Here is a 57,671-nt window from a genome sequence, read left to right on the forward strand (position 1 = left end):
CGTGAGCGAGACCGCGTTCGTGCGCGAATGCGACGCGGCGTTCAAGCAGGGCTCCAAGTTCGTGCGCTGGAGCCAGGACGACGCGCAGGACCAGTACCACCATCCCTTCGTGCTGCCCGAGGGCTACCTGGACACCAACCTGGTCGCCGGCTGGCAGCGGCACCGGCACCTGCCGTTCGGCCGGCTGGTCAGCTTCCAGCCGCAGCTGTGCGAGGCGGGCAAGGCGCCCAAGCAGTTCGCCACGCCCGAATACGCCGCCGTGGCCAACTACGCCTACCACCTGGACGCGGCCAAGCTCGGCGCGTTCCTGCGCGAGCACTGCGTGGGTCGCCTGGGCGTGGCGCACGTGCGCGACCATGTGGATGCGGTCAACGCCCACGAGAACGGCGACATCGCCTCGCTGCGCACGCGCGAGCACGGCGATATCGCCGGCGACCTGTTCGTCGACTGCAGCGGGATGCGCGCGCTGCTGCTGGGCAGGCACTACGGGATCGCGCTGGAGCCCATGCACGACATCCTGTTCAACGACCGTGCGATCGCGCTGCAGCTGCCGTACGCCGACGCGGATGCGCCGATCGCCTGCCAGACCGTGTCCACCGCCCAGCGCCATGGCTGGATCTGGGACATCGGCCTGCACAGCCGGCGCGGCGTGGGCTACGTGTATTCCGCCGCGCATGCCAGCGACGAAGACGCCGAGCGCACGCTGCTGCGCTACGTCGAGGCCAGCGGCGCCCGCCCGGCCGACATCGCGCGCAGCAACCGGCTCGGCTTCCAGCCCGGCTACCGCCGCACCGCATGGCACCGCAACTGCGTGGCGATCGGCCTGTCCAGCGGCTTCGTCGAGCCGCTGGAAGCCTCGTCGCTGGTGCTGGTCGAGCTGGCCGCGGCGATGCTGCGCGACGAGATGCCGGCCACGCGCGAGGCGATGGAGATCGTCGCCCGGCGCTTCAACGACGCCTTCGCCTACCGCTGGGAGCGGGTGGTGGACTTCCTCAAGCTGCACTACGTGCTCAGCCGCCGCACCGATTCGGACTACTGGCACGAGCACCGCCGCGCGCAGAGCGTGCCCGAGCGCCTGCGCGAACTGCTCGCGCTGTGGCGGCAGCAGCCGCCGTCGCGCTACGACTTCCCGCGCAGCGAGGAGATCTTCCCGTCGGCGAGCTACCAGTACATCCTGTACGGCATGGGCTTCGATCCCGAGCCGCGGCCGAACCCGCGGCGGATGGACGACGTGCGCCGCGCCGAGCAGTGCTTCGGCCAGGCCGATGCGCGCGCGCGGCAGATGCTTGCGGCGCTGCCCGGCCATCGCGAGCTGCTCGAGCACATCCGCCTGCGCGGCATGCCCACCCTCTAGGACCCAGCGACCATGACCCGGCACGTGCAGTTGGACCATGCCCAGCACCGCGATCTGCGCATCGACACGCGGCGCAGCGCCGCGCTGGGCGATGCGGTGATGGCCGCGCTGACCTTCCCGGGCGAGTTCCGCAACCTGCAGGCGCATTACCCGATCGTGTTCCGCAAGAGCCGGCTCGGCGAGTTCCAGCCGGTGGCCCTGTTCGGCTTCGGCGAAGGACAGAACCTGTTCCTGGACGCGCGCGGCTGGGACGCGAGCTACGTGCCGCTGGCGATCGAGCGCCAGCCGTTCCTCGTCGGTGTCGCCGGCGACGAGCGGGTGGTGCACCTGGATCTGGACAGCCCGCGGGTGTCGGCCAGCGGCGACCAGGCGCTGTTCCTGGAGTTCGGCGGCAACAGCGCCTACCTGGACCGGATCACCTCGGTGCTGGCGACGCTGGACGAAGGCCTGCGCGCCACGCCGGCGTTCGTCGCGCTGCTGCTGCAGCACCAGTTGCTGGAGTCGTTCGTGCTGGACGTGGAACTGGACGACGGCTCGCGCAACCGCCTTGCCGGCTTCTACACCATCGACGAGGACCGCCTGCGCGCGCTCGACGCCCAGGCCCTGCACCAGCTGCACCAGGCCGGGCTGCTGGAGCCGGTCTACATGGCGCTGGCGTCGATGTCGAACTTCCGCGCGCTGATCGAGCGGATGAACCGCCACCATGCTGCCGATCGCTGAGGCCGTGCGCGAAGTCCACGGCGCCGATGCGCAGGCGCTGCCGGACGCGTTGCTGTGCGCCACCCAGCCGCTGGTGCTGCGCGGCGTGGTGGCGCACTGGCCGCTGGTCCGCGCGGCGCTGGCGTCGCCGCAGGCGGCGGTGGACTACCTGCGGCGCTTCGCCCGCAGCGAAGCGCCGGTGGCGGTGATGGTCGCCGCGGCGTCGGCCGGCGGGCGCCTGTTCTATAACGAGGACCTGAGCGGCTTCAATTTCCACAGCGAACGCCCGCCGCTGGGCGCGGTGCTCGACGCGATGCTGCGGCACCTGGACGACGCGCAGGCGCCCACGCTGTACATGGGCTCCACCACGGTCGACACCTTCCTGCCCGGGCTGCGCGCCGAGAACGACATCGCGCTCGGCCAGCGCCAGGCCTTGTTCAGCGTATGGCTCGGCAACCGCACCCGCATCGCCGCGCACCAGGACGTGCCGGACAACCTGGCCTGCGTGGCCGCCGGCCATCGCCGCTTCATCCTGTTCCCGCCGGAGCAATTGGCCAACCTGTACATCGGTCCGCTGGATTTCACCCCGGCGGGGCAGGCGGTCAGCCTGGTGGACTTCGCCGCGCCGGACCATGCCCGCTTCCCGCGCTTCGCCGAGGCGCTCAAGCAGGCGCAGGTCGCCGAGCTGGGGCCGGGCGATGCGATCTTCATCCCCAGCATGTGGTGGCACCACATCGAGGCGCTGGACGGGTTGAACGTGCTGCTGAACTACTGGTGGCGGCAGTCGCCGCCACACATGGATTCGCCGATGAACGCGCTGATGCTGGCGCTGATGAGCGTGCGCGACCTGCCGCCGGCGCAGCGCGCCGCGTGGCAGGAGACGTTCCGCCACTACGTGTTCGACGCCGACGCGGCCACCGCCGAGCACGTTCCGCCGCAGGCGCGGCGCGTGCTGGCGCCGATGACCCCCGAGCTGTCGCGCGAGCTGCGCGCGCGCCTGCTCAAACGACTGAACCGCTGAAGGACGACGAGATGAACCAGACCGATTCCACCCCCGTGCCGGAGCGCCCGGTCAGACGCGTGGTCATCGCCGGCGGCGGCACCGCGGGCTGGATGGCGGCGGCGGCGCTGTCGAAGGTGATGGGCAAGCTGCTGGACATCACCCTGGTCGAGTCCGAGGAGATCGGCACCATCGGCGTCGGCGAGGCCACGATTCCCACCCTGGTGACCTTCCACCGCCTGCTGGAGATCAAGGAACAGGCGTTCATGGCCGCAACCCAGGCGACGATCAAGCTGGGCATCTCCTTCGAGCACTGGCGCGACCTGGACCAGCACTACATCCATTCCTTCGGCACCACCGGCAAGGACCACTGGACCGCCGGCTTCCAGCATTTCTGGCTCAAGGGCCAGGCGCGGCGGCTGGCCGGCGACTACAGCGAGTACTGCCTGGAGTCGCGCGCCGCGCAGCAGGGCCGTTTCGCGCACCTGCCCAACGGCGGCATGAACTACGCGTTCCATATGGACGCGGGCCTGTACGCGAAATACCTGCGCAGCTTCAGCGAAGGCTTCGGGGTCCGGCGCGTGGAGGGCAAGATCGCGCAGGTGCGTACCGATCCGGTGTCCGGCTACATCACCGCGCTGAAGCTGGAGTCCGGCGACGAGATCGAAGGCGAGCTGTTCATCGACTGCACCGGCTTTCGCGCGCTGCTGATCGGGCAGGCGCTGGGCGTGGATTTCGAGGACTGGTCGCACTGGCTGTTCAACGACAGCGCGCTGGCGTTGCAGACCGCCTCGGTGCGCGAGGCGGTGCCGTACACGCGCGCGATCGCCGGCGCGTCCGGATGGCAATGGCGCATCCCGCTGCAGCACCGGGTCGGCAACGGCATCGTCTATTCCAGCCGCTACCTGGACGACGACGCGGCGCTGCGCACGCTCCAGGCCAGCGTCGAGGGCGAGCCACTCACCACGCCGCGGCCGATCCGCTTCAAGCCCGGACGGCGGCTGAAGTGCTGGCACAAGAACTGCGTGGCGCTGGGCCTGGCCGGCGGCTTCATCGAGCCGCTGGAGTCGACCACCATCCACCTGATCCAGCGCGGCATCACCCGCTTGATGCAGAGCTTTCCGCAGGTGGTGCGCCAGCCGGACATCGACGAATACAACGCGCAGATCGACGAGGAGATCCAGCACGTGCGCGACTTCGTGGTGCTGCACTTCCACGTCACCCGGCGCCAGGACACGCCGTACTGGCGCGCCTGCCGCGAGATGTCTATTCCGGCGACGCTGCGCCACCGCATCGAGCTGTTCCGGCAGACCGGCCGCGTGTTCCGGGTGCCGAACGAGTTGTTCGCCGAGAACTCGTGGATCCAGGTCATGCTCGGGCAGGGCATCGTGCCGCAGCAGCATCATCCGGTCGCCGACCTGATGGGCGATCGCGAACTGTCGCAGTTCCTCGACGGCATCCGCGCGCGGGTCGACAAGACCCTGCGCCAGCTGCCCAGCCACCAGGCCTACCTGGAAAGCTACTGCCCGGGCGTGCGCGGCTGATGCGCGAATGGGCGGCGCGCGGCGGCGGGCATGGTGCGCCGCGTCGTGGCGCAGTCCGCCGGGGAACGTCGTTGCGCGACGGCAGCCGCCGGCGCCGCCGCGCCATGGCGCGGGCACATCGGACACGCCGGAAACCAGCAAGGCGCAGATTGCCGCCTGAACGAGAAAGGGCCGGACGGTTTCCCGTCCAGCCCTTCGTTTTCTCGCGCAAATCAAGATGGTGGAGCGGAAGGGGATCGAACCCTCGACCTTCGCATTGCGAACGCGACGCTCTCCCAGCTGAGCTACCGCCCCACATCAGACGCGTATTCTAGCCGGCCGCGGGCGTCCGTGCCAAGAGGGCGCGGCGGACGATCGGGACGTCGCTGCGCTGGCCGTGGCGCCGCTGGCGCTCGCCGGCCGCGCACCGCCCGGATGCGGCGCCCGGGTACGGGCCAGGAAGCCGCGGATGGGCAGCCGGCCGGCCGATCGGATATGCCGGGAACCCAGGCGGCTGTTCGGCCATGGTTCGACTACGACCACGGGCCGACGCCGATGCCCGACGCCGGGCGCGCCGGCAACGGCGAGAGGGAACCGATATAATCGCGCATCGAAACCGTCGATTGATGGTTCTCGTCGTTCCGGACGCATGTTCCGTCCGATCACACTAGTTTATTCACGGGTCTTCGAAACATGACGGAAGTTCGCAACTTGCAGCAAATCGCCGAAGCCAAGGCCAAGCTCCACGAGGAAATCCGCAAGCTCGAGGAGCAGGAGAAGCAGGCGCGCGAAGGCGAAACCAATGCCGCGCACGCCAACGTGCTGTCGCTGCTGGAGCAGTTCTCCGAGTATTTCAGCGCCAAGCAGCGCAGCGAGATCGCGGCCTACGTGACCGCCGCCGCGCCGAAGGCGGCCAAGTCCGCCGCCGGCGGCCGCAGCGAGGTCAAGCCCAAGTACCAGCTGCCGCATACCGGCGAGACCTGGTCCGGCCGTGGCCGCACGCCCAAGTCGTTCGCGGCATGGGAAGGCACGGCGGCCTACAAGGAATGGAAGGCCCGGCATCCGGACCTGAAGTTCCCGCTGGTCAAATACTGATCGGTCAGCGATCGGACAAAAACTTAAAGAGGCCGGGTTTTCCCGGCCTTTTTTATTGGCGATATTCCGTCGATCCGGCAGCAGCGGCGCATCTGCGGATGGCCGGTGAAGAACCTCGACGACGCACGCGCACGCATCGTCTTTGGGATGCAGCCGCGGATACGCAATCCTGACCCGGCCGCGCATCGGAACAATGCTCGTCGAGCGGCTGCACCCGGACGCCGCTGTCCATCGAGGCGGCGACAGCCATCGTTGGTCCGGAGGCATGCGGCGAAGCGGCGCGGCGTGGCAGGTTGTTCGCTCCCGCCGAACGCGCGCATGGGCTGCACGCGGCGTGGCGCCAGGGGCGATGCCACCGGTCACACCGTCAGCCGCGTTGTGTGGCCCCTGCGGCCGCTGCGTCCGTCGCCAGCAGCGGCTGCAGCGTCGCTTCGAGCACGCCGCGCCGCCAGCCCGCCAGCGGCGCCGGCCACTGCCCGCTTTCCAGCAGCGCTTCCAGATGCTTGCGCGAGGCCAGCAGGCCGTCGGCCAGGCCCAGTTCGGCGCTGTGCGCCGCCACCGCGTCCTGCAGGCGCTTGAGCGCGGCCTTGTTGTCGTCGCTGGCGGCCAGCGCCAGCGGCGCCTGCGCCTCGTCGTGCAACGGCGTGGTCAGCGCCTGCCACAGCGCGTCGCCGAGCTTGCGCGGCGCCTTGGGATGGCGGTCCAGCTGGGCCTGCAGGGCCGCGCGGTCGGTCGGCGGAAAGCGCGCCAGCGCCGTCGCCAGTTCGTTGTCCAGGATCCAACTGCGCGGCTTGTCGCTCTGCCGCGCCTGCACGTCGCGCCAGCGCAGCAGGCGCAGCAGGCGCTGCTGCGCCGGCGGGTCCATGAACTGCGCCGCGCGCATGCCCAGGTGCGGCCAGCGTTCGCCGTCGTCGTGCTCGACGCTGCCGAGCAGGCGCTCGCCGTCCTCGCGCAGCCAGCCGCCGCGGTCCAGCGCCTCGAGCCTGGCGACCAGCGCGTCGTGGATCGCGAACAGATGGCGCACGTCGTCGGCGGCGTATTCCAGCTGCGCCGGCGACAGCGGGCGGCGCAGCCAGTCCGAGCGGGTCTCGCCCTTGGCCAGGTGCACGCCGGTGATCTCCAGCACCAGTTTCTGGTAGCCCATGCCGGCGCCGATGCCGGCCAGGCCGGCGCCGATCTGGGTGTCGAACAACGGCCGCGGCAGGACGCCGCAGGCGCATTTGAACGCGACCAGGTCTTCGCTGGCGCTGTGCATCACCTTGAGGATGTCCGGGTCGGTCAGCCACGGCGCCAGCGCCTGCGGCATGCCGGGGATCAGCGGGTCGATCAGCAGGATCTCCTCGCCCACCGCCATCTGCACCAGCGCCAGCTGCGGCCAGTAGGTGCGTTCGCGGACGAATTCGGTATCCAGGCCGATCCTGGCCGGGCGCTGCGCCAGCCGTTCGGCCAGCTCGGCGGGTTGCTTGATCCAATAGGGCACGTGGTTTCCGTCGAATGCAGGGTTTGCTCAGGCAGGCGAGAATAGCCTAACGTCGGCCCGCCGGCCGCAAGGCGGGTTGTTTCCAATGTCGTTGGGAGGATGTTTGCGCGCGACCGGCACTGCGATGCTCTGGACCCTGCTGGGCGTGGCGCTGGCCGGCTGCACGCCCGAGCCGCCTGCCGCGCCGGCGGCTCGTCCGGCGTCCGCGGCGGCGGGCGCAAAGGCGGGCGATGCCGGCAAGGCGCGCGCGCCGAGCGTGACCATCGGCGGACAGGACGCCGCCGAGACCGTGGCGCGCTGGCAGCCGCCGTTGCCCGAGGTGAGCCGCGCCGAGCTGCCGCAGGCGCACCGCGACGCGGCGCAGGCGCTCGCCGACGACCGCCTGTTCGAAGATGCGCAGTCTGCGATCCCGCTGTACCTGGCGATCCGCCAACTGGTTCCCGGCGACCGCCAGGCGCGCGTCGGCCTGGACAAGGCCCGGCGCCGGCTGCTGCAGCTCGGCGAGCGCCTGCTGCAGCAGACCGACCGCGACGACGAGGCCTTGCCGCGTGCGCAGCAACTGGCGATGGTGGCGCTGTCGCTGGATGCCGACGATCCGGCGGTGCGCCGGCTGCAGCGGCGGGTGGAGACCGCCTCGCGGGTGCTGGCCTACAACCGCGCCGGCGAAGAGGACCTGCGCGCCGGCCGGCTCGGCGAGGACGGCAACGGCGCGCTGCCCAGCTTTCGCGAGGCGCTGGCGCTGGATGCCGGCGACGCGCGCGCGGCGCAAGGGCTGGCGGCGGTGGAGAGCGCGCTGATCCGCCGCGCCGAAGCCGCCGCGCTCGCCTCGGATTTCGCCTCGGCCGGCAGCTGGCTGGCCCGGGCCGGCGGCATCCGCGACGACGCGGCCACGGTGCGCGATGCGCGCGAACGGGTGCAGGGCATCCGCAGCGCGCGCATCGCCGCACTGCGCGACGCGGCGCTGCGCGATCTGCGCACGCCGCAGGGGCTGAAGGCGGCGCGCGAAAAGCTCGGCGAAGTGCTGCGCATCGCCGACCCGGGCGACGCGGTGGCGGCGATGCTGCGCGAACGGATCGATCTGGCCACCTACTACGGCAGCTTCCGCCCCGGGCAGGTGTTCACCGACGGCATGCTCAACGGCGAACGCGGGCCGCAGATGATCGTGGTCCCGCATGGCGGCTTCCGCATGGGCGCCGGCGATGCCGAGCCCGGCGCGGCGGCGGCCGAGCAGCCGCTGCACTACGTGCGCTTCAATCGCGGTTTCGCGATGTCGATCACCGAGGTGACCGTGGCCGAGTTCCGCCGCTTCGTCGAGGCCAGCGGCGCGCGCCCGCGCGCGACCCGGCGCGGGCATTCGATCGTCTACGACGAGCGCAGCGGCAACTTCGTGCGCCGCAGCGGCACCGACTGGCAGTCCGACTACAACGGCGCGCGCGCGGCGCCGAACAGCCCGGTGATGCACGTCAGCGTGCGCGACGCCGAAGCCTACGCGGCGTGGCTGTCGCAGCAGACCGGGCGCCACTACCGGCTGCCGAGCGAGGCCGAATTCGAGTACGCGCTGCGCGCCGGCAGCCGCGGCCGCTATCCGTGGGGCAATGCCGGCACGCCGCCGCGCAACGCCGGCAACTTCACCGGCGGCGGCGACGTCTCGCCGAGCGGCCGGCACTGGAACAACGCCTTCGTCGGCTACAGCGACGGGTTCTGGGGTCCGGCGCCGGCCGGCAGCTTCACCGCCAACGCCTGGGGCCTGCACGACATGGGCGGCAACCTCAGCGAATGGGTGGCCGACTGCTGGCATTCCAGCTACCGGCGCGCGCCCGACGACGGCGCGGCCTGGTTCAACCCGGGCTGCCGCTCGCGGGTGGTGCGCGGCGGCAACTGGGCCAACGCCCCGGAGCAGACCCGCGCGGCGTGGCGGCTGATGCAGGACTCCGATACCACCAGCGCGCGCGTGGGCTTCCGCCTGGTGCGCGGAATTTGACGCCGGCGCGGCCAGGCGCAGGCTACAGTGCGCCAGCCGGACGCGTCGCCGGCGTTCTCGGCCAGCCAGGGGGAAATCCACGATGAGCAACGTCTTCGGCCGCCAGCAGGGAGAGCGGGGCGGGCGCCGCCCCGGGCCGCTGGGCAACATCCGCTGGCTGGTGCTGCTGGGCTTCGCCGGCTATGCCGCGTTCTACTGGTTCTCCAACCGCAGCGAGGACCCGTACACCGGCGAGAAGGTGCTGATCGACAGCTCGCTCGGCGTGGAGGACGAGAAGGCGCTGGGCCTGCAGGCCTACCAGCAGATCCTGGCGCAGGAGCGCCCGGTGGACCCGCAGTCGCAGGTGGCGCAGCAGGTGCGCGGCATCGCGCAGCGGCTGATCGCCAAGGTGGACGTGGTCGAGGACGCGCTGGCGGCCGAGCACGGCATGAAGGCCAGCCATTTCGCGCGCCAGTTCGACTGGGACGTCAACGTCATCGAATCCGACCAGGCCAATGCGTTCTGCCTGCCCGGCGGCAAGATGGCGGTGTACACCGGGCTGATCCCGGTGGCCAAGAACGCCGATGCGATGGCGGTGGTGATGGGCCACGAGATCGCGCACGCGCTGCTGCGCCACGGCGCGCAGCGCATGGCGCAGCAGAAGCTGACCCAGATCGGGCAGATGGCCGGCGCCGCCAGCGGCATGGATCCGCAACAGCAGCAGATGGTGATGGCGGCGATGGGCTACGGCTACCTGCTGCCGTACGCGCGCAACCACGAGACCCAGGCCGACGAGGTCGGACTGATGCTCGCCGCGGCGGCATGCTTCGATCCGCAGGAGGCGGTGCCGCTGTGGCAGCGCATGAGCGAAAGCAGCGGCGGCCAGGCGCCGCCGGAGTTCTCGTCCACCCATCCCAATCCGGGCACGCGCATCCAGAACCTGCAGGCGCTGATGCCCAAGGCGCTGGAGTACCGGCAGCGCTTCTGCGAATCGGCGAAGACCGCGCAGCGCTGATGCCCGCCGGTTGACGCGTCGCCGCCCAGCCGACGTTTGGCGCCGAGGCACCGATCGGCGCGACGATACCGAGCACGCCTATCGCAGGCCATGTCCCATGATGGCGATGTCGGCCGGACGATATGGCGCGCACCACGATGCCGTCCTGCAGGCACTCCCCACGACCAAGGCTGCGGCAACTGCCGGTTCGCTCGCCGCTGAATCGCGCGGCCCGCGCACACGCCGGCGTGACGGCCCGCGCGCATCATGGGCGCCTGTCACCTGGAGCACCGCAATGAAGCCACTGTTGCTCGCGTCGCTCGCGCTGGCCGTGCTGGCCGGCTGCGCCACCACCCGCCTCGGCGATGCGCAGCGCCTGGCGCTGTATCGCCAGAACGCCGGCGCGCCGGTCAAGGATTTCCAGTACTCCGGCGCGCTCAGCGGCTGGACGCCGCTGGGCGACACCGCGCTGGCGGTGTGGACGCGCCCGAACCAGGCCTATCTGCTCGAGTTCGGCGGCCCGTGCAACGACCTGGACTACGCGCCGGCGATCAGCCTCACCCAGCGGCTCAGCCGGGTGTCGGCCAAGTTCGACGACGTGATCGTGCACGGCAGCCGCACCGCGATCCGCCTGCCGTGCCGCATCAGTTCGATCCGGCCGCTCGACGTGAAGGCCTTGCGCGCCTCGGAGAAGGAATTGCGCCAGGCGCAGCTGCAGGAACGGCAGGGGCCTGCGCCGTAGCGCGCGCCGTGGCCGGCGGACGCGCTTCGGTGCCCCGGCGGGCGCCGGCGCCGCTCAGTTTTCCTGTTCCGGTTCCACGTAGCCTTCCGGCTTGGCCGCGCCGCCGCCGAACAGGAACTTCTCCAGTTCCGCCTCGAGGAACGCGCGATGCTTGGGATCGCGCGGCGACAGCCGGTTCTCGTTGATCAGCATGGTCTGGTGCGCCAGCCACGCCTGCCAGCCCGCCTTGCCGATGTGCGCGAACACGCGCTGGCCGATATCGCCGGGGTAGGGCACGTAGTCGAGGCCTTCGCTCTCGCGTTGCTGGTACTGGCAGAAGACGGTACGGGACATGGCGGTTCCTGGTGGCGCCTGCGACGCGAAGGTCAGAGGGAGTCGAGCAGCTTGCGGATCGGCGCGGGCAGGCCGAGGGCGGACGAGCCGGCGCGGGAGACCCAGCGCAGCGCGTCATTGTCGCGCACCGCGTCGCGCAAGGCGACCTTGCGCAGGCGCAGCGGCTGCAGGTGCAGGCGGTAATGGCTGAAGGTGTGCACGATGACCGGCATCGGCTCGGCGGCGTCGTAGTCGCCGTCGATCTCGCGCGCGAACCATTCGCGCAGCGCCGCATCGGTGTCGGCCTGCGGCAGCGTCCACAGCGAGGCCCAGATGCCGGCCGGCGGGCGCCGGTTGAGCAGCAGTTCGCCGTGCGCGTTCTCCAGCAACAGCGCCATCGCCTCGCGTTCGGGCAGCGCCTTGCCCGGCTTGGGCGTCGGCAGCGCCTCGACCAGGCCCTCGCGCCGCGCCACGCAGTCGTGCTGCAGCGGGCACAGCACGCAGGCCGGGTTGGCGCGGGTGCACAGCGTGGCGCCAAAGTCCATCTGCGCCTGGGTGTAGTCGGCCAGGCGCTCGCCGGGCGGATGCTGCACGTGCTCGGCGGCGAGCGCCCACAGTCGCTTTTCGACCGCTGGCAGTCCGGGATAGCCGGCGATGCCGTGGTAGCGTGCCAGCACCCGCTTGACGTTGCCGTCCAGGATCGGGAAGCGTTCGTTCCAGGCCTGGCTGAGGATCGCGCCGGCGGTGCTGCGGCCGATGCCAGGCAGCGCGTGCAGCGCGTCGAAATCGCGCGGCAGCTCGCCGCCGTGCAGTTCCACGCAGCGTTGCGCGGCGGCGTGCAGGTTGCGCGCGCGGGCGTAGTAGCCCAGCCCGGCCCATTGCGCCATCACCGCATCGTTGGATGCCGCGGCCAGGTCGGGCAGGGTGGGGAAATGGGCGAGGAAGCGCAGGAAGTACGGGATCACCGTGCTCACCTGGGTCTGCTGCAGCATGATCTCCGACAGCCACACCCGGTACGGGCTGCGCGGATGCTGCCAGGGCAGGTCGTGGCGGCCGGAGCGGTCGAACCAGGCGAGCAGGCGGGTGGCGAATGTGTCTGGGGGCTGGCGCATGCTGGCAGGCTGATGTCTTTTCCTTCTCCCCTCGGGAGAAGGTGCCCCGAAGGGGCGGATGAGGGTACGGGCGAAGCCTGGTGTGGTGCGACAGCGCCAGTGCCTGCGCTTCGTAGTTCGCCGTACCCTCACCCCAACCCCTCTCCCGGTGGGAGAGGGGCTTACGGTCAGGCGCCCAGCGCCTCGGGCAGCAGGGCGTCGACGAAGGCCTCGGCGTCGAACACGCGCAGGTCTTCCGGGCGCTCGCCGATGCCGGCGAAGCGGATCGGGATGCCGAACTCGCGCGCCAGCGCGAACACCACGCCGCCCTTGGCGGTGCCGTCGAGCTTGGTCACCACCAGGCCGGTGACGCCGACCGCGGCGTGGAACTGGCGCAGCTGCGACAGCGCGTTCTGCCCGGTGGTGCCGTCGATCACCATCAGCACCTCGTGCGGCGCGGCCGGATCGATCTTGCCGAGCACGCGGCGGATCTTGCCCAGCTCGTTCATCAGCCCGGTCTGGGTGTGCAGGCGGCCGGCGGTGTCGGCGATCAGCACCTCGGTGCCGCGCGCCTTGCCGGCCTGCAGCGCGTCGAACGCGACCGAGGCGGCATCGGCGTTCTGGCCCTGCGCGATCACGGCCACGCCGTTGCGGTCGCCCCAGGCCTGCAACTGCGCCACCGCGGCGGCGCGGAAGGTGTCGCCGGCGGCGAGCATCAGGCTGTGGCCCTCGTCCTTGAAGCGCTTGGCCAGCTTGCCGATGGTGGTGGTCTTGCCGACGCCGTTGACGCCGACGGTGAGCACCACGAAGGGCTTGGCGCCACGATCGATCAGCAGCGGCCGCGCGACCGGCGCGAGCATCGCGACCAAGTCGGCGCGCAGCGCGCGCAGCAGCGCCTGCGCGTCGGCGAACTCGCGCGCCTTCATCCGCTTGCGCAGGTTCTCGATCAGCGCGGTGGTGGCCGCCACGCCGACGTCGGCGGTGATCAGCGCGGTCTCGATCTCGTCGAGCAGGTCGTCGTCGAGCTTGGGATTGCGCGAGAACAGGCCGCCGAAGCTGCGCGCGATGGTGCTGTTGCGCAGGCGTTCGCGCCAGCCGGACTTGCCGGGCGCGGCGGCGGGCAGCGCGTCGGCGCGCTCGTCGAAGGCGGCGGCGAACGCCGCGGCCGGATTGGGCGCCGGCACCGCCGCCGCCGGGGGCGCGGCGGGGGCCGGTACGCGCGCCTCGGGCGGCGGCGTCGGCGCCTGCGGCGGGACCGCGACGTGGCTGGGCGCGGGGATGGGATCGGGCGCGACCGCAGGCGCATCGCGCAGCGCGGCAGGCGCGCTCGTCTCCGGCGCCGGCGGCGCCGCCGGGGCGGCTTCGGCCTCGGTCACGGGCGTTGCCGGTGCCGCAGGTGCAGGCGTGGCGGACTCGCCGGCCGGCTTGGGGAACGCGGCGGCCAGTTCCTCGATGCTGTAGCGCTGGGTGCGGCTATCGCCAGCGTGGTCCTGGGGCTTGTTGCGGCGGAATAGGCTGACCATGTGTTACGCGTGGACCGGAAACCGGGAATGCTACCACTGGCGGGACCGGGGACCGGGGACCGGGGACCCGGGACCAGGGACCAGGGACCTGGGGCAGATGGGCAGTTCATTTCCGTGATGGTCGCGCATGCGCAATGGCGCATCAGCCCGTGCCGAGTTTGCGCCGCATCACCTCGCGTAGGCTGCTTTTCCGGGTCCCCGGTCCCTGGTCCCCGGTCCCCGCTCCACTCAGACCTTCCCCTTCAACGACCGGTAGTCGCGCGGCGTCATCCCCACCGTGGCCTTGAACTGGCGCGCGAACGCGCTCTGGTCGGCGAAGCCGCAGGCCTGGCCGATGCTGGCGATGCTGTCGTCGCCGTGCAGCTGGCGCATCGCCGCTTCGATGCGCATCTTGGTCAGCAATTGCTGCGGGGTCAGCTGGAACACGCGGCGGAAATGCCGCTCCAGTTGCGCCACCGACAGTTCCGCCAGGTCGGCCAGGGTCTGCACGCGCAGGTTGTCGCCGTAGTGCGACTGCATGTGCTCCATCGCGCGGCTGATGCGTTCGTACGCCGAGTGGCGGCTGTCGGGCTGGCCCAGGTCGCGGGAAATGCCGACCACGCCGATCACCTCGTCGTGTTCGCACAGCGGGCGCTTGAAGGTCAGGCACCAGCCCGGGGTGCGGTTCGGGAACAGGTGCACTTCCAGCTGGTTCTCGATCATCTCCCCGCACAGCACGCGCCGGTCCTGCATCAGGTAGCTGCCGCCCAGCGGCAGCGGGAACACCTCCAGCGCCGACTTGCCGATCAGGTCGGCGCGGTACTTCTTGCCCAGGCGCCGCACCAGGGTCAGGTTGACGTGGGTGTAGCGGCCGTCGCGGTCCTTGACGAAGAACACCACGTCCGGCAGCGCATCGAACAGCGTCTGCATTTCCAGCGCCGAAATCAAAGTATCCATCTACACTCACCGAGCCGGTTGTAGGGTGCAGGCGCCGCGCGCACGGCGCCTTGCATGACCCGATCCTAGCCTATGTCGGAGGTCTCCACGCATCCGGCCTTTATGCAAACTTCCGCATTTATGACAGACAAAGCCTGCTAGCCGGCGGCAGGGCGGAATGTGAGCATGGATCTATGCATACACTCGATGTGATCGACTCGCATACCGGCGGCGAACCGACCCGTGTCGTCGTCGCCGGCTTTCCCGACCTGGGGCCCGGCGACCTGGCCGGGAGGCGCGACGCGTTCCGCGACCGCTTCGACCGCTGGCGCAGCGCCATCGCCTGCGAACCGCGCGGCTCGGACACCATGGTCGGCGCGCTGCTGCTGCCGCCGATGGCCGCCGACGCCTGCGCCGGGGTCATCTTCTTCAACAACGTCGGCTACCTGGGCATGTGCGGCCACGGCACCATCGGCCTGGTGCGCACGCTGGCCGAACTCGGGCGCCTTGCGCCCGGCGTGCACCGCATCGAGACGCCGGTCGGCACGGTCGGGGTGGAATTGCACGGCGACGGCCGGGTGTCGGTGGACAACGTGGAGAGCTACCGCCATGCCAGCGGCGTGGAAGTGCAGGTGCCCGGCTACGGTCGCGTGCGCGGCGACGTGGCCTGGGGCGGCAACTGGTTCTTCATCACCGAGCAGACGCCGTGCTCGCTGGAACTGCGCCACCAGCGCGAACTGACCGCCTACACCGAAGCGGTGCGGCTGGCGCTGGAGGCCAGCGGCATCGCCGGCGCCGGCGGCGGCGAGATCGACCATATCGAGATCAACGGCCCGGCGCCGTCCGCCGCGGCCGACGCGCGCAACTTCGTGCTGTGCCCGGGCCTGGCCTACGACCGTTCGCCGTGCGGCACCGGCACCAGCGCCAAGCTGGCCTGCCTGGCCGCCGACGGCAAGCTGGTGCCGGGGCAGGTGTGGCGGCAGGAGGGCATCCTCGGCAGCCTGTTCGAGGCCAGCTACGTGCCCGGCACCCGCGGCGTGCTGCCGCGCATCACCGGCCAGGCCTACATCACCGCGCGCGCGCAGTTGCAGATCGACGACAGCGACCCGTTCGCGTGGGGTATCGGCGCCGAATGATCGCCTTCGACCTGATCGTCATCGGCGCCGGCATCGTCGGCGCGGCCTGCGCCGACGCGGCGGTGGCCGCCGGCCTGCGGGTGGCGATCGTCGAGTCGGGCGGCATCGGCGGCGGTTCCACCGCCGCGGCGATGGGCCACCTGGTGGCGATGGACGACGATCCGGCGGAACTGGCGCTGTCGACGTATTCGCTGCGCCTGTGGGAAGCGTTCGCCGGGCTGCCGGAGGCCGAGTTCAGCCGCTGCGGCACGCTGTGGGTGGCGCGGCAGGCGCGCGAACTGCAGGCGATCCCGGCCAAGATCCAGCGCCTGGCCGCGGCCGGGGTGCAGGCCGAGGCGGTCGATGCGGCGCGGCTGTACGCGCTCGAGCCGGCGCTGGCGCCGGGCCTGGCCGGCGGCATGCGCGTGGCCAGCGAAGCGGTGGTGTACCCGCCGCGGATGGCGCGCTACCTGGTGCAGCGTGCGCTCGCCGCCGGCGCGCAGCTGTATGCCGGACGCCGCGCACTGGCGCTGGGCGGCGGCGGGGTACGCCTGGACGACGGCACCGCGCTCGGCGGCGCGGTGCTGGTCGCCACCGGCTGCGCGCTGCCGGAGCTGCTGCCGGAACTGCCGCTGCGCCCGCGCAAGGGGCAACTGGTGATCACCGACCGCTATCCGGGCCTGGTCGGCCACCAGCTGCTGGAGCTGGGCTATGCCGACAGCGCGCACGGCAGCGACGGCAGCAGCGTGGCGTTCAACGTGCAGCCGCGCCCAACCGGGCAGATCCTGATCGGCTCCTCGCGCGAGTTCGATTGCAGCGACCGCAGCGTGTCGATGCCGATGCTGCAGCGCATGCTCGAGCGCGCGTTCGCGTTCGTGCCGGGCCTGCGCCAGCTGCAGGCGATCCGGGTGTGGACCGGGCTGCGTCCGGCCACGCCGGACGGGCGGCCGTACCTGGGCGCGGTGCCTGGGCGCGACGGCGTGTGGGTCGCGGCCGGGCACGAAGGGCTGGGCGTGACCACCGCGCTGGGCAGCGCACGGCTGCTGCTGGACCTGCTGCTGCAACGCGCGCCGGCGCTGGACGCGGCGCCGTACTCGCCGGTGCGGGCGCTGTCGTGAGCGCGCTGACGGTCCGCCTCCAGGTCAACGGCCGCGCGCTCGACGTGGCGCCCGGCAGCAGCGTGGCCGCGGCAGTGGCGCAGGTGACGCTGCGGTTCCGCCGTTCGCGCGGCGGCCAGCCGCGCGCGCCGTTGTGCGGCATGGGCGTGTGCAGCGAATGCCGGGTGCGCATCGACGGCGTCGGCCAGCTGCGCGCTTGCATCACCCCGGTGCGCGACGGCATGCAGGTGTGGACCGATGACTGAACCGCGCGCCAGGCACTACGACGTGCTGGTGGTCGGCGCCGGCCCGGCCGGGCTGGCGGCGGCGCTGGCCGCGTCGGCGCACGGCCGGCGCGTCGGCCTGGTCGACATGCAGGCCACCGCCGGCGGCCAGGTCTGGCGCCACGACGTGGGCCAGGCGCCGCCGCGGCTGGCCGCGCGCACGCTGGCGCGGCTGGCGGCGAGCAGGGTCGACTTCCTCGCCCAGTGCCAGGTGCTGATGGCGCAGGAGCGGCAACTGCTGGTCGATGCGCCGCAGGGCGCGCGCTGGCTGGGCTACGAAGCGCTGGTGCTGGCCACCGGTGCGCGCGAGCTGCTGCTGCCGTTCCCCGGCTGGACCCTGCCGGGGGTCACCGGCGCCGGCGGTGCGCAGGCGCTGGCCAAGCAGGGCTGGCCGCTGGCCGGCAAGCGCGTGCTGGTCGGCGGCAGCGGGCCGCTGCTGCTGGCCGCCGCGGCGACGCTGCGCAGCCACGGCGCGCAGGTGCTGGGCATCGTCGAACAGGCCTCGCTGCGCGCGCTGGCCGGGTTCGCCGCGCAGTTGCCCTGGCGCTGGCCGGACAAGGCGCTGCAGGCGCTGGCGCTGCGCGCCAGGCTGCTCGGCGTCGGCTACCACGCCGGCAGCGTGGTCACCGCCGCGCATGGCGACGGGCGCGTGCAGGCGGTGGACATCGACGGCCCGCGCGGCCGCCGCACGCTGGACTGCGACCAGCTGGCGGTGGGCTATGGCCTGGTGCCGAACGTGGAACTGGCGCAGCTGCTCGGCTGCCGCCTGGCGCACAGCGGCGCGCATCCGTGCGTGGCGGTGGATGCGCAGCTGCGCACCAGCGCCGCCGAGGTGTACGCGGCCGGCGAAGCGCTCGGCATCGGCGGGCGCGACAGCGCCCGCATCGAAGGCGCGATCGCCGGGCACATGGCGGCCGGGCAGCCGCGCGCGGCGCAGGCGCTGCAACCGCGCCGCCGCCGCGCGCGCGCCTTCGCCACGCTGCTGCAGCGCCAGTTCGCGCTGGACCGGCGCATCCACGCGCTGGCCACGCCGGACACGCTGCTGTGCCGCTGCGAGGACGTGCCGCTGTCGGCGCTGCACGGCTACCGCGACCTGCGCGACGCCAAGCTGGCCTCGCGCTGCGGCATGGGCGCCTGCCAGGGCCGCATCTGCGGCAGCGCGCTGACCGAGCTGGGGCTGGCGCCGCGGCACGACGATTTTTCCGACGACGGCCGCCGGCCGCCGCTGTTCCCGGTGCGGCTGGCCGCGTTGGCCGAGTCCCTGCCAAGCGTTTCCCCTTCCGACCCCTCCTTCCCAACCCTCGACAAGGTGTAATTCCATGAGCAAGGCTTCCTTCTGGTACGGCGTGCTGCCGGCCATCACCACTCCGTTCAACGCCGACGGCAGCATCGACCACGCGTTCCTGGCCAAGCATGCGCAGGTGATGGTCGACGCCGGCTGCACCGCGATCGTGCCGCTGGGCTCGCTCGGCGAGGCGGCCACGCTGAGCTTCGACGACAAGCTCGCGATCCTCAAGACGCTGGTGCAGGCGGTGGACGGCCGCATCCCGGTGGTGCCGGGCATCGCCGCGCTGTCCACCGACGAGGCGGTGCGCCTGGTGCAGGCGGCCAAGCAGGTCGGCTGCGGCGGGGCGATGGTGCTGCCGCCGTACGTGTATTCCACCGACTGGCGCGAGATGGGCGCGCACGTGCGCGCGGTGATCGCCGCCACCGACCTGCCGGTGATCCTGTACAACAACCCGGTGGCCTACAAGACCGATTTCAGCCCGGCGCAGATCGCCGAGCTGGCGGCCGAATTCCCGCACCTGGAAGCGGTCAAGGAATCCTCCGGCGACGTGCGCCGCTTCGCCGCGCTGGGCGAGCTGCTGAACGACCGCCTGGTGCTGCTGGTGGGCATGGACGATGCGATCGTCGAAGGCCTCAGCATGGGCGCCAAGGGCTGGATCGCCGGCCTGGTCAACGCCTATCCGAAGGAGTCGGTGAAGCTGTTCGAACTGGCGCGCGACGGCGGCTACCCGGCCGCCAAGGCGCTGTACGACTGGTTCCTGCCGCTGCTGCGGCTGGACACGGTGCCCAAGTTCGTGCAGCTGATCAAGCTGGTGCAGGAGAAGGTCGGGCTGGGCAGCGAGCGCGTGCGCGCGCCGCGCCTGGTCATCGAAGGCGCCGAGCGCGACGCGGCGCTGAAGGTGATCGACCACGCCATCGCCACCCATCCCGGACTGTGAGGTGACGCCGATGCAACCGCTGCTGCTCGCCGGCCGTTGGCAGCCGTCGCTGGAAACGCGCGGCCGCCTGCGCGCCGAGGATCCGCGCACCGGCGCGGAGATCGGGCCGGAATTCCCGGTCAGCGGCGCCGCCGACCTCGAGGCCGCCCTGGCCGCGGCGGTGCAGGTCGCCGACGCGCTGGCCGCCGCGGCGCCCGAACGCATCGCCGCGTTCCTGGATGCCTATGCCGATGCGATCGAGGCCGACGTCGCCACGCTGGTGGAACTGGCCCATGCCGAGACCGCGCTGGCGAGCGAGCCGCGGTTGGCCAAGGTGGAGCTGCCGCGCGCCAGCGGGCAGTTGCGCCAGGCCGCCCACGCGGTGCGCGAACACAGCTGGACGCAGCCGGTGATCGACACCGCCGCCGGCCTGCGCGCGCAGCTGGGGCCGCTGCACAAGCCGGTGCTGGTGTTCGGGCCGAACAATTTCCCGTTCGCGTTCAACGCGGTGGCTGGCAGCGACTTCGCCTCGGCCATCGCCGCGCGCAACCCGGTCATCGCCAAGGCGCATCCGTCGCATCCGGCCACCAGCCAGCGCCTGGCGCAACTGGCGCACCGCGCGCTGCTAGACAACGGCCTGCCGGCCGCGGCGGTGCAGCTGCTGTACCACTTCGACAGCAAGCTGGGCCTGGAACTGGCCGGCGACCCGCGGCTGGGCGCGATCGGTTTCACCGGCAGCCGCGCCGGCGGGCTGGCGCTGAAGGCCGCGGCCGACCGCGCCGGCGTGCTGGCCTACGTCGAGCTGTCCAGCATCAATCCGGTGTTCCTGCTGCCCGGCGCGCTGGCCGAACGCGGCCAGGCGCTGGCGCAGGAGTTCTTCGCCTCGTGCACGATGGGCAGCGGCCAGTTCTGCACCAACCCGGGCATCGTCGTGGTGCCCGAAGGCGAGGCCGGCGATGCGTTCGTCGCCGCCGCCCGCGCACACTTCGCCGCCGCCGCGCCGAACGTGCTGTTCTCGCGCGGCGTGCTCGAACACCTGCAACGCGGCGTGGCCACGCTGCGCGACGCGGGGGCCGAGCTGCTGGCCGGCGGCGACGCCGACCCGGCGTCCGGCTACCGGCATGCGCCCACGCTGCTGAGCGTGTCGGCGCAGGCGTTCGTGGCCCAGCGCGAGGCGCTGCAGACCGAGGCGTTCGGCCCGGTCAGCCTGCTGGTGCGTGCGGCCGACATGGCGCAGATGACCGCGCTGGCGCGCAGCTTCGACGGCAACCTGACCGGCACGCTGTACCGCGCCGCCGACGGCAGCGACGACGTCGCCTTCGCCGCGGTGGCCGCGGCGCTGCGTCCGCGCGTGGGCCGGCTGATCTGCAACAAGATGCCGACCGGGGTGGCGGTCAGCGCGGCGATGAACCACGGCGGCCCGTATCCGAGCACCGGCCATCCGGGCTTCACCGCGGTCGGCATGCCGGCGGCGATCCGCCGCTTCGCCGCGCTGCACAGCTACGACGGCGTACCCGACGCGCTGTTGCCGGAACTGCTGCGCGACCGCAATCCCGGCGGCGTGCAGCGCCTGATCGACGGCGTCTGGAGCACGGCCGACGTGGGGAGCCCCGCATGAGCGATGCGCCGCAGATCGGCGGCCTGAGCCGGGACCAGGCGCAGGCGCAGCTGGCGCCTTGGCGCGACTGCGCCGCGCCGATCCAGCCGCAGGAGTACCTTCAGCGGCTGGACCGGGCGCGTGCGCTGATGCGCGCGCAGGGCGTGGACGCGCTGCTGGTCGGCGCCGGCGCGTCGCTGCGCTATTTCACCGGCGTGCCGTGGGGCGCGAGCGAGCGCCTGGTGGCGATGCTGCTGAGCGCCGACGGCGAGCCGCTGCTGATCTGCCCGGCGTTCGAGGAAGGCTCGCTGGACGCGGTGCTGCGCATCCCGGTGCGCAAGCGCCTGTGGCAGGAACACGAGGATCCGCATGCGCTGGTGGCCGAGGCGCTCGGCGAACTGGGTGCCGCCGCGCTGGCGCTGGACCCGGGCATCGCCTTCGCCGCGTACAGCGGGCTGGTCGCGGTGCTGCGCAAGGTGCAGATCCGCGATGCGGCGCCGATCGTCGACGGTTGCCGCATGTGCAAGTCGCCGGCGGAACTGGCGCTGATGCAGCAGGCCTGCGACATGACCCTGCAGGTGCAGCGCCTGGCCGCCGGCCTGATCCACGAAGGCATCACCACCGCCGAGCTGGTGCGCTTCATCGACGAGGCGCACCGCGCGCTCGGCGCCGACAACGGCTCGACCTTCTGCATCGTCCAGTTCGGCCACGCCACCGCGTACCCGCACGGCATTCCCGGGGTGCAGGCGCTGCAGCGCGGCGAACTGGTGCTGATCGACACCGGCTGCACCGTGCACGGCTACCACTCGGACATCACCCGCACCTACATCTTCGGCGAGCCCAGCGCCAAGCAACGGCGCATCTGGCAGCTGGAGCACGATGCGCAGGCCGCCGCGTTCGCCGCTGCGCGTCCGGGCGTGAGCTGCGCGGCGGTGGACCAGGCCGCGCGCGAGGTGCTGCAGGCGGCCGGCCTGGGCCCGGACTACCGCCTGCCCGGGCTGCCGCACCGCACCGGTCACGGCTGCGGCATGAGCATCCACGAGGCGCCGTACCTGGTGCGCGGCAACGCGCTGCCGCTGGCGCCGGGCATGTGCTGCAGCAACGAGCCGATGATCGTGGTGCCGGGCGAGTTCGGCGTGCGCCTGGAAGACCATTTCCACGTCACCGAACACGGCGCGCGCTGGTTCACGCCGCCGTCGCCGGCGATCGACCGGCCGTTCGCCTGATGCGCGCTGTGCATGACATGGCGATGGCATGCGACGGCGCGCGGCCCGCAACGCGCGTTGCCGGCTACGCGCGCGGCCAACGCGACAGCCAGGCGCTGCGCGAACGCTTCGGCGTCCGCGCCTTCCACGACCCGACCCACGGCCGCGGCGCGATGCCGCTGGGCCTGCTGGATCGCCGCATCGCCGCCTGGATCGAGCCGGTCGAGGCCGGCCCGTCCGCCACCCCGGAGAAACCGCAATGAGCCTGAGCTCCCGACTTCGCGCGCCGCTGCTGCTGGCGATCGCCTGTGCGCTGGCAGGGCAGGGCGCCGCCGCGCAGCCGCAGCCCGCTTCCGCGCCGCCGGCCGCCGCGCCGGCCGCCCGCGATGCCGCCACCCGCTTCAAGGCGCTGTACCAGCGCGAGTGGAAATGGCGCCAGGAGCAATCGGCCGGCGCCGACGACGAAGACAGCCAGGGCGCGCCCGCCGACCACCTGCCCAAGGTCGACGTGGCCACGCAGGAGCGGCGCACCGCGTACTGGCAGCAGGTGATGCGCGAGCTGGATGCGATCGAGCCGGCGCAGCTGCCGGCGCAGGATCAGGTGAACTACCAGGTCTACCGCCAGCAGATCGCGGTGTTCCTGGATCAGCAGCGCTTCCGCGCCTGGGAGATGCCGTTCAACAGCGACACCGCGTTCTGGAGCAATCTGGGCTTCAGCGCACGCGCCACGCTGCGCAACCGCGACGACTACCAGCGCTACCTGAAGGTGCTGGCCGACATCCCGCGTTACTTCGACGAGCAGATCGTCAACATGCGCGCCGGCCTGGCGCGCGGCTTCAGCCAGCCGAAGGTGACGCTGGCCGGCCGCGACCAGTCGATCGCCGACGTCGCCGCGGCCAGCGGCGAGGCCAACCTGTTCTACACCCCGTTCAAGCAGATGCCGGCCAGCATCCCGGCGGACGTGCAGGCGCAGCTGCGGCAACAGGCGCTGGACGCCATCGCGCGCAGCGTGGTGCCGGCCTACACCGAACTGCTGCGCTTCATGCGCCAGGAATACGAGCCCAAGGCGCGCGCCACGCTGTCCGGCGAGGCGCTGCCCGACGGCAAGGCCTACTACCGCGCGCAGATCCGCGAGTTCACCACGCTGGAGCTGTCGCCCGAACAGATCCACACGATCGGGCTGCAGGAAGTGGCCAAGCTGCGCAAGGACATGGACCAGACCATCGCCGCCAGCGGCTTCGTCGCGCCGCAGGGGCAGGCGATCTTCCCGGCGTTCCTGAAATTCCTGCGCACCGATCCGCAGTTCTATCCGAAGACGCCGGACGAGCTGCTCAAGCAGGCGGCGTGGATCGCCAAGCGGGTGGACGCCAAGGTCGGCGACTACATCGGCCGGCTGCCGCGGCAGCGCTTCGCGATCGAGCCGGTGCCGCCGGACCTGGCGCCGTTCTACACCGGCGGCCGCGGCGGCCCGGGCATCTACCTGGTCAACACCTACAACCTGCCGTCGCGGCCGCTGTACAACCTGACCGCGCTGACCCTGCACGAGTCCTCGCCCGGCCACGCGCTGCAGATGCCGCTGGCGGCCGAGCAGCAGGGCCTGCCGGACTTCCGCCGCTACAGCTACATCTCCGCCTACGGCGAGGGCTGGGCGCTGTATTCGGAATACCTGGGGCAGGAAATGGGGATGTACGACACCCCGTACGACCGCTTCGGCTACCTGACCTACCAGATGTGGCGCGCGTGCCGGCTGGTGATCGACACCGGCCTCCACCACAAGGGCTGGACCCGCGAGCAGGCGATCGCCTACCTGCGCGACAACACCGCGCTGAGCGAACACGAGGTCACCACCGAGGTCGACCGCTACATCGCCTGGCCCGGGCAGGCGCTGTCGTACTACCTGGGCGAGCTGAAGATCCTCGAACTGCGGCGCAAGGCCGAGGCCGCGCTCGGCGAGAAGTTCGACATCCGCGCCTTCCACGACGCGGTGCTGGAAACCGGCTCGGTGCCGCTGCCGGTGCTGGAGCAGCGCATCGATCGCTTCATCGCCGAAGGTGGGAAGTCGCCGTGGGCGCAGGAGGTGCCAAAACAATAGGCATGACAAAGCCCCTCTCCCTCCGGGAGAGGGGTTGGGGTGAGGGTGCGGAGCGAAGCCTCGGGCAGTGAAACGACACGAAGCTCTGCCCGTACCCTCATCCGCCCCTGCGGGGCACCTTCCCCCAAGAAGGGGGCCATGGTCCCGGAGGGAGAAGGGAACATCGCAGGTCGCCATGGGCGCAGGAAGCGCCGGCCGCATCGCTTGAAGCCCCTCTCCCGTCGGGAGAGGGGTTGGGGTGAGGGTGCGGAGCGAAGCCTCGCGCAGTCGAAACGACACGAAGCTCCGCCCGTACCCTCATCCGCCCCTTCGGGGCACCTTCTCCCAAAGGGAGAAGGGACCCGCAGGTCGCCATGGGCGCAGGAAGCGCCCGGGCTGCATCGCTTGAAGCCCCTCTCCCCTCGGGAGAGGGGTTGGGGTGAGGGTACGCAGCGAAGCCTCGTGCAGTCGAAACGACGAAGCTTCGCCCGTACCCTCATCCGCCCCTTCGGGGCACCTTCTCCCGGGGGGAGAAGGGAACAGCGCAGGTGTTTGAACTTGGCTACAACTTTTCCAGCGGGGGCACCATGGCCACACAAGGCAAGTTCCACAAGCGTCTGAGCCTGACCGACCTGACCTTCATCGGGCTCGGCGCGATCTTCGGCTCCGGCTGGCTGTTCTCCGCCAGCCACGTCTCGGCGATCGCCGGCCCGGCCGGGATCGTCTCCTGGATCGTCGGCGGCGTGGCCGTGTTCCTGCTGGGGCTGGTCTATTGCGAACTCGGCGCGGCCCTGCCGCGCGCCGGCGGCGCGGTGCGCTATCCGGAGTACTCGCATGGGCCGCTGCTCGGTTCGCTGATGGGTTTCATCACCCTGATCGCGTTCTCCAGCCTGATCGCGATCGAGGTCGAGGCGTGCCGGCAATACGCCGCGGCCTGGGTGCCGGCGCTCAACCGCGACGCCAGCGGCCATCCCAGCCTGTGGGGCTGGCTGCTGCAGTTCGCGCTGCTGGTGCTGTTCTTCGCGCTCAACTACTTCAGCGTGAAGACCTTCGCCAAGGCCAACAACATCATCAGCGTGTTCAAGTTCCTGGTCCCGCTGCTGGTGATCGTGATGCTGCTGGTGCATTTCCAGCCGCAGAACCTGCACGCCTACGGCTTCGCGCCGGCCGGGCTGAGCGGGGTGGAGGCGGCGATCTCCGCCGGCGGCATCATCTTCGCCTACCTCGGCCTGACTCCGATCGTGTCGGTCGCCAGCGAGGTGCGCGACCCGCAGCGCACCATCCCGATCGCGCTGATCCTGTCGGTGGTGCTGTCCACCGTCATCTACGTGCTGCTGCAGCTGGCGTTCCTGGGCGCCATTCCCGGCGAGCGCCTGGCGCTGGGCTGGGCCGGCCTGGACAAGGACTACGCGCTGCCGTACCGCGACATCGCGGTGGCGCTGGGCATGGGTTGGCTGGCGGTGCTGGTGGTGTGCGATGCGATGGTCTCGCCGAGCGGCACCGGCAACATCTACATGAACGCTACGCCGCGCATCGTCTACGGCTGGGCGCGCAGCGGCGGCTTCCTGCCGGTGCTCACCCGCATCGACGCCAAGTCCGGCATCCCGCGTCCGGCGTTGTGGCTGAGCTTCGCGCTGTCGGTGTTCTGGACCCTGCCGTTCCCGTCGTGGGAGACGCTGATCCAGGTGGTGTCCGCGGCGCTGGTGCTGAGCTACGCGGTGGCGCCGGTCACGGTCGCGGCGCTGCGCCGCAGCGCGCCGGAGCTGCCGCGGCCGTTCCGGGTCAGCGGCATGGCGGTGCTGGGGCCGTTGTCGTTCATCGTCGCGGCACTGATCGTGTACTGGTCCACTTGGCGCACGCTGTCGTGGCTGCTCGGGCTGCAGATCGCGCTGTTCCTGATCTACGTGCTGTACAAGTTGCCGTCGGCCGCGGCGCGACCCAGGCTGCTGCGGCAGGTGCGCTGCTCGCTGTGGCTGATCGCGTTCTACGCGCTGGTGCTGGCGGTGTCCTACCTGGGCACGTTCGGCGGCATCGGCTGGATCGCCCATCCGTGGGATACGCTGAGCGTGGCGGTGATCGCGTTCTTCATCTACCACTGGGGCGCGCGCAGCGGGCTGCGCAGCGACGAGCTGGCGCTGGAAGAAGACGACGGGGAATAGGTGCGCTCGTTTCTGCAGGCGCGGCTCCGGGTGGCCTCGGGCCACCAGCCGCGACAGGTTTGCTGGAACATCCTGTCGCGGTTGAAACCGCTCCTACAGAAAATCGCTGTGCGGGCTCAGCGCCGCGGAACTGGCGCTGGAAGAGGACGACGGGGAATAGGTTGCGCTCGCTTCTGTAGGAGCGGCTTTAGCCGCGACAGGCGGCTTGAACATTCTGTCGCGGCTGAAGCCGCTCCTACAAAAAACCGCATTGGGGATATCGGAAAGTAATGAACAGATTCGTTGTGGCGATCGTGTCGGTTGCGGGGTTCCTTGCCGCCGGCCATGTCCAGGCCGCGCCCGGCGCCGCCGACTACCAGCGCTCGCTCGGCTTGCGCGAGGCGTGGATGACCTTGACCGAGAACGTCGCCTGGCCGGCGCAGTGGCGTGACGACGGCGCGTTCTACTACCGCAAGACGGTGCCCGGCGGCTTCGCCTTCGTGCTCGAGGACGTGGCCGGCCAGCGCAAGCAGCCGGCGTTCGATGCGGCGCGGCTGGCGCGCGGACTGAGCAAGGCGGCAGGTACCGACTACCCGGCGTTGCGCCTGCCGTTCGAACGCTTCGACTATGCGGCCGACGCCGGCCACGCCCATGCCGCGATCGTGTTCCAGATCGACTACGCGCCGTGGCGCTGCACGCTGGCCGACTACGTCTGCGCGCCGGTGGAGGCCGGCGCGCAGCCGCGGCCGCGCGGTTTCGGCGTGGTCCGCGACCTGTCGCTGCCGGCCGACCCTACGCCGCGGCGCTCGCCCGACGGGCGCTGGGACGCGTTCGCCGACGGCTTCGACGTGGCGTTGCGCCATGTCGCCGACGGCCGCGTCGTGCGCCTGAGCGAGGACGGCCGCGCCGACGATTTCTACGATCCGGAAACCCTGGCCTGGTCGCCGGATTCGCAGCGGCTGGCGCTGTACCGGGTGCGCCCGGGCCTGGCGCGGCGGGTCACGCGGGTGGAGGCGGCGCCGCCGGGCGGCGGCCAGCCGCGCGTGCGCACCCAGCTGTATCCCAAGCCGGGCGATGCGGTGGATGTCGAGCGGCCGGTGCTGTTCGACATCGGTACGCTGTCCGCGAACACCGGTGCGCGCCGCATCGCCATCGACGATGCGCTGTTCGCCAATCCGTACCAGCTCTCGCCGATCCAGTGGCGCAAGGACGCGCGCAGTTTCAGCTTCGACTACGTGCAACGCGGCTTCCAGCGCATGCGCGCGATCGCGGTCGATGCGGCCAGCGGCCGCGCGCACGTGGCGGTGGGCGAGGACGCGAAGACCTTCGTCTACGCCGACCGCAGCTTCCGCCACGACGTGGACGGCCTGGGCAAGGAGATCGTGTGGGTCTCCGAGCGCGACGGCTGGCGCCACCTGTACCTGTTCGACGGCGCCAGCGGCAAGGTGAAGGCGCAGATCACCCAGGGCCCGTGGGTGGTGCGCGAAGTGCTGCGCGTGGACGATGCGCAGCGGCGCATCTGGTTTTCCGCCAGCGGCATGGATGCGGGCAAGGATCCGTATTACCGGCAGCTGTTCGCGGTGGATTTCGACGGCGGCCGGCTGACCCGCCTGACCCATGCCGACGCCGATCACGATGTGTCCATCGCCGAGGACGGCCGCCACTACGTGGACACCTATTCGCGTCCGGACCTGGCGCCGGTGATGGAGCTTCGCGCCATCGACGGCACGCTGCTGCAGGTGGTCGAGCGCGGCGACATCGGCAAGCTGCAGGCGGCTGGCTGGCGCGCGCCGCAGGCGTTCGTCGCCAAGGGCCGCGACGGCCGCACCGACATCTGGGGCATGGTGGTGCGCCCGCGCGACTACGATCCGCGCAAGAAGTACCCGGTGATCGAGAACATCTACGCCGGCCCGCACGACGCGTTCGTGCCCAAGACCTTCTGGCCGTTCGGCTACCACTCCGGCGGCGACAAGCAGATCGGCATGCAGGCGCAGGCCGACCTGGGCTTCATCGTGGTGATGATCGACGGCATGGGCACCGCCAACCGCTCCAAGGCCTTCCACGACGTGGCGTGGAAGAACCTGGGCGATTCCGGCTTCCCCGACCGCATCGCCTGGCACAGGGCGCTGGCGGCCAAGGACCCGTCCTACGACATCTCCCGCGTCGGCATCTACGGCGCCTCGGCCGGCGGGCAGAGCACGCTCGGCGCGCTGGAGCGGCATCCGGACTTCTACAAGGTCGGCGTGGCCTATGCCGGCTGCTACGACAACCGCATGGACAAGATCAGCTGGAACGAGCAGTGGATGGGCTGGCCGGTGGACGCCAGCTACGCCGCCGCCTCCGGCGTGGACCACGCGGCTAAGCTGCGCGGCGAGTTGCTGCTGATCGTCGGCGAGCAGGACAGCAACGTCGACCCGGCCTCGACCGCGCAGGTGGTCGACGCGCTGATCAGGGCCGGCAAGGACTTCGATCTGTTGGACGTGCCCGGCGGCGAGCATTCGGTGGGCCGTTCCAGCGGCCCGATCGACTACGTGCAGCGGCGCCAGTACGACTTCTTCGTGCGGCATCTGCTGGGTGCGCCGACGCCGCGGTGGAATGCGGTCGATCAGAGGGAGTAGGGGACGCATCGAGCCATGCAACGGGACCGGGGACCAGGGACCCGGAACAGCAACCGCAACAACCGCAGCCGATGGCGCCAAACCGATGCGCTCTTGGCTTTTCCCGGTCCCCGGTCCCCGGTCCCGCCGCCGAAGGTGTCGCAAGTCACAGGATTCAACTCCCGCATTGAAGTTGTCGGCGATCGTGCCGATGGCAGGAACGGGCAACCATTGCGCCTGGAGCAGGGCCGCCACGTTCATGGCGGTGGCCGGTACGTACGCCTGTCGAACGGCGCCGCGACCGGCTGCGGCTGCAACGCTCTACGCAACGGTCCCGACGTGCTGCGGGCGACTGTGGCAACCTACCTGCCTTGCGACCGCACCGCGGCCGCCCGACGAGCAAACGCGCATGAGTTCCATCGCCTCGGTGTCCTCGATCGCCCTGTCCGGCATGCGTGCGGCCTCGTCCGGCCTGCAGGCCCGTGCGAACAACGTCGCCAACGCCGCCACCGAGGGCTTCCAGCGCCAGGTGACGGTGAACCAGGAAGCGGCCGGCGGCGGCGTGACCAGCCAGGTGCAGGCGGTGGGCGGCGAGGGCAGCGATCTGGTCGACGACATGGTCGGCGGGCTGTCCGCACGCAACGGGTTCCAGGCCAACGCGCGGGTGCTGCGCGCGGCGGACGACACGATCGGCAGCCTGCTCGACGTCCTGGCCTGAGGCCACGGCCACTTCCTTCTCCCATCGGGAGAAGGTGCCCCGAAGGGGCGGATGAGGGTACGGGCAAAGCCTCGTGCACCCAACTCCGTGAGACGCTTCGCGCCGGACCCTCACCCCAACCCCTCTCCCGGTGGGAGAGGGGCTAGCCGGCCGTTCCTTTTCCAATCGGGGAGAAGGTGCTCCGATGGGCGGATGAGGGTACGGGCGAAGCCTCGTGCAGCCGCCGCCGCCTCGCCCCCGCTATGCAATTTTCCGCACCGTTCCTTGCCAGCGGGCACAAGACGCTGCGACGCCCGCGGCGCAGGATGAGGCTGTTTTGCTCATCGGGGACGGGACATGGATCGGAGAGATTTTCTGCGTCAGGGGCTGGCGGTCGGCGCGGTGGCCGGCGTGGGCGAGGCGTTCGCCGGCAGCGTGGCCAGCGCCACGGCGACAACCAGCACCGCGCCGTCGCGGCCGCCGGTGCCGGCGCCACGGCTGCAGCCGCTGGCGGCCGAGGCCCTGGCCGGGCATACGCTGCAATGCCGCTTCGTCGAGGCCGGTGCGCAATGGCAGGTGTACGAAGACCTGCGCAGCGCCGACGGCGACCTGACCCTGCTCGGCCCGGACGGGGCGCTGGTGCTCGGCAAGCGCACCGAGCCGGTCTACCCCAGCACGCAGCCGCCGTACTTCGGCATGAAGCTGGCCGACGTGGCCATGGCCGAAGCCGACCTGCTCGCCGACCGCCTGCTGCGCGACGGCGACCCGCGCCCGGACGAAGTGCGCGACGCGGCGCCGCCGCCGGCCTCCAAGCTCGACCCCAAGGACTACAACGGCCGCCTGCCGTGGACCACCTTCGTCGGCACCCGCGAATGCGCCGACACCATGCCGGTCTACCCCGATGGCCGCACCCGCTGCTACCGCGCCGTGCACGCGTTCCCCGAGCTGGGCAAGGCCGAGCTGATCGAACGCCGCCACGAAGGCCTGATCGGCGGCTGGATGCCGGCGGTGCGCAAGGTGGTGCCGGCCGGCGAGGGCCGCTACTACGACATCCTGCTGTTCGCCGACGTGCTCGCCGACGACCGCTTCATCGTGCAGACCTGGCACCGCAGCGCGCTGGTCGAACGCGGGCAGGTGACCAAGGTGGTCTACGGCTACAGCTACCCCGACTACCCGCCGCGGCGCGGCCCGCGCAGCGCCGAGGACTTCTACCGCGGCCTGCTGGCCTTCGCCGGCTACTGGCAGGGGCTGCTGGCCGACATCGCGCCGGCGCAGCTGCCAGACGCCAGCTGGACCGATATGGCCCGCTTCGCCTTCGCCCGCGAGCTGGTGGTGCGCCCCGGCGGCACCTATCCCAAGTACGGCGCGGTCGACCGCGACTACTACGGCAACGAGTACGACGGCTTCCAGGACACCTTCACCAGCTCGCTATACGCGAACCTGGAGTGGGGCCGCTTCGCCCAGGCCGCGGCGGTGCTGGACGGCTATTTCAGCGACTTCGTACAGGACGACGGCATGGTCAACATGCGCGGCGCCGAGACCGGCCAGTTCGGCCTGACCCTGTCGCTGCTGGCGCGCTACCTGCGCTACACCGGCGATGCGGCGCTGCTGCGCAAGCATCGCGGCAAGATCGAGGCCACCGCGCAGCTGCTGGCCGAACTGCACGACGCCAGCCTGGCGCTGCCGGCCGCCGCGCCGGGGCACGGCCTGATCCACGGCTGGAACGAATCGGACGCCTGCCTGTTCCCCGATCCGACGCTGTGGTGGAAGCCGTACTACGCCAACAGCGCGTTGACCGTGCGCGGCTGGCAGGACATCGCTGCGGTCTGGACCGCGATCGCCGGGCCGGGCGCGCAGGCCAGCGCCGCGCACTGGCAGCGGCGCGCGCAGCAGCTGACCCGGCAGCTGCACAAGACCCTGCGCGGCAACATCCGCCGCGACCTGACCCCGCCCTACATCGGCCCGCTGCCGGGCGTGACGCTGACCTTCCGCCAGTCGCTGCTGCAGGAAAAGCCCAGCGAGCAGGGCTGGCCGCACCGCGTCTACGCCGAGCTGCTGCAGGCCGACGTGCTGCCCGACGACCTCGCCCACCTGGTGATCGACTGCGTGCGCGGCCACGGCGGCACCAGCCTCGGGGTGGTCGGCAACATCGCCCCGCCCACCCCGGAAGGGCGCGACCTGCTCGGCTTCATCTCCTACGGCTATGCGCAGCAGCTGCTGCGCCTGGACCGGATCGAGGAATACCTGCTGTTCCTGTACGCGCACCGCTACCACGTGCACACCCGCGGCAGCTGGACCGCGGGCGAAGTCAGCGGCATCACCGGCGGCATGCCGCTGTTCTGCATCCCGGCGCAGATGACCATCCCGCTGCTGCTGCGCTGGATGCTGGTGTTCGAGGACAGCGCCGGCAAGGAACTGTTCCTGGCCAGGGCGCTGCCGCGCGACTGGCTCGGCAGCGGCGAGACGATCGCGATCGAGGCCGCGCCCACGCGCTGGGGCGCGGTGTCGCTGACCCTGCGCGGCGACCCCGCGCGGCAGCGCATCGACGGCACGCTGGCGCTGCCGGCGCTGGCGCCGGAGCGCACCTGGCTGACCCTGCGCGTGCCGGCCGGCACGCGCCTGCGCGAGGTGCTGGTCGACGGCCGTGCGGCGACGCTGTCGGGGCCGCGCAACGAGCGCGTGCTGGTGCCCGCCGGCGCGGCCCGGCAAGTGACGATTTCGGCCGCCTACGGCTGAGTGACGAAAATGTCGGAAACGTGCCGCCGCGCGCGATTCAGTGCGGTATTCCGCATGTTTAACCGGTAAATACGACAAGACGGCGCGGTCACGCTACGCGCACATTGTGTCCGTGCGATGAAGTCCCGGGGGAGATTTCCGCACGATGCAAGCGGGCTGCCGAACGCAGCGCGGTAAACCTTTCGCGTCGTCGCACGCGCGGCGGTGGGACCTCCCAACCACTGCCGCGCCTGCGCACGGCGTCCTGTCCCAGCACTTTCGCCAACGACCGCGTGCGATGCGCACGGCTGTCCGGGATCTGCTTGCCCGCGCTGCCGGCCGCGATGCCATCGCCGCCCAAAGGAGAGCCCGATGTCGTCTTTGCCCGCACGCGTTCCGCCGCACTCCGCCCGCCCGCCGCAGTACCGGCCGCGACCGCACCTGCTGATGGCGCCGCTCGCCGCGGCGCTGGCGCTGGCCGCCGGCACGCCCGCCGCGCAGGCGCAGGACGCGGCGGCGACCACGCTGGAGCAGATCACGGTGACCGGCAGCCACATCCGCCGCGTCGACGCCGAGACCGCCAGCCCGGTGATCACCATCGACCGGCAACGCATCGAGGACAGCGGCCAGAACACCATCGGCCAGCTGCTGCAGCAACTGCCGGCGATGGCCGGCAACATGCCCAACATCGCGCTGAACTCCGGCTTCAGCCATGGCCGCGCGCTGGTGTCGCTGCGCAACCTGGGCGCCGAGCGCACCCTGGTGCTGGTCAACGGGCACCGCATGGCCGGCCCGGCGAGCAGCGTCGCCGCCGCGCCCGGCGTCGACGTCAACGCGATCCCGGCGTCGATGGTGGAGCGGATCGAGGTGCTGACCGACGGCGCCTCGTCGGTGTACGGCTCCGACGCCATCGCCGGCGTGGTCAACATCATCCTCAAGGACAAGTACGACGGCTTCGCCGCCAACTTCGACTACGGCCAGAGCGCGCACGGCGACGGCAACCGGCGCTCGGTCGGCGTGGAGTGGGGCAAGAGCTGGGACCGCGGCGGCATCATCCTGGGCCTGAGCCGCAGCTCGATGAACGCCCTGTACGACGAGGACCGCAGCTATGCCCGGACCGCGCAGAACTACCTCGGCGGCGAAGTGGTGGAGCGCCGCGGCAACGGCACCCGCGCGTTCCTCGCCGACGGCCGCGTGCTGACCCCCAACAGCGGCCTGGCGCCGGGCGCGGTCGGCACCGACGATTTCCACACCTACGACCAGGCGGTGGAAGGCTACAACTCGTATTTCGGCCAGTACCTGGTCACGCCGGTGGAGCGCACCAACTTCTCCGCCCACGCCAGCTTCGACTTCACCGACAACGTGCAGGGCTATGTCGACCTGTTCTGGACCCGCAGCAAGACCACCTCGCAGCTGACCGCGTTCGGGCTGGAGCTGCCCGGCGCCGCGCAGAACTACTACAACCCGTTCGGCGCGGAGCTTTCGCGCTACCTGCTGCGCTCGGTGCAGGCCAACACGCGCGTGTACAGCTCGCAGATGTACCAGACCAACGTGGTGGCCGGGCTGCGCGGCAGGTTCCAGGACAGCAGCTGGCGGTGGGACGCGGCCGCCGGCTACGCGCGCTACAAGGACACGCTGGTGCGCAACGGCTTTTCGATCACCTCGGCGCTGAACAACGCCGCCGGCGCCTCGTTCCTGGACGGCGACGGCGTGGTCAAGTGCGGCACGCCCGGCAACGTGATCGCCGGCTGCACGCCGATCAACGTGTTCAATCCCGACGATCCGGCCACGATCGCCGCGATCAAGGCCACCCAGCGCCCGGTCGACCTGCTCGACGAGAGCACGATGAAGTTCGCCGAGGCCAGCGTCAACGGCGACCTGTTCAACGTGCCGGCCGGCGCGGTGCAGGCCGCGCTCGGCCTGTCCTTGCGCAAGAACGACTTCTCCCAGGGCACCACCAGCGACGTGGCCGCCGCCGACGCGTTCGGCAACTGCGACTACAACGACGGCTGCATCATGAACCAGGGACACGACGAATCGATCAAGGAGGCCTACGCCGAGGTGCTGATCCCGCTGCTCAAGGACCTGCCCGGGGCGCAGGCGCTGAACCTCAACCTGGGCACGCGCTATTCCAAGTACGACGCCTGGGGCGACACCACCAACAGCAAGATCGCGCTGGAGTGGCGGCCGATCGACAACCTGATGATCCGCGCCACCGGCTCGGAAGTGTTCCGCGCCCCGGCGCTGGGCGACCTGTACGGCTCGCCGTACAACGCGGTGATCGACGCCGCCGGCGACTACACCGATCCGTGCGCCGGCTACACCGGCGGCGGCAACCCCGCCGCCTGCGCCAACGTGCCGGCCGACGGCAGCTTCGCCAACACCTCCTCGTTCACCGTGCTGACCACCGGCTCGGCCAACGCCGGCTTCGCGATCAAGCCCGAGCAGGGCCGTTCCTACAACCTGGGCGCGGTGTACGACCCGGGCTGGATGGAAGGGCTGTCGATCAACGCCGACAGCTGGCGGGTCACGCTCGAGGACATGATCAATGGCATCGGCCTGGACCAGGTGCTGCAGAACTGCTACGACGGCCAGGGCGAGTACTGCCCGCTGATCCAGCGCGGCGCCACCGGGCAGCTGGTCAGCGTGACCGTGCCGTTCGCGATCAACAGCGGCAAGGTCGACATCCGCGGCTACGACGTGGGGCTCAAGTACGCGCTGCGCGAGACCCGGTTCGGCAGCTTCCAGGCCGGCATCGACGCCACCTACCTGTCCAGCTACCGGTTCAGCGGCGACGCGCACAACTACGCCGGCGAGATGTCCAGCTACGGCAACCTGCCGCGCTGGCGCGCCAACCTCAACCTGGGCTGGGACAACGGTCCGTGGCACGCGAGCTGGAACACGCGCCTGCTCGGGCCGACCACGGTCGGCAGTGCGTACGAGGACTTCTGCGTCAACACCGCCGCGGACGGTTCCTGCGTCTACTTCCCGGTGGGCACGGTGACCTACCACGACGCCTCGCTGAGCCGGAAGTTCGCCAGCCTGCACACCACCGTGGCGGTGGGCGTGGACAACCTCGGCGACCGCAAGCCGCCGCACTACTACGGCTACGCCAGCGCGGCCAATACCGACGCCTTCACCTACGACACCATGGGTCGCTACTTCTGGACCCGGATCAGGGCCGAGTTTTGAGGCTGCGCGCCGATCACCGGCGGCGCGCTCCGGGTTCGCCCGCGCGCCGGGCCGGCCTGGCCGCGCGCGGCGCGCTCGCCGCCTTCGTGCTGGCCGGTATCGCGCTGGCGCTGCCCGGCCTGGCGTGGGCGGAGGCGGCGGCCGGCACGGGCGAGGCGCTGCAGGCCAGCAACGCGGCCATCGGCTACCCGCGGTTCAAGGGCGCCGCGCAGCCGCTGCCGGATCCGCAGCTGGGGTTCGCGCCCGGCGGCTACCTGCCGCGGGTGTTCGCCGCCGATCTGGCCGACGGTGCCGGCAGCGCGCCCGGGCGCGATTTCTGGATCGACCGCATGCTGCTGCGCGCCGGCGACGGCGGCGGCTTCGACGACCGCAACAACTGGCTGTTCACCCGCGGCCGCGCCGCCTACATGTACACGCACCAGCCGGAGCAGGTCGGCTTCGTCGGCGACGTCGCCTATTGGCACAAGACCGGCCACGACGCGCTGTTCCGCCTGCAGGCCGAGCTCGACGGCGCGCCGCTGCGCCTGGGCGAGATCGCCGCGCAGCGGCGGCAGACGCCGAGCTACTTCGCCACCGTGTTCGAAGACCCGCAGGCGCACGTGCGCCTGCGCCTGACCAAGTTCATCACCTACGACAACGTCGCCGTCGCCGAGGCGGTGCTGTCCAGCACCGACGGGGTGGCGCGCACGCTGACGCTGAAGGCGACCTCGCCGATGGCCGTCCATGCCGACGGCGCCGAGCTGACCGGCGCGTTCCAGGCGCGCAACGACATCACCACGGTGTTCCCGCGCCTGTCCGGGGACGGCTTCGTCGCCGACGGCCAGGCGCTGGTGCGCCGCGTCGCGCTGCCGGCGTCCGGCGAGGCGGCGCCGCTGAAGCTGCAGCTGGGCCTGACCGCGCGCGAGCTGCCGCAGTCGCTGCAGGCCTACCGCCGCATCGCCGCGCAATCGCCGCAGCAGGCCTATCGCGAGCACGTGGTCGGCTACAACCGCTGGTGGGCCGACAACCTGCCGTACCTGGACACGCCCGAGGACAACCTCGACAAGACCCTGTTCTACCGCTGGTGGCTGCTGCGCTTCAACTTCCTCGACGCGGCGGTGCCCGGCAACGACTACCAGTTCCCGGTGGCGATCGAAGGCGTGCTCGGCTACGACAACGCGATCGTGCTGACCACCGGCATGTTCGTCGACGACCTCAAGTACCTGCGCGACCCGGTCTATGCCTACGGCTCGTGGATCGGCGCCGGCGAGACCGCCGGTGGCGGCAAGTACGTGGACAATCCCGGTTCGCCGGAGAACTGGTCCAATTCCTACGCCCAGTACCTGACCGCCGCGGCATGGCGCGCCTACCAGGTGCACGGCGGGCCGGCGGCGCTGGCCGGCAAGCTGGCGCGCTACGGCAGCGACGACGTGCGCGGGCTGCTGCGCGCCTACGACCGCAACGGCAACGGCCTGATCGAATACGACTGGGCGGCGATGACCGGCAACGACGCCGACGCGGTGTCCTTCGACTGGGCCAAGCGCCACGGCCAAGTGCGCATGGACCGCACCGAGAGCGCCTACGTCTACGCCAACGCGCAGGCCGCCGCGCAAGCCGCCGCGCTGGCCGGCGACCCTGCCGGCGCGCAGGAAATGCAGGCGATGGCGGCGCGGATCCGCCGCAGCGTGCTCGACGTGCTGTGGCAGGACCGCAGCGATCGCGCCGACACGATGGGCCTGCACGGCGACCTGCTCAAGCACCGCCAGGCCGACGGCGCCAGGCGGGCGGTCGACTGGAAGGAGACCAACAACTACTACCCGTTCAGCGTGGGCCTGATGCCCAAGCCCGGCGACGCCGACTACGACCCCAAGTACGTGCGCGCGCTGCGCCTGTTCGCCGACGCCGGCCAGTACCCGATCTTCCCGTTCTACACCGCCAACCAGGCCGACAAGCACGCGCGCGGCGAGGAGGGCAGCAACAACTTCTCGGTGATCAACGCAACCGTCGCCTTCCGCCTGCTCGGCGCGGCGCTGCGCGACTATCCCAGCCCATACCTGGACGCGCAGGCCTACCGCAAGCTGCTGTACTGGAACGCGTGGGCGCACTACATCGACGGCGACAACCGCTATCCGGACCAGAACGAGTTCTGGGCGCAGGGCGAGGCGGCCGACGGCGGCCGCATCGGCTACCGCTCGTGGATCCATCACACCCAGCTCGGCGCGACCAACTTCACCGTGATCGAGGACGCGATGGGGCTGCGCCCGCGCAGCGACGCCAGGATCGAGCTGTACCCGATCGACCTCGGCTGGGACCATTTCGCCGCCGACAACCTGCGCTACCGCGATCGCGACCTGGCCATCGTCTGGGACCGCGACGGACGCCATTACGGCGGCGCGGCGCCCAGGGGCTATTCGCTGTACCTGGACGGGCGCCTGGCGTTCACCGTCGATCGCCTCGCGCACGTGATCTACGATCCGGCCAGCGGCCGCGTGCAGGCCGCGCCGGACGCGGTCAATGCCGGGGCCGCGCAGGTGCAGGTGCTGGCCTCGCACGCGCTGGCGCTGCAGGCGCCGGCGCAGGTGCGTTTCGCCGCCGATGCGCGCGTATCCGGCGTGCTGGCCGATGCCGGCGTGGACACGGCGCTGCCGGCGGGCGCGCGCGATCTCGCGCAGGGCGCGGCGGTCAGCGCCAGCTACGCGGCCGAGGGCTTCCCGGCCGCGGCGGCGGTCGACGGCAGCACCGCCAACGAGCCGTTCTGGGGCAGCGCCGGCTCGCCGTCGCGCAGCGACTGGATCGAACTCGACCTGGGGCGGCCGCAGACGCTGGACGATGTGCGCCTGTACTTCTACCGCAGCTCTTCGCCGCAAGGCGAACAGCATGGCCTCCCCTCCGGCACGCGCGCCGGGTACGCGCCGCCGTGGCTGTACGCGCTGCAGTATTTCGACGGCACGGCGTGGAAGACCGTGCCGGGCCAGGTGCGCGACGCGCCGATCGCGCAGGGCAACCGCAACCGCGTGCGCTTCCCGGCGCTGCGCGCGCAGCGGCTGCGCGTGCTGGTCCTGCATGCCGGCGCGCTGCGCACCGGCATCAAGGAGATCCAGGCCTACGCGAGCGGCGCCAAGGCGCCGGCGGCCATGGCCAACCAGGCGCCGCGGGTCGAGGCCTGGCAGCAGGACGGTGGCGGCAGCGCGCTGCGCCTGGACGGGCGGGTCGGCGACGATGGGTTGCCCCACGGCACGCTGGCGCTGCAGTGGCGCGTGCTGCAGGCGCCGCCCGGCGGCGCGGCGATCTTCGACGACGCGCAGGCGGCCGGCACCCGCGTGCGCTTCACCGCGCCCGGCGCCTACACGCTGCGGCTGCAGGCCGACGACGGTGCGCTGCAGGGGCATGCCGACGTGGCCGCGGTCGCCGCGCCGTTGCCCGCCGGGCAGGGGTTGCAGGTGCAGGGCGAGGCCGAGCCCAGCGCGCAGTTCACCGCCGGCCACCATCGCCTGCAGGCGCTCAACGACGGCCTGCTGCCGGCGCCGGATCAGGCGCCGGCCGCGGACCGGCGCTGGGGCAGCTGGGGCCGCGCGCAACCGGCCTCGGTCTGGGTGCAGTACCAGTGGCGGCAGCCGCAGCGGCTGAACGCGGTGGCGCTGCAGTTCTGGGACGACCAGCCGCAGGGCGGGGTGGCGCCGCCGCGCGCGTGGAAGCTGCAATACCGCGACGGCACGCAATGGCGCGACATCGCGGTACGCGGCGGCTATCCCATCGCCGGCCGTGGCGCGCCCAGCCGGGTCGCGTTCGCGCCGGTGACCACCACTGCGCTGCGCGCGGTGCTGGACACCGCGGTGCAGGGCGACGGCCGCGCCGCGGTCGGCCTCGACGAATGGCAGGTGTTCGCCGAGCGCGCCGACGGCACCGAGCCGATCGACGTGCGCGTGGCGCCCGGCGAGGAGCCCGCATTGCCGCGGCGCGTCGCCGGCTACTTCGCCGACGGCAGCTGGGCCTGGCTGGACGTGCGCTGGCCGCAGCTGGACCGCGCCGCGCTGGCCGGCGAAGGCCGCGTGCAGGTGCAGGGCCTGGCCGACGGCGGCCTGCCGGTGAGCGCCAGCATCTGGGTGCGCGCCGCCGCGCCGGGCCAGGTCAACACGGTGCAGGCGCCGCCGCCGCTGCATACGCGCGCCGGGCAGGCGCCGGCGCTGCCGGAATTCGTCGGCGTGCAGTACAACGACGGGTCTCGCGAACGGGTGCCGGTGCAGTGGCCGCCGCTGGCGCCGTCCGCCTATGCCGCGCCGGGCATCCGCAGCCTGGTCGGCACCGCGCAAGGGCGCGGCGACAGCGGCCGGCTGCCGGTGCGGCTGCAGATCGTGGTCGACCCGGCGGAGGCGCCATGAGCGTGCGCGGCGCGTGCGGCCGGGCGTGGCCGTTGCTGCTGCTGGCGTGCGCGCTGTGCGCGGGCGCCGCGTCGTCGGCGCCCGCGGCGCGCAGCGTACACGCCGCCGGCAACCCGATCCTGGCCGACGGTCGCGACTATTCCGCCGATCCGGCGCCGCTGGTCGCCGACGGCAAGCTGTACATCCTCGCCGGCCGCGACGAGGCGCCGCCGGACGTCAACGACTTCGTGATGCGGCGCTGGCAGCTGCTGGCCAGCGACGACATCGGCAGCGGACGCTGGACCCACTACCCCTCGCTGCTGCGCCCGGAGCAGGTGTTCGCGTGGGCCGCGGCCGGTCGCGCCTACGCCGCGCAGATCGTGCAGGGCCCGGACCGGCGCTACTACCTGTACGCGCCGGTGGAGGAGAGGGGCTCGGCCAACGCCGATCCGTTCGCGATCGGCGTGGCGGTGGCCGACAGCCCGCTGGGGCCGTGGCGCGACGCGCATCCGCAAGGGCCGATCCTGTCGCAGTCGCTGCCGGTCAGCAACACCATCCAGAACATCGACCCGACCGTGCTGGTCAACGACGACGGCCGCGTCTACCTGTACTGGGGCACCTTCGGCAAGCTGTTCGGCATCGAGCTGGAACGCGACATGGTCACACCCAAGGGGCAGGCGCTGGCGGTGACCACGCTGGACGGCTTCTTCGAAGCGCCGTGGCTGTTCCAGCGCAACGGCACCTATTACCTGGCCTATGCCGGCAACCGCACCGGGCCCGGCTCCGACTGCACGCCGACGCTGTACCACGCCTGCATCGCCTACGGCACCGCGCCGTCCCCGCTGGGGCCGTGGACCTACCGCGGGGTGCTGCTGCGGCCGGTGTCCTCCACCACCTCGCATCCGGGCATCGTCGAATTCAAGGGCCGGTGGTACCTGGTCTACCACACCGCCGACGCCAAGGGCGGCGGGCATTTCCGCCGCAGCGTGGCGATCGACCGGCTGGACTGGGACGACACCCGGCAGCCGGCGCGGATCCGGCCGGTGGTCGCCACGCGCGCACCGCAGCCGCCGCTGCCGCCGCAGCGCAACGTCGCCCGCTACGCGCACGCCAGTGCCTCCAACGGCCCGGACATCCCGCACCAGTACTGGTTCGCCGCGCTCAACGACGGCGTGGTCGCGCGCAACCCGCTGCCGCCGCAGATGTGGGGCAGCTGGACGCGCGACAACCCGCCGCAGCAGTGGATCCAGTACAGCTGGGCGCAGCCGGTGGCGCTGGAGCGCAGCCGCATCGTGTTCTGGGCCGACCATCCCGCCGGCGCGAACGAAGGCGTGGCGCCGCCGGCGCGCTGGCACCTGGAATACCGCAAGGACGGGCAGTGGCTGCCGCTGGCGCAGGCGACGCACGCTGCGGCCGCCGGCCGTGTGCAGACGCTGCGTTTCGCGCCGGTGACCACGCGTTGCGTGCGCGCGGTGTTCGATGCGTCCGGCGCCGACGGCCGCTACGCCGCCCTTGCGGTGCAGGAATGGGAAGTGTGGGCCACGCGCGCGCAGCGTCTGGCATCGGCGGACGCTGCGGCTGCGCAACAGTGCGACGATCGTTGAACAGCGGGAGTGCGGCAATGCGGACGGATCGCGGGCATCGCGTCGGGCGACAGGCGTGGCTGCCGCGCGCGCGGCCGCGTGCCGCGGCGGCGCTGCTGCTGGCGCTCGCGCTGGCGCCGTGCGCGCGGGCGGCGCCGGGCGCGGACGACTACCCGCGTGCGCAGACGCTGAGCCGCCGCTACGAGGCGCTGGTCGATCGCGAGCCGTCGCAGCCGGTATGGCTGGACGCCGGGCATTTCCTGTATCGGCGCTCGGTCGCGCGCGCCGGCGCCGCGCCGGCGATCGAGTACCGGCGCGCGGCCGTCGACAGCGGCAGCAACGCGCCCGCCTTCGACCATGCGCGGCTGGCGGCGGCGCTGTCCGCGACCAGCGGGCAGCCGGTCGATGCGACGGCATTGCAGTTGTCCGAGGTGAAGCTGAGCCAGCACCAGTTGGACTTCGAGCGCGATCGCGTACGCTGGCGCTGCGCCTTGCCGGACTACCGCTGCACGCGCAGCGACATGGCCGCGCGCGCACCCGATTCCTACGACATGAGCGTCCCGCTGAAGCAGGGCCCGGCGCATGCGCAGGCTTCGCCGGACGGCCAGTGGCGGGCGTGGGTCGAGGGCGGCAACGTGGTGGTCGCGGCGGCCGCCGGCGGCGCCGCCTTTGCGCTCAGCCGCGACGGCAGCGCGGCCGCGTACTACGCGGTGGACAGCTTCGCCTGGTCGCCGGACTCGACCCGGCTGGTCGCCTACCGGGTCGCGCCGGCGCCGCCGCGCACGGTCTACTACATCGAGTCGGCGCCCGCCGACCAGTTGCAGCCGAAGCTGCACCAGCAGGCCTACGCCAAGCCCGGCGATCCGCTGCCGGTGCTGCGGCCGGTGCTGTTCGACCTGGCCTCGCACCGCGCGCAGGCGGTGCCGGCGACGCTGTTCCCCAATGCGTTCACCCTGGGTTGGCCGCAGTGGCGCAGCGACGGCAGCGGCTTCACCTTCGAGTACAACGAACGCGGCCACCAGCGCTATCGGGTCATCGAGGCCGATGGACTCAGCGCGCAGGCGCGCACGCTGATCGAAGAGACCTCGCCCACCTTCATCGAGTACAGCGCGCTCAGCGGCGATGGCGGCAAGTACTACCGGCACGACTTCGCCGACGGCGCGCGCACCCTGTGGGCGTCCGAGCGCGACGGCTGGGAGCATCTGTACCTGTACGACACGCGCCGCGGCGCCGCGCCACGCCAGGTCACCCGCGGCGAATGGGTGGTGCGCAAGGTCGATCGCGTCGACGAGGCCGCGCAGCAGGTGTACTTCACCGCCTCCGGCATGCTCCCGGGCGAGGACCCGTACTACCAGCACGCCTACCGCATCGGCCTGGACGGCCGCGGCCTGACCGCGCTGACCCCGGCGCCGGCCGATCACCAGGTGGTCTATTCGCCCGATGGGCGCTGGCTGCTCGACCTGTATTCGCGCGTCGACCTGGGGCCGGTGCTGGAACTGCGCCGCAGCGACGACGGTGCGCTGGTGCGGCAGGTCGAGCGCACCGACCTGTCGCGGCTGCTCGCCGCCGGCTGGGTGCCGCCGCTGCCGCTGCATGCGCCCGGCCGCGACGGCAAGACCGAGATCTGGGGCGTGATCCACCGTCCGCAGGGGCTGGATCCGCAGCGCCGCTACCGCGTGGTCGAGGACATCTATGCCGGGCCGCACGGCGCGTTCGTGCCCAAGCGCTTCAGCGCGCGCGTGCCGGCGCTGACCGCGCTCGGCTTCGCCGTGGCGCAGATCGACGGCATGGGCACCAACAACCGCTCGCGCGCGTTCCACGACGTGGCCTGGCGCAACCTCAAGGACGCCGGCTTTCCCGATCGCATCGCCTGGCATCGCGCCGCGGCGGCGCAGTATCCGTGGTACGCGATCGAGCAGGGCGTGGGCATCTACGGCACCTCCGCCGGCGGCCAGAGCGCGCTCGGCGCGTTGCTGTTCCATCCGCAGTTCTATGTCGCGGCGGTGGCCAATTCCGGTTGCCACGACAACCGCATGGACAAGATCTGGTGGAACGAGCAGTGGATGGGCTGGCCGGTCGGGCCGTGGTATTCGGCCTCGTCCAACGTCGACAACGCCTGGCGCCTGCAGGGGCATCTGCTGCTGGTGACCGGCGACATGGACCAGAACGTGGATCCGGCCAGCACCTTCCAGGTCGCCGATCGCTTGATCAAGGCCGGCAAGGATTTCGACCTGCTGGTGGTGCCGGGCGGCGACCACGGCGCCGGCGGCGGGTACGGCCAGCGGCGGCTGCTGGATTTCTTCGTGCGCTGGCTGCAGCAGGCGCCGACCCCGGACTGGAACCGCCAAGCGGCGGCCTCGGCAGCGCTCGCGCACTGACGGCGGCGCGCATGCGGCAGGTGGCGCGCGCCGTGTGGCGGCGAACGCCATCGGTTGCGGCATATCGACAAATTTCCACATCAAAGGCGACGTTTTTCCACAAGACGCTGCGCCTGCAAGCGTGAAACCCTGCAAGTGCGCTGCGCAGTGACGCGCATCGCATTCTGCGCCGTGCGGGGAAGCACGGCCTCCATCGATCGATGCAGGTTCCCGCCGCCATGGGCCACGGGGACGTGGCGTCGTGCGGCCTGGATTCGTGCAGGCCGGCCAACCGAGGACACTCCATGCGCCACGTTCGCTTGCCTTTCCTCCGTCCAGCCTGTTCCTGTCGCGATCGGCGCGGACAAGCGCGCACCCTGCTGTGCGGCGCGATCGCCATGGCGTTGCTGGTGGCGCTGCCGGCCGTGGCGCAGGACGCGGCCGTGGCGCGCGACAAGGCGGCCGCTGCCGCCGAGGGCGGCGATACCGCCACCGACGCCAAGACCCTGGACAACGTCGTCGTCACCGGCTCGCGCATCCGCCGCAACGGTGCGCTAGACGGCCCGACGCCGCTGACCGTGATCGGCGCCGAGCAGATCCGCGCCGCCGGCTATACCGAGATCGCCGACGTGGTGAACCAGTTGCCGAGCCTGGCGCTGACCCAGACCAGCCAGACCGGCAACCTGGCCGGCAATCCCGGCATCAACGCGCTGGACCTGCGCGGCATGGGCACGCAGCGCACGCTGGTGCTGGTCGACGGCCGCCGCCAGGTGCCGGCGATCCCCGGCACCTCGGCGGTGGACGTCAGCAACATCCCCTCCAGCCTGGTCGAGCGCGTGGAAGTCATCACCGGCGGCGCCTCGGCGCTGTACGGCGCCGACGCGGTCACCGGCGTGGCCAACTTCATCCTCAAGAAGGATTTCCAGGGCGTGGACGCCAGCGCCCGCTACGGCGCGTCCAGCCGCGGCGACATGCGCAGCACCAGCATCGATGCGCTGTTCGGCCGCAACTTCGCCGACAACCGCGGCAACGTCACCGTGTACGGCTTCTACGAACGCGAGCCCGATTCGGTGTCCGGCCAGGACCGGCCGTGGACCGCGATGGGCTATCCGATGTACACGCGCAACAACCGCGACCAGCGCTACTGGATCTCCGACAACAACCGCAACATCAACAACGCGCAGGACGCGCAGCTGATCCTGGGCGGTCGCCACTATGCGATGACCGCCGACGGCCGACTGCGCGATCCGGTGCTCGGCCCCGGCGGCTACGTCAACGCCGCGCCGCGGAGCCTGGCCAATCCGGTGGACGCGCTGGGCAGCCTGCTCACCGACGGCGGCGAGTACGGCGGCCGCTACGACTCGTGGTACCTGTCGGTGCCGTCGGACCGCTTCTCCAGCCGCGCCACGTTCAATTTCGATTTCAGCGACAGCCTGCGCCTGTTCGCCAACGTCGGCTATTCGCAGAACAGTTCGCGTTCGGCATGGCGCGCGCTGAGCGCGTTCGGCAGCGAGGCGGTGCCCGCCGACAGCCCGTTCATCACCGACGAGATGCGCGCGGCCAACGGCGGCGCGATCACCGACGGCGTCTACTTCGCCCGCCACTTCGACGACGAACTGGGGCAGGGCGGCAGCGAGTACCGGCGCCGGCTGGTGCAGGGCGTGGTCGGCCTGGAGGGCGACTTCAGCCTGGGCGCGCGGGCGTGGAACTACGCGGCGTACTACTCCTACGGCCGCACCCGGCAGCGCACCCGCGACATCGACACGGTGGCCTACGACCGCTACTACCTGGCGGTCGATTCGACCACCGCCGCCGACGGCAGCGCGGTCTGCCGCAGCACCCTCGACGACCCCGGCAACGGCTGCGTGCCGTTGAACCCGTTCAAGCGCCTGAGCGCCGAGGAGATCGGCTACCTGCGCTACGACACCGACTGGGCCACCACCACCCTGACCCAGCAGGTGCTGTCGGCCTACGCCTCCGGCGGCATCTTCGACCTGCCCGGCGGCGAGGCGCAGATCGTGTTCGGCGGCGAGTACCGCAAGGAGCGCAACGACATCGGCGCGATCGCCCAGTACGACCCGGCCAACCCGGCCTACGACGCCACCCTCGGCACCACCCAGCTGCCGTTGCGCGGACAGTACGACGTCAAGGAGCTGTACAGCGAGTTGCACCTGCCGCTGCTGGCCGGCAAGCCGTTCGCCGAGCGGCTGGGCGTGGACGCGGCGGTGCGCGTGTCCGACTACAACACCGCCGGCCGCACCGTCACCAACAAGTTCGGCATCGACTGGTCGCCGATCCGCGACATCACCCTGCGCGGCACCTACGGCAAGGCGGTGCGCGCGCCCAACATCGGCGAGCTGTACACCGCCAGCAGCATCGGCGGCATGTGGATCACCGATCCGTGCAACACCTACAACCTGAACTACCGCACCGACCGCAGCCAGTACGCCGCGGCCAACTGCGCGCAACTCAATCCGTCCGACAAGGACACCTACTGGCTGTACCGCGACATCGTCACCAAGGGCAACCTGGACCTGGGCACCGAGACCGCCAAGACCCGCACCGTCGGCGTGGTGCTGCGGCCGCGCTTCCTGGAGGATTTCTCGCTGTCGGTGGACTACTACAACATCGACCTGCGCGGCGCGATCGATTCGTTCCCGGCGCAGACCATCATCAACAAGTGCGTCGACGCGCCGACCCTGGACAACCAGTTCTGTTCCTTCGTCGGCCGCGACGCCGGCGGCAATCTGCTCGACGTGGTCACGCAGAAGCTGAACCTGTCGCGCTACCTGACCCGCGGCGTCGATTTCGCCGCGCAGTACCGCTACGACCTGGCCGGGCACTGGGGCCAGAACGCCGGCGCGCTGTCGTTCGACCTGAACTACACGCGCCTGATCCGCCAGGACTACACCCTGGACCCGGACCAGCCGGACGACGTCACCCGCTTCGCCGGCGTGTTCGGCTCGCCGCAATGGAAGGGCGTGCTGCGCAGCACCTGGTCCAACGCGCACGCCGGCGCCACGTGGTCGCTGCGGCACATCGCCAAGATGCGCAACAGCACCGAGATCACCGACACCGACTACCAGAAGGTGTGGACCGGCGATGTGTTCTACAGCGATATCTCCGGCTACTACCGGCTCAAGTCGGGGCTGGAACTGTTCGGCGGCATCACCAACGCGTTCGATCGCGCGCCGCCGCGGGTGCCGGGCGCGGAGGCCGGCGGGGCCAATTTCGAACTCGGCTACCACGCCGGCGTGTACGACGTGATCGGGCGGATGTACTACGGCGGGATCCGCCTGGCGCTGTGACGACCGCGGACCGCCTGCGCGGATTCGGCACAAATCCGCATGCGAGCGCACCACCGCCGACAAGACCCGGGCGCGTATCGATGACACAGTGCGATGGCGCAGTCCATCGTCGCGGCGATCGGCCGCCGCGCTGCCGCCAATGCAAAGGAGCCGCAATGCCTCGTTTCGTGTCCCGCCCGATCTGCGCCGCCGACCGCCGGCACGGTGTCCGATGAACTGCGGCCACGAGCACCTGCACCCGACGCCGTGCGCCGCTGCCGACGCTGCGGCGCTGGATCCGTCGCGCCGCCGTTTCCTGGCATGGAGCGCGCTGGCGATGGCCGCCGGGCTGTTGCGCTTCCCATTGGATGCGGCCGCGTCCAGCGCCGGGCGCGTGCAGGCGTTGCCGCTGCAGCAGGTCGCGCTCAAGCCGTCGCTGTTCCTGGATTCGCTGCAGACCAATCGCCGCTACCTGCTGGAGCTGGAGCCGGACCGGCTGCTGCACAATTTCCTGAAGTACGCCGGCTTGCCGCCCAAGGGCGAGCTGTACGGCGGCTGGGAAGGCGACACCATCGCCGGGCACACGCTGGGCCACTACCTCAGCGCGCTGGCCAAGATGCATGCGCAGACGCGCGATGCCGAGCTGCGCACGCGCATCGACTACATCGTCGGCGAACTGGCGCGCGCGCAGGCGCAGGACGCGGACGGCTACGTCGGCGGCTTCACCCGCAAGAACGACAAGGGCCAGATCGACGGCGGCAAGGCGGTCATGGAGGACGTGCGCCGCGGCATCATCAAGGGCAGCAAGTTCAACCTCAACGGCAGCTGGTCGCCGCTGTACACCCAGCACAAGCTGTTCGCCGGCCTGCTCGATGCGCACGCGCTGGCCGGCAACGCCCAGGCGCTGGCGGTGCTGGTGCCGATGGCCGGATATTTCGCCGGCGTGTTCGACGCGCTCGACCACGCGCAGATGCAGGCCTTGCTGGATACCGAGTTCGGCGGCCTCAACGAGTCCTACATCGAGCTGGGCGCGCGCACCGGCCAGGCGCGCTGGATCGCGATCGGCAAGCGCCTGCGCCACGAGAAGGTGATCGACCCGGCGGCGGCCGGCCGCGACGCGCTGCCGCATATCCACGCCAACACCCAGGTGCCCAAGTTCATCGGCGAGGCGCGCCAGTTCGAGGTCGCCGGCGACGCCGATGCGGCCGCCGCGGCGCGCTTCTTCTGGGAGACGGTGACCGCGCACTACAGCTACGTGATCGGCGGCAACGCCGACCGCGAGTACTTCCAGGAACCGGACACCATCGCCGCGTTCCTGACCGAGCAGACCTGCGAGCACTGCAACAGCTACAACATGCTCAAGCTGACCCGGCACCTGTACCAGTGGACGCCGCAGGCGCGCTATTTCGACTACTACGAGCGCACCCTGCACAACCACGTCATGGCCGCGCAGCATCCGGCCACCGGCATGTTCACCTACATGACGCCGATGATCAGCGGCGGCGAGCGCGGCTTCTCCGACAAGTTCGATTCGTTCTGGTGCTGCGTCGGCAGCGGCATGGAGGCGCATGCGCAGTTCGGCGACTCGATCTACTGGCAGGACGCCTCCGCGCTGTACGTCAACCTGTACATCCCTTCGAGCCTGGACTGGCCCGAGCGCGACCTGGCGCTGGAGCTGGACAGCGGCGTGCCGGACAACGGCAAGGTGCGGCTGCAGCTGCGCCGCGCCGGCGCGCGCACGCCGCGGCGCCTGCTGCTGCGGTTGCCGGCCTGGTGCCAGGGTGGTTACACGTTGCGGCTCAACGGCGAGGCCCAGCGCGGCACGGTCGCCGACGGCTACCTGGCGCTGGAGCGGCAGTGGCGCAGCGGCGATGTGATCGAACTGGACCTGGCGATGCCGCTGCGCCTGGAGCACGCCGCCGGCGACGCCGACACCGTGGTGGTGATGCGCGGCCCGCTGGCGCTGGCCGCCGACCTGGGCCCGGTCGCAACGCCCTACGACGCGCCGGACCCGGCGCTGGTGGCCGCGGCCGACCCGCTGGCCGGCTTCGCCGAGCTGCCGCAGCCCGGGCACTTCCTGGCCGCCGGCACGCAGCCGCCGGGGCTGACCTTCGTGCCGTTCTACGCGCAGTACGAACGCCGCAGCGCGCTGTACCTCAAGCGCATGGCGCCAGCGCAGTGGGCGCAGGAAGCGGACCGGCGCGCGCGCCAGCAGGCCGAGCGCGCGGAGCTGCAGGCCAGTGCGGTGGACATGATCCAGTTCGGCGACGAGGCCTCCGAGCAGGCGCACAAGCTGCGCAGCGACACCTCCTTCGGCGGCGCCTACCGCCGCCAGCAATGCCGCGACGTGCGCGGCAAGGGCTTCGTCGAGTTCCAGATGCGCGGCAGCGCGCAGCCGCTGGCGTTGCGCCTGCGCTTCTGGGGCAGCGACAAGGGGCGCTTCAACATCCTGGTCAACGGCAAGCTGGCGGTGGAGGTGCAGGTGGAGCGCGGGCAGGTGATCGACTTCGTCGACCGCGACTACCCGCTGCCACCGGCGCTGACCCGCGACGCGGCGCAGTTGACGTTGCGCATCGAGCCGCAACACGGCGACACCGCCGGTCCGCTGTTCGGCGGCTGGTTGATCCCCGCCTGAGGTAGCCGACGCGCCGCGGCGTCCGCGCCGCGTTCGCCATGCGCGCAGGACAGTGCTGCGCGGGTGCCGCAGTCGCCGTACAGCGCGGCTGTCCGACGGCGTCGCCGAACGGCACCGCCGCGTCGCCTGGCATGCCGTGTCCGCAGAAGTTGCCGCGGCCGTCGTTCTGCCAGACGCACCTGCCACGGGACGAAGCGCGGCACCTGGATCACCGGCCGGCAGGTCGAGCGCGCCATCCTGGTCGAAGTCGACGACCGTGCCGCCCCAGCCGAAAGAACGGTGGCTGGCCGCCGCGCGCCGTCCAGGTGCGTACCGGGTCGATCCCCAAGCACGCAGCGCGCCGGCACCGTGCTGTATGCGGACTTGGGCAGCGCCGCGCGGCGTCGGCGGGCCTTCTAGATTGCCGCGGCGCCGCGGTGGAGCGGCGCACGCATCGCGTGTCCGCGTGCGACCGGACGCGCGAGCATTTGCCCAACCGTGCCGTTTTCCGCATGCATAGCCGTTAATTGCGACAAGACTTGCGCCGGGATAAAGCGCACATTGTGACTGCATCGTGAAAACGCGTTGAACAAAGCGTTCCATGGCAGCGATGAATTGGGGCGACGACGAACGTGGCCACAGCGCTGCCGCGTAACGCTGTGACATGCAGTACCAGGGCATGGCTGGCCGCAGCACGCGGCCGACAGGGCGCCATCCCCTCGCTTCACCCGGCCTTTCCGAAGGGCGGGCTGCAGGACGCAGGCTGTACTGGCGGACGCCCCATGGGCGCCGTGTTTCCTAAAACCATTCCGTCCGCTGGCGCATAGCCGGTGCGGACGCGCTTTAGCCAACGAATCGCCATGCCACGCGCCGATACCGCTCAGGAGATCTCCATGCCGTTTTCGCAAGCAACCCCGCAAGCAACCAAGTCCGCATCCCGCGCGCCGCAGCTGCAGCCGCTGGCGCTGGCGGTGGTCTCAGCGCTGGCGCTCGGCGCATCGTGGTCGGCGCTGGCGCAGGACGCCGCCGCGGCCGCCACCGACGACGGCAAGACCCAGACCCTGGACAGCATCGTCGTCACCGGCTCGCGCATCCGCCGCGTCGACACCGAGACCGCCAACCCGGTGGTGACCATCAGCCGCGCGCAGATCGAGGCCACCGGCAAGGCGACGCTGGGCGACCTGGTGCAGGAACTGCCGTCGATGGCCGGCAATGCGACCAACCCCAACACCAACAACGGCGGCGGCACCGGCGCCTCGACGATCTCGCTGCGCGGCCTGGGCGACAAACGCACGCTGCTGCTGGTCAACGGCACGCGCCTGGCCAGCAACGACGTCAACGCGATCCCGGCGACGATGATCGAGCGGGTGGAGGTGCTCAGCAACGGCGCCTCGGCGGTGTACGGCTCCGACGCGATCGGCGGTGTGGTGAACTTCATCATGCGCAAGGGCTTCGACGGCGTGGAGCTGAGCAGCGACTTCGGCACCAGCTCGCGCAGCGACGGCAACCGCCGCAACTTCTCGCTGACCGCCGGCAAGACCTGGGACCGCGGCAGCGTGATCGCCGGCGCGTCCTACCACGACATCGACCCGGTCTCGGCCGGCGCGCGCGGCTACTCCAAGGACGCGCTGTCGCTGATCGACGGCGAAGCGGTCAAGCAGGGCTCGTCGGCGACGCCGACCGGCAGCATCAGCTTCAACGACGGCTCGGCGGAAGCCGCTGCGCTGGCCGCGGCCAACGGCTGTTCGCGGGTGACCTACAACGGCGGTGGCGGCAGCCCCACCACCCCCAGCCAGTACCACTGCTACAACGCCGCGGCCGATTCGTACAACTACCAGCCGTTCAACCTGCTGCAGACGCCGCAGGAGCGCACCAACGCGTTCCTGATCGGCAGCTTCCGCTTCAACGACCACGTCGAAGGCTACGTCAACAGCTACTTCAGCAAGACCAGCTCGGCGTCGATCATCGCGCCGATCCCGATGTTCGCCAACGGCGACAACTTCCTGGTGTCCTCGGCCAGCTACTACAACCCGTTCGGGCTGAACTTCGGCACCGACCGCGCCGCCGGCCGGTCGTACAACGACTTCAACACCCGCGCCACCGGGCTCGGCAACCGCCGCTACGAATACAACACCTACAATTTCCAGATCAATCCCGGCCTGCGCGGCAGCTTCGGCGACAGCTCGTGGCAATGGGACGCCAACGTCAACTACGGCAGGGTCAAGCAGAAGTCCACCAACTACGGCTTCCTGAACTACGCCGCGTTCAATGCCGCGGTCGGCCCGTCGTTCCTGGACAGCGACGGCACGGTCAGGTGCGGCAGCGCCGGCGCGGCGATCGCCGGCTGCACGCCGATCGACATCTTCAACCTCAACAGCCCGGACAACCTGGCGGCGCTGGAGGCGCTGGTGGTCAACCCGATCGTCACCAGCGTGTACCGGGTCAAGCAGTTCGAGGCCAACGCCAACGGCAACCTGTTCGACCTGCCGGCCGGCACGGTGAGCCTGGCCGCTGGCGTGTCCTACCGCAAGGAGAGCACCACCACCTCGGCCGATGCGCTGTGGACGGGCGACGAGAACGGCCTGTGCGGGGTGATCGAATACTGCGCCAGCGTGCTCGGCGGCAGCTTCAGCGTCAAGGAAGCCTATGCCGAGGCGCTGTTCCCGCTGCTGTCGGAGCTGCCGATGGTGCATTCGCTGAACCTGACCCTGGGCAGCCGCTTCTCCGACTACGATTCGGTCGGCAGCAAGACCAACAGCAAGGTATCGCTGGAGTGGCGCCCGATCGAGAACCTGCTGCTGCGCGGCACGGTGTCGCAGGTGTTCCGCGCGCCGAACATCAACGAACTCTATTCCGGCGTGGTCGGCGATTCGGCCACGGTCAACGATCCGTGCAACGGCTACACCGGCGGCCACGAGGGCGCCTGCGCCAACGTGCCTACCGACGGCAGCTACCAGCAGCCGGACAACCAGATCAGCGGCAAGGCCTCCGGCGCGGTGGTGGCCGGCTACCAGCTCAAGCCGGAGACCGGCAAGTCCTACGACTTCGGCATCGTCTACGATCCGGACTGGATCGACGGCCTGTCGATCAGCGCGGACGTGTGGCGCATCGAGCTGGAAGACACCATCACCACGGTGTCGGCGCAGACGATCTTCAACCAGTGCTACGCCAATTCGGCCAGCGCGTTCTGCCCGCTGATCCACCGCAACGACAACGGCACCATCAACTACGTGGCCGAGCCGACCGTCAACCTGGGCAAGCTGTGGGCGCGCGGCGCCGATTTCAGCCTGAGCTACCGCCTGCCCGACACCGCGTGGGGCAGCTTCGCCGCCGGCCTGAACGGCACCTACGTGATCCGCTACGACATCAACCCGGACACCACCGATCCGAACACCGTCACCATCCACAACGCGGGCAAGTACACCCAGGCCTACGGCAATTTCCCGCGCTGGCGCGCGCTCGGCACGCTGAGCTGGAACCTGGGCAACTGGAATGCCGGCTACCGGCTGCGCTACGTGGGCGCCACCGAGATCGGCAGCGCCGATGCGCGGCAGAACCTGTCGGCCGACGTCGGCCAGGCCGGCGTGGTGCGCCCGATCGGCGCCTTCGTCTACCACAACGCGCAGCTCGGCTATGACTTCGCGCAGTGGCATACCCGGGTGGAACTGGGCGTGGACAACCTCACCGACAAGCAGCCGCCGCTGTACTACGCCAACAACGGCGGCAACGCCAATACCGACGTGGCCACCTACGACCTGCTGGGCCGTTACTACTGGGTCCGGGCGACGGTGAAGTTTTGAGCCGCGCCGGCGATCGGGCGATGGCGTCGGCGGCGGCCGGCGCCGACGCGGAATCCGGCGCCGCGACGCACGCGCCGTCGCTGTCGCGGCGGCGCTTCCTGGCCTGGAGCGCGCTGGCGGTCGCGGCGGGGCTGCTGCGCTTCCCGGCCGACGCGCAGGCCAGCGTCGCCGGACGCGTGCGGCCGCTGCCGCTGGCGTCGGTGCGGCTGCGCCCGTCGATGTTCCTGGATTCGCTGCAGACCAACCGCGGCTACCTGCTGCGCCTGCAGGCCGACCGCCTGCTGCACAACTTCCGGCTCTACGCCGGGCTGGAGCCCAAGGCGCCGGTGTACGGCGGCTGGGAGGCCGACACCATCGCCGGGCACACGCTCGGCCACTACCTGAGCGCGCTGGCGCTGCTGCACGCGCAGACCGGCGACGGCGCCTGCCTGCGCCGCGCGAACTACATCGTCGCCGAGCTGGCGCAATGCCAGCAGCGCGCCGGCGACGGCTACGTGGCCGGATTCACCCGCAAGAACGACGCCGGGCAGATCGAGAGCGGCCGCGCGGTGTTCGACGAAGTGGCCCGCGGCGACATCCGCCCGCTGCCGTTCTACCTCAACGGCAGCTGGGCGCCGCTGTACACCTGGCACAAGCTGTTCGCCGGGCTGCTCGACGTGCACCAGCACTGCGCGCAGCCGCAGGCGCTGCAGGTGGCGCTGGGCCTGGGCGGCTACCTGGACGCGGTGTTCGCGCGGCTCAGCGACGCGCAGCTGCAGCAGGTGCTCAGCTGCGAGTTCGGCGGGCTCAACGAATCGTTCGTGGAACTGCACGCGCGCACCGGCGAGGAACGCTGGCTGTGGCTGGCGCGGCGCCTGCACCACCATGCGGTGATCGATCCGCTGGTCGCCCAGCGCGACGAACTGGCGCACCAGCACTCCAACACCAACATCCCCAAGCTGATCGGCCTGGCCCGCGAGTTCGAGGTCGGCGGCGACCCGGCCGCGGCCGCGGCGTCGCGCTTCTTCTGGGAGACGGTGGTCGCGCACCACACCTACAGCATCGGCGGCAACGGCGACCGCGAGTATTTCCAGCAGCCGGACAGCATCTCGCGCTTCATCACCGAGCAGACCTGCGAGCACTGCGCCAGCTACAACATGCTCAAGCTGACCCGGCACCTGTACCAGTGGACGCCGCAGGCGCGCTACTTCGACTACTACGAACGCACGCTGCTCAACCACGTGATGGCGCAGCAGCACCCGCGGACCGGCATGTTCACCTACATGACGCCGCTGCTCGCCTGCGAGGCGCGCGCGTATTCCAAGCCGTTCGACGATTTCTGGTGCTGCGTCGGCACCGGCATGGAAGCGCACGCGCAGTTCGGCGACTCGATCTACTGGCACGACGACGAAAGCCTGTACGTGAACCTGTACATCGCGTCCAGCGCGGCCTGCGATGCGCTGGGGCTGGGCGTGCAACTGGACACCACCTTGCCGCTGCAGGGCCAGGCCACGTTGACGCTGACGCGCGCGAGCGATCCGCGCGAGCGGACCATCGCGTTGCGCATCCCCGGCTGGGCCGACGGTTTCGGCGTGCGCGTCAACGGCGCGCCGGTCGCGGCCGATGCCGAGCAGGGCTATGTGCGGCTGCGGCGTAGCTGGCGCCCGGGCGACACGGTGCAGCTGACGCTGCCGATGGCGCTGCGGCTGGAGCCGACCGGCGACGATCCGCAACTGGTATCGGTGCTGCATGGCCCGCTGGTGCTGGGCGCCGATCTCGGCGCGGCCGATGCGCCGTGGGACGGGCGCGAGCCGGCGCTGGTGGCCGATGGCGCGCTGCTGCAGGCGTTCCGCGCGCTGCCGCAGCCGGGCGAATATGTGTTCAGCGGCGCCGACGGCAGCGCGCCGCTGCGGCTGGCACCGTTCCATGGCCTGCACGACCGGCGCAGCGCGGTGTACTTCGCCAGCGCCGATCCGGCGGCGTGGCAGCGGCTGCAGCAACAGCGTGCGCAGGCCGCGGCGGCGGAGCAGGCATGGCAGGCGCAGGCGCTGGACGCGGTGGCGCTGGGCGACGCGGCCTCGGAAAAGGCGCACGGCCTGCGCAGCGACCAGTCCTACGACCTCAGCTACCGGCGCCGCAAGGGCCGCGACGCGCGCACTGGCGGCTTCATCGAGTTCGACCTGCGCAACGCGGCGCAGGCGCAGGTGCTGCGCCTGCGCTACTGGGGCGACGAAACCCGGCGCCGCTTCCGGATCCTGGCCGACGGCGAACGGGTGGCCGACGAACGCCTGGACGGCAACCGCGGCCTGGACTTCGTCGACGTCGACTATCCGTTGCCGCCATCGCTGGCCGGACGCGACACGCTGCGGGTGAGGATCGAGCCGGAGAAGGGCTACTCGGCCGGTCCGGCCTTCGGCTGCTGGTTGCTGCGCGCGGGCTAGGACCGGCGCCACGTTGGCCCGCCGCAGCGGTTGGCGGGCTCTGGGCGGCATCCAACGCATCGCGTCTTGCGCGCCGCGCATCTTTGTTTTACGGGGGACGCAGGGCCGGCGAACCGGCACGGCGCGTTAACAAAACGCACATCTTGCTTGGGTATAACGGGTTCGCTGTTCTTTCCAGGAAGGGACTCAGACAGTGAATGTTTCATTTTCCGCGCTTGCCGATGCGCTGGGTCGGCAGAACGACCGCCTGCTGCGCCTGCATTTTCCGGCGAACGATGGACCGGCGGCGCAGCTGCTGCCGGAGCGGCTGGAGGCCGACGAAGCCCTGTCGCGGGATTTCGCCTACACCCTGACCCTGCTGTCCGAAGACGCCGCGATCGCGGCCAAATCGTTGATCGGCAAGCAGGTCGCCGTCGAACTGGTCCGCCGCGGAACCGCATCGCGCTACTTCAATGGCTACGTTTTCGAGTTCGCGCGCCTGGCGACCGACGGCGGCGTGGCCACCTATCGCATGGTGCTGCGCCCGTGGATGGCGTTCCTGCGGCTGCGCCGCAACAGCGGTCCGTTCCATGCCAAGACCGTATCCGACATCACCCAGGACATCTTCAAGCGGTACGAGGCGCGCGACTATCGCAGCGAGCTCGGCGCCGTGCCGGATCCGGCGATCACCCAGGCCATGCAGTGGCAGGAGAGCGATGCCAACTTCCTGCACCGGTGGTGGGAGTCGCGCGGCTGGTACTACCACTACGAGCACCGCCTGGACGGCCATACCCTGGTGCTGCGCGACGACTCGCGGCAGGCGCCGGCCATCGATGGCGCATCGCAGGTGCGCTATTTCGAGCAAGGCGGTCCGGACGACGAAGAGGCGATCGGCGAATGGATGCCGACCCGGCGGCTGACGCCCACCCGCTATGCCGTCACCAGTTTCGATTTCAAGCAGCCCAAGCCGTTGGCCGCAGGCGTGCCGACCATCAACCAGCAGGGCGAGGTCCCCGAGCTGGAAGTGCACGAACATGCCGGCGCCTACGGTTTCAGGACGGTCGAGCTGGGCGAGGAACTGGCCAAGCTGCGCATGGAAGAACTTGAAGCGCGCGCCAAGTCGTTCGAGGCCGTGGGCAACGCGGCGCGCCTGCAGCCCGGCCGCGCCTTCGATTTCAGCGGGCATTTCGAGCACGACCCGGAGGCGGCGGACGAACGGCGCTTCCTGGTGGTCGCGACGCATCACGAGGTCGTCAACAACTACCGCTCCGACGAGCCGGCGCGCTATCGCAATCGGGCCACGGTCACGCGCCAGAAGTATCCGTGGCGCCCCGGGCGCGGCTACAACAGCGACACGCCCAGGGTCTACGGCCTGCATACCGCGTTGGTGGTGGGCCCGGCCGGGGAAGAGATCTATTGCGACGAGTATGGCCGGGTGGCGGCGCAGTTCCACTGGGACCGCGACGGCAAGTACGACGAACACAGCTCCTGCATGTTGCGCGTGGCCACGCCGATGGCCGGCTCGCGCTTCGGCTTCGTCGCCATCCCGCGCATCGGGCAGGAGGTGATCGTGCAGTTCCTGGACGGCAACGTCGACCGCCCGCTGATCACCGGCCTGGTGCCGAACCAGGAGCAGATGCCACCCTGGGCGCTGCCTGCCAGCAAGACCCAGACCGGCTTTCTGACCCGTTCCA

At 71.0% G+C, this 57,671-nt stretch carries 35 protein-coding genes and 1 tRNA gene (2 of these 36 only partly in view); 30 read left to right on the forward strand and 6 right to left on the reverse strand.

Annotation, left to right across the window (positions count from 1 at the left end):
* The 4 genes in view from JR065_RS05090 to JR065_RS05105 are tightly spaced (at most 12 nt apart) and all read left to right on the forward strand, a layout consistent with a single transcriptional unit that may run on beyond the window.
* On the forward strand, nt 1-1,354 hold the 3' portion of the coding sequence (locus JR065_RS05090; protein WP_206232693.1) for a tryptophan 7-halogenase. Its footprint begins 200 nt before the window's first position; only the last 1,354 of its 1,554 coding nucleotides appear in the window; its start codon lies beyond the left edge, outside the window; the stop codon is at nt 1,352-1,354.
* A gap of 12 nt (nt 1,355-1,366) precedes the next feature.
* A complete protein-coding gene (locus JR065_RS05095; RefSeq protein ID WP_206232695.1) occupies nt 1,367-2,074 on the forward strand; it encodes a SapC family protein in 708 nt (235 codons plus the stop codon).
* Nucleotides 2,058-3,074, forward strand: coding sequence for a cupin-like domain-containing protein (locus JR065_RS05100; RefSeq protein ID WP_206232697.1), 1,017 nt, complete (start codon nt 2,058-2,060; stop codon nt 3,072-3,074). The genes JR065_RS05095 and JR065_RS05100 overlap by 17 nt, the downstream gene beginning before the upstream one ends.
* 11 nt (nt 3,075-3,085) lie before the next feature.
* Nucleotides 3,086-4,597, forward strand: coding sequence for a tryptophan halogenase family protein (locus JR065_RS05105; RefSeq protein ID WP_206232698.1), 1,512 nt, complete (start codon nt 3,086-3,088; stop codon nt 4,595-4,597).
* Nucleotides 4,598-4,815: 218 nt separating this feature from the next.
* Here JR065_RS05105 and JR065_RS05110 read toward each other — a convergent pair.
* Nucleotides 4,816-4,891, reverse strand: a tRNA-Ala gene (locus tag JR065_RS05110).
* Between the two features lie 378 nt (nt 4,892-5,269).
* On the opposite strand from JR065_RS05110, the gene JR065_RS05115 reads away from it, so the two are divergent.
* The gene (locus JR065_RS05115; RefSeq protein ID WP_206232700.1) at nt 5,270-5,671 is read left to right on the forward strand and encodes an H-NS histone family protein; all 402 of its coding nucleotides are present in this window, start codon (nt 5,270-5,272) and stop codon (nt 5,669-5,671) included.
* A 367-nt stretch (nt 5,672-6,038) separates the two neighbouring features.
* Here JR065_RS05115 and rnd read toward each other — a convergent pair whose 3' ends face one another.
* Nucleotides 6,039-7,151: a ribonuclease D gene (gene rnd / locus JR065_RS05120; protein WP_206232702.1), complete on the reverse strand. Its 1,113-nt coding sequence runs from the start codon at nt 7,149-7,151 to the stop codon at nt 6,039-6,041.
* 124 nt (nt 7,152-7,275) lie between these two features.
* Between rnd and JR065_RS05125 the strand changes: the two genes are divergently transcribed.
* The 3 genes from JR065_RS05125 to JR065_RS05135 all read left to right on the forward strand — a co-directional run bounded on the left by JR065_RS05125 (nt 7,276) and on the right by JR065_RS05135 (nt 10,847).
* Complete coding sequence (locus JR065_RS05125) at nt 7,276-9,132, forward strand: formylglycine-generating enzyme family protein (protein WP_241093389.1); 1,857 nt, start codon at nt 7,276-7,278, stop codon at nt 9,130-9,132.
* An 82-nt stretch (nt 9,133-9,214) separates the two neighbouring features.
* Complete coding sequence (locus tag JR065_RS05130; RefSeq protein WP_206232706.1) at nt 9,215-10,126, forward strand: M48 family metallopeptidase; 912 nt, start codon at nt 9,215-9,217, stop codon at nt 10,124-10,126.
* A 274-nt stretch (nt 10,127-10,400) separates the two neighbouring features.
* Nucleotides 10,401-10,847, forward strand: coding sequence for a DUF6491 family protein (locus JR065_RS05135; protein ID WP_206232707.1), 447 nt, complete (start codon nt 10,401-10,403; stop codon nt 10,845-10,847).
* Between the two features lie 54 nt (nt 10,848-10,901).
* Here the strand turns inward: JR065_RS05135 and JR065_RS05140 are convergent, their stop codons facing one another.
* The 4 genes from JR065_RS05140 to JR065_RS05155 all read right to left on the reverse strand — a co-directional run bounded on the left by JR065_RS05140 (nt 10,902) and on the right by JR065_RS05155 (nt 14,709).
* Nucleotides 10,902-11,180, reverse strand: coding sequence for an oxidative damage protection protein (locus tag JR065_RS05140; protein ID WP_206232709.1), 279 nt, complete (start codon nt 11,178-11,180; stop codon nt 10,902-10,904).
* Nucleotides 11,181-11,212: 32 nt separating this feature from the next.
* Complete coding sequence (gene mutY, locus JR065_RS05145; protein WP_206232711.1) at nt 11,213-12,271, reverse strand: A/G-specific adenine glycosylase; 1,059 nt, start codon at nt 12,269-12,271, stop codon at nt 11,213-11,215.
* Nucleotides 12,272-12,438: 167 nt separating this feature from the next.
* The gene (ftsY, locus tag JR065_RS05150; protein ID WP_206232713.1) at nt 12,439-13,773 is read right to left on the reverse strand and encodes a signal recognition particle-docking protein FtsY; all 1,335 of its coding nucleotides are present in this window, start codon (nt 13,771-13,773) and stop codon (nt 12,439-12,441) included.
* Nucleotides 13,774-14,001: 228 nt separating this feature from the next.
* Nucleotides 14,002-14,709, reverse strand: coding sequence for an AraC family transcriptional regulator (locus JR065_RS05155; protein ID WP_206232715.1), 708 nt, complete (start codon nt 14,707-14,709; stop codon nt 14,002-14,004).
* Nucleotides 14,710-14,882: 173 nt separating this feature from the next.
* Here JR065_RS05155 and JR065_RS05160 point away from each other — a divergent pair, with 173 nt between their 5' ends.
* The 22 genes from JR065_RS05160 to JR065_RS05265 all read left to right on the forward strand — a co-directional run.
* Nucleotides 14,883-15,824 carry a 4-hydroxyproline epimerase gene (locus JR065_RS05160; RefSeq protein ID WP_206232717.1) on the forward strand — a complete coding sequence of 314 codons (942 nt, stop codon included), beginning with the start codon at nt 14,883-14,885 and terminating at the stop codon, nt 15,822-15,824.
* Entirely contained in the window at nt 15,821-16,921 is a 1,101-nt protein-coding gene (locus tag JR065_RS05165; protein ID WP_206232719.1) for an NAD(P)/FAD-dependent oxidoreductase, read from the forward strand. Before JR065_RS05160 ends, JR065_RS05165 begins: the two co-directional genes overlap by 4 nt.
* Entirely contained in the window at nt 16,918-17,166 is a 249-nt protein-coding gene (locus tag JR065_RS05170) for a 2Fe-2S iron-sulfur cluster-binding protein (RefSeq protein ID WP_206232721.1), read from the forward strand. The genes JR065_RS05165 and JR065_RS05170 overlap by 4 nt, the downstream gene beginning before the upstream one ends.
* Complete coding sequence (locus tag JR065_RS05175; RefSeq protein ID WP_206232722.1) at nt 17,159-18,499, forward strand: NAD(P)/FAD-dependent oxidoreductase; 1,341 nt, start codon at nt 17,159-17,161, stop codon at nt 18,497-18,499. The genes JR065_RS05170 and JR065_RS05175 overlap by 8 nt, the downstream gene beginning before the upstream one ends.
* A 4-nt stretch (nt 18,500-18,503) precedes the next feature.
* Nucleotides 18,504-19,409: a dihydrodipicolinate synthase family protein gene (locus JR065_RS05180; RefSeq protein WP_206232724.1), complete on the forward strand. Its 906-nt coding sequence runs from the start codon at nt 18,504-18,506 to the stop codon at nt 19,407-19,409.
* A gap of 10 nt (nt 19,410-19,419) precedes the next feature.
* Nucleotides 19,420-21,006 carry an aldehyde dehydrogenase family protein gene (locus JR065_RS05185; RefSeq protein ID WP_206232726.1) on the forward strand — a complete coding sequence of 529 codons (1,587 nt, stop codon included), beginning with the start codon at nt 19,420-19,422 and terminating at the stop codon, nt 21,004-21,006.
* Nucleotides 21,003-22,211, forward strand: coding sequence for a M24 family metallopeptidase (locus JR065_RS05190; RefSeq protein WP_206232728.1), 1,209 nt, complete (start codon nt 21,003-21,005; stop codon nt 22,209-22,211). Before JR065_RS05185 ends, JR065_RS05190 begins: the two co-directional genes overlap by 4 nt.
* Nucleotides 22,211-22,453 (forward strand): hypothetical protein, encoded by a 243-nt coding sequence (locus tag JR065_RS05195; protein ID WP_206232730.1) that lies wholly within the window; start codon nt 22,211-22,213, stop codon nt 22,451-22,453. The genes JR065_RS05190 and JR065_RS05195 overlap by 1 nt, the downstream gene beginning before the upstream one ends.
* A complete protein-coding gene (locus JR065_RS05200; protein WP_206232732.1) occupies nt 22,450-24,282 on the forward strand; it encodes a DUF885 domain-containing protein in 1,833 nt (610 codons plus the stop codon). The genes JR065_RS05195 and JR065_RS05200 overlap by 4 nt, the downstream gene beginning before the upstream one ends.
* Nucleotides 24,283-24,848: 566 nt before the next feature.
* Nucleotides 24,849-26,420, forward strand: a complete 1,572-nt coding sequence (locus tag JR065_RS05205; RefSeq protein WP_206232734.1) for an APC family permease — start codon at nt 24,849-24,851, stop codon at nt 26,418-26,420.
* Between the two features lie 269 nt (nt 26,421-26,689).
* A complete protein-coding gene (locus JR065_RS05210; RefSeq protein ID WP_206232736.1) occupies nt 26,690-29,017 on the forward strand; it encodes a S9 family peptidase in 2,328 nt (775 codons plus the stop codon).
* A 388-nt stretch (nt 29,018-29,405) separates the two neighbouring features.
* Nucleotides 29,406-29,714, forward strand: coding sequence for a flagellar basal body protein (locus tag JR065_RS05215; RefSeq protein ID WP_206232738.1), 309 nt, complete (start codon nt 29,406-29,408; stop codon nt 29,712-29,714).
* A gap of 336 nt (nt 29,715-30,050) precedes the next feature.
* The gene (locus JR065_RS05220; protein ID WP_206232740.1) at nt 30,051-32,429 is read left to right on the forward strand and encodes a Tat pathway signal protein; all 2,379 of its coding nucleotides are present in this window, start codon (nt 30,051-30,053) and stop codon (nt 32,427-32,429) included.
* 426 nt (nt 32,430-32,855) lie between these two features.
* Entirely contained in the window at nt 32,856-35,600 is a 2,745-nt protein-coding gene (locus tag JR065_RS05225; RefSeq protein ID WP_241093401.1) for a TonB-dependent receptor plug domain-containing protein, read from the forward strand.
* Between the two features lie 89 nt (nt 35,601-35,689).
* Entirely contained in the window at nt 35,690-39,958 is a 4,269-nt protein-coding gene (locus tag JR065_RS05230) for an Ig-like domain-containing protein (RefSeq protein WP_429001842.1), read from the forward strand.
* Nucleotides 39,955-41,541: a family 43 glycosylhydrolase gene (locus JR065_RS05235; protein ID WP_206232743.1), complete on the forward strand. Its 1,587-nt coding sequence runs from the start codon at nt 39,955-39,957 to the stop codon at nt 41,539-41,541. Before JR065_RS05230 ends, JR065_RS05235 begins: the two co-directional genes overlap by 4 nt.
* Nucleotides 41,542-41,558: 17 nt before the next feature.
* Nucleotides 41,559-43,898 carry a S9 family peptidase gene (locus JR065_RS05240; RefSeq protein ID WP_206232745.1) on the forward strand — a complete coding sequence of 780 codons (2,340 nt, stop codon included), beginning with the start codon at nt 41,559-41,561 and terminating at the stop codon, nt 43,896-43,898.
* 377 nt (nt 43,899-44,275) lie between these two features.
* On the forward strand, nt 44,276-47,185 hold the full coding sequence (locus JR065_RS05245; protein ID WP_206232747.1) for a TonB-dependent receptor plug domain-containing protein: 2,910 nt from the start codon (nt 44,276-44,278) through the stop codon (nt 47,183-47,185).
* 211 nt (nt 47,186-47,396) lie between these two features.
* Nucleotides 47,397-49,799, forward strand: a complete 2,403-nt coding sequence (locus tag JR065_RS05250) for a glycoside hydrolase family 127 protein (RefSeq protein WP_241093390.1) — start codon at nt 47,397-47,399, stop codon at nt 49,797-49,799.
* 872 nt (nt 49,800-50,671) lie between these two features.
* Entirely contained in the window at nt 50,672-53,578 is a 2,907-nt protein-coding gene (locus tag JR065_RS05255) for a TonB-dependent receptor (RefSeq protein ID WP_206232749.1), read from the forward strand.
* Nucleotides 53,579-53,598: 20 nt separating this feature from the next.
* A complete protein-coding gene (locus JR065_RS05260) occupies nt 53,599-55,998 on the forward strand; it encodes a glycoside hydrolase family 127 protein (protein ID WP_206232751.1) in 2,400 nt (799 codons plus the stop codon).
* A 193-nt stretch (nt 55,999-56,191) separates the two neighbouring features.
* A protein-coding gene (locus JR065_RS05265) for a type VI secretion system tip protein TssI/VgrG (protein ID WP_206232753.1) crosses the window boundary here: on the forward strand, nt 56,192-57,671 show its 5' portion. 629 nt of this gene lie beyond the right edge of the window; the window shows 1,480 of its 2,109 coding nt (coding positions 1-1,480); it begins with the start codon at nt 56,192-56,194; its stop codon lies beyond the right edge, outside the window.

Origin of the sequence: Xanthomonas sp., assembly GCF_017163755.1 — a bacterium.
Classification (GTDB): domain Bacteria; phylum Pseudomonadota; class Gammaproteobacteria; order Xanthomonadales; family Xanthomonadaceae; genus Xanthomonas_A.

Coding starts and splice junctions, on each gene's coding strand:
- JR065_RS05095 (WP_206232695.1), top strand. CDS start 1,367: ATGACCCGGCACGTGCAGTTGGACCATGCCCAGCACCGCGATCTGCGC.
- JR065_RS05100 (WP_206232697.1), top strand. CDS start 2,058: ATGCTGCCGATCGCTGAGGCCGTGCGCGAAGTCCACGGCGCCGATGCG.
- JR065_RS05105 (WP_206232698.1), top strand. CDS start 3,086: ATGAACCAGACCGATTCCACCCCCGTGCCGGAGCGCCCGGTCAGACGC.
- JR065_RS05115 (WP_206232700.1), top strand. CDS start 5,270: ATGACGGAAGTTCGCAACTTGCAGCAAATCGCCGAAGCCAAGGCCAAG.
- JR065_RS05125 (WP_241093389.1), top strand. CDS start 7,276: ATGCTCTGGACCCTGCTGGGCGTGGCGCTGGCCGGCTGCACGCCCGAG.
- JR065_RS05130 (WP_206232706.1), top strand. CDS start 9,215: ATGAGCAACGTCTTCGGCCGCCAGCAGGGAGAGCGGGGCGGGCGCCGC.
- JR065_RS05135 (WP_206232707.1), top strand. CDS start 10,401: ATGAAGCCACTGTTGCTCGCGTCGCTCGCGCTGGCCGTGCTGGCCGGC.
- JR065_RS05140 (WP_206232709.1), bottom strand. CDS start 11,180: ATGTCCCGTACCGTCTTCTGCCAGTACCAGCAACGCGAGAGCGAAGGC.
- mutY (WP_206232711.1), bottom strand. CDS start 12,271: ATGCGCCAGCCCCCAGACACATTCGCCACCCGCCTGCTCGCCTGGTTC.
- ftsY (WP_206232713.1), bottom strand. CDS start 13,773: ATGGTCAGCCTATTCCGCCGCAACAAGCCCCAGGACCACGCTGGCGAT.
- JR065_RS05155 (WP_206232715.1), bottom strand. CDS start 14,709: ATGGATACTTTGATTTCGGCGCTGGAAATGCAGACGCTGTTCGATGCG.
- JR065_RS05160 (WP_206232717.1), top strand. CDS start 14,883: ATGCATACACTCGATGTGATCGACTCGCATACCGGCGGCGAACCGACC.
- JR065_RS05165 (WP_206232719.1), top strand. CDS start 15,821: ATGATCGCCTTCGACCTGATCGTCATCGGCGCCGGCATCGTCGGCGCG.
- JR065_RS05175 (WP_206232722.1), top strand. CDS start 17,159: ATGACTGAACCGCGCGCCAGGCACTACGACGTGCTGGTGGTCGGCGCC.
- JR065_RS05180 (WP_206232724.1), top strand. CDS start 18,504: ATGAGCAAGGCTTCCTTCTGGTACGGCGTGCTGCCGGCCATCACCACT.
- JR065_RS05185 (WP_206232726.1), top strand. CDS start 19,420: ATGCAACCGCTGCTGCTCGCCGGCCGTTGGCAGCCGTCGCTGGAAACG.
- JR065_RS05190 (WP_206232728.1), top strand. CDS start 21,003: ATGAGCGATGCGCCGCAGATCGGCGGCCTGAGCCGGGACCAGGCGCAG.
- JR065_RS05195 (WP_206232730.1), top strand. CDS start 22,211: ATGCGCGCTGTGCATGACATGGCGATGGCATGCGACGGCGCGCGGCCC.
- JR065_RS05200 (WP_206232732.1), top strand. CDS start 22,450: ATGAGCCTGAGCTCCCGACTTCGCGCGCCGCTGCTGCTGGCGATCGCC.
- JR065_RS05205 (WP_206232734.1), top strand. CDS start 24,849: ATGGCCACACAAGGCAAGTTCCACAAGCGTCTGAGCCTGACCGACCTG.
- JR065_RS05210 (WP_206232736.1), top strand. CDS start 26,690: ATGAACAGATTCGTTGTGGCGATCGTGTCGGTTGCGGGGTTCCTTGCC.
- JR065_RS05215 (WP_206232738.1), top strand. CDS start 29,406: ATGAGTTCCATCGCCTCGGTGTCCTCGATCGCCCTGTCCGGCATGCGT.
- JR065_RS05220 (WP_206232740.1), top strand. CDS start 30,051: ATGGATCGGAGAGATTTTCTGCGTCAGGGGCTGGCGGTCGGCGCGGTG.
- JR065_RS05225 (WP_241093401.1), top strand. CDS start 32,856: ATGGCGCCGCTCGCCGCGGCGCTGGCGCTGGCCGCCGGCACGCCCGCC.
- JR065_RS05235 (WP_206232743.1), top strand. CDS start 39,955: ATGAGCGTGCGCGGCGCGTGCGGCCGGGCGTGGCCGTTGCTGCTGCTG.
- JR065_RS05240 (WP_206232745.1), top strand. CDS start 41,559: ATGCGGACGGATCGCGGGCATCGCGTCGGGCGACAGGCGTGGCTGCCG.
- JR065_RS05245 (WP_206232747.1), top strand. CDS start 44,276: ATGGCGTTGCTGGTGGCGCTGCCGGCCGTGGCGCAGGACGCGGCCGTG.
- JR065_RS05250 (WP_241093390.1), top strand. CDS start 47,397: ATGAACTGCGGCCACGAGCACCTGCACCCGACGCCGTGCGCCGCTGCC.
- JR065_RS05255 (WP_206232749.1), top strand. CDS start 50,672: ATGCCGTTTTCGCAAGCAACCCCGCAAGCAACCAAGTCCGCATCCCGC.
- JR065_RS05260 (WP_206232751.1), top strand. CDS start 53,599: ATGGCGTCGGCGGCGGCCGGCGCCGACGCGGAATCCGGCGCCGCGACG.